At 73.1% G+C, this 41,471-nt stretch carries 34 protein-coding genes; 13 read left to right on the forward strand and 21 right to left on the reverse strand.

Going from position 1 to position 41,471, the window contains the following annotated elements; translation table 11 throughout:
• Positions 1 to 1,936: prolyl oligopeptidase family serine peptidase (locus tag ACJOT3_RS08500; protein ID WP_406970599.1), on the forward strand; the 1,936-nt coding region annotated here is incomplete at its 5' end.
• Between the two features lie 223 nt (positions 1,937 to 2,159).
• On the forward strand, positions 2,160 to 3,368 hold the full coding sequence (locus ACJOT3_RS08505; RefSeq protein ID WP_406970601.1) for a cupin domain-containing protein: 1,209 nt from the start codon (positions 2,160 to 2,162) through the stop codon (positions 3,366 to 3,368).
• A gap of 44 nt (positions 3,369 to 3,412) precedes the next feature.
• On the opposite strand, the gene ACJOT3_RS08510 is transcribed toward ACJOT3_RS08505, so the two are convergent.
• Positions 3,413 to 4,207, reverse strand: coding sequence for a TetR/AcrR family transcriptional regulator (locus tag ACJOT3_RS08510; protein WP_406970603.1), 795 nt, complete (start codon positions 4,205 to 4,207; stop codon positions 3,413 to 3,415).
• Positions 4,208 to 4,306: 99 nt separating this feature from the next.
• Between ACJOT3_RS08510 and ACJOT3_RS08515 the strand changes: the two genes are divergently transcribed.
• From ACJOT3_RS08515 to ACJOT3_RS08530, 4 genes are all read left to right on the forward strand, one after another.
• Positions 4,307 to 5,314: an ATP-binding cassette domain-containing protein gene (locus tag ACJOT3_RS08515; RefSeq protein ID WP_406970605.1), complete on the forward strand. Its 1,008-nt coding sequence runs from the start codon at positions 4,307 to 4,309 to the stop codon at positions 5,312 to 5,314.
• 23 nt (positions 5,315 to 5,337) lie between these two features.
• Positions 5,338 to 6,183: an ABC transporter permease gene (locus ACJOT3_RS08520; RefSeq protein WP_406970607.1), complete on the forward strand. Its 846-nt coding sequence runs from the start codon at positions 5,338 to 5,340 to the stop codon at positions 6,181 to 6,183.
• A gap of 189 nt (positions 6,184 to 6,372) precedes the next feature.
• Entirely contained in the window at positions 6,373 to 7,107 is a 735-nt protein-coding gene (locus ACJOT3_RS08525) for a DUF2306 domain-containing protein (RefSeq protein WP_406970609.1), read from the forward strand.
• Positions 7,108 to 7,366: 259 nt separating this feature from the next.
• Positions 7,367 to 8,227 carry a (2Fe-2S)-binding protein gene (locus ACJOT3_RS08530; protein ID WP_406970611.1) on the forward strand — a complete coding sequence of 287 codons (861 nt, stop codon included), beginning with the start codon at positions 7,367 to 7,369 and terminating at the stop codon, positions 8,225 to 8,227.
• A gap of 168 nt (positions 8,228 to 8,395) precedes the next feature.
• On the opposite strand, the gene ACJOT3_RS08535 is transcribed toward ACJOT3_RS08530, so the two are convergent.
• The 7 genes from ACJOT3_RS08535 to ACJOT3_RS08565 all read right to left on the reverse strand — a co-directional run bounded on the left by ACJOT3_RS08535 (position 8,396) and on the right by ACJOT3_RS08565 (position 14,965).
• On the reverse strand, positions 8,396 to 9,553 hold the full coding sequence (locus ACJOT3_RS08535; RefSeq protein ID WP_406970613.1) for a DUF4352 domain-containing protein: 1,158 nt from the start codon (positions 9,551 to 9,553) through the stop codon (positions 8,396 to 8,398).
• A 129-nt stretch (positions 9,554 to 9,682) separates the two neighbouring features.
• Positions 9,683 to 10,951, reverse strand: a complete 1,269-nt coding sequence (locus tag ACJOT3_RS08540; RefSeq protein WP_406970615.1) for an MFS transporter — start codon at positions 10,949 to 10,951, stop codon at positions 9,683 to 9,685.
• Positions 10,952 to 11,044: 93 nt separating this feature from the next.
• On the reverse strand, positions 11,045 to 11,287 hold the full coding sequence (locus ACJOT3_RS08545; protein ID WP_406970617.1) for a hypothetical protein: 243 nt from the start codon (positions 11,285 to 11,287) through the stop codon (positions 11,045 to 11,047).
• Between the two features lie 135 nt (positions 11,288 to 11,422).
• Complete coding sequence (panD, locus tag ACJOT3_RS08550) at positions 11,423 to 11,830, reverse strand: aspartate 1-decarboxylase (RefSeq protein ID WP_406970619.1); 408 nt, start codon at positions 11,828 to 11,830, stop codon at positions 11,423 to 11,425.
• Between the two features lie 182 nt (positions 11,831 to 12,012).
• Positions 12,013 to 12,855 carry an ATP-binding cassette domain-containing protein gene (locus ACJOT3_RS08555; RefSeq protein ID WP_406970621.1) on the reverse strand — a complete coding sequence of 281 codons (843 nt, stop codon included), beginning with the start codon at positions 12,853 to 12,855 and terminating at the stop codon, positions 12,013 to 12,015.
• Complete coding sequence (locus ACJOT3_RS08560) at positions 12,852 to 13,880, reverse strand: ABC transporter permease (protein WP_406970623.1); 1,029 nt, start codon at positions 13,878 to 13,880, stop codon at positions 12,852 to 12,854. Before ACJOT3_RS08560 ends, ACJOT3_RS08555 begins: the two co-directional genes overlap by 4 nt.
• Positions 13,881 to 13,912: 32 nt before the next feature.
• Positions 13,913 to 14,965 (reverse strand): sugar ABC transporter substrate-binding protein, encoded by a 1,053-nt coding sequence (locus tag ACJOT3_RS08565; RefSeq protein ID WP_406970625.1) that lies wholly within the window; start codon positions 14,963 to 14,965, stop codon positions 13,913 to 13,915.
• Between the two features lie 248 nt (positions 14,966 to 15,213).
• Here ACJOT3_RS08565 and ACJOT3_RS08570 point away from each other — a divergent pair, with 248 nt between their 5' ends.
• From ACJOT3_RS08570 to ACJOT3_RS08580, 3 genes are all read left to right on the forward strand, one after another.
• Positions 15,214 to 16,575: a glycoside hydrolase family 32 protein gene (locus tag ACJOT3_RS08570; RefSeq protein ID WP_406970627.1), complete on the forward strand. Its 1,362-nt coding sequence runs from the start codon at positions 15,214 to 15,216 to the stop codon at positions 16,573 to 16,575.
• Positions 16,576 to 16,581: 6 nt separating this feature from the next.
• Entirely contained in the window at positions 16,582 to 17,295 is a 714-nt protein-coding gene (locus ACJOT3_RS08575; RefSeq protein ID WP_406970659.1) for a glycoside hydrolase family 32 protein, read from the forward strand.
• Between the two features lie 85 nt (positions 17,296 to 17,380).
• Positions 17,381 to 18,442: a LacI family DNA-binding transcriptional regulator gene (locus ACJOT3_RS08580; protein ID WP_406970661.1), complete on the forward strand. Its 1,062-nt coding sequence runs from the start codon at positions 17,381 to 17,383 to the stop codon at positions 18,440 to 18,442.
• 242 nt (positions 18,443 to 18,684) lie between these two features.
• Here ACJOT3_RS08580 and ACJOT3_RS08585 read toward each other — a convergent pair whose 3' ends face one another.
• The 7 genes from ACJOT3_RS08585 to ACJOT3_RS08615 form a co-directional block, all read right to left on the reverse strand.
• Positions 18,685 to 21,573: a DEAD/DEAH box helicase gene (locus ACJOT3_RS08585; protein ID WP_406970629.1), complete on the reverse strand. Its 2,889-nt coding sequence runs from the start codon at positions 21,571 to 21,573 to the stop codon at positions 18,685 to 18,687.
• Between the two features lie 12 nt (positions 21,574 to 21,585).
• Entirely contained in the window at positions 21,586 to 22,485 is a 900-nt protein-coding gene (locus tag ACJOT3_RS08590) for a diacylglycerol/lipid kinase family protein (protein WP_406970631.1), read from the reverse strand.
• Between the two features lie 321 nt (positions 22,486 to 22,806).
• Complete coding sequence (locus tag ACJOT3_RS08595) at positions 22,807 to 23,235, reverse strand: DUF397 domain-containing protein (RefSeq protein WP_406970633.1); 429 nt, start codon at positions 23,233 to 23,235, stop codon at positions 22,807 to 22,809.
• A gap of 106 nt (positions 23,236 to 23,341) precedes the next feature.
• Positions 23,342 to 24,172 (reverse strand): twin-arginine translocase subunit TatC, encoded by an 831-nt coding sequence (gene tatC, locus ACJOT3_RS08600; RefSeq protein WP_406970663.1) that lies wholly within the window; start codon positions 24,170 to 24,172, stop codon positions 23,342 to 23,344.
• Positions 24,173 to 24,332: 160 nt separating this feature from the next.
• The gene (gene tatA, locus ACJOT3_RS08605) at positions 24,333 to 24,656 is read right to left on the reverse strand and encodes a Sec-independent protein translocase subunit TatA (protein ID WP_406970635.1); all 324 of its coding nucleotides are present in this window, start codon (positions 24,654 to 24,656) and stop codon (positions 24,333 to 24,335) included.
• 67 nt (positions 24,657 to 24,723) lie between these two features.
• Positions 24,724 to 24,903 (reverse strand): hypothetical protein, encoded by a 180-nt coding sequence (locus ACJOT3_RS08610; protein WP_406970637.1) that lies wholly within the window; start codon positions 24,901 to 24,903, stop codon positions 24,724 to 24,726.
• A 102-nt stretch (positions 24,904 to 25,005) separates the two neighbouring features.
• Complete coding sequence (locus ACJOT3_RS08615; RefSeq protein WP_406970639.1) at positions 25,006 to 27,021, reverse strand: helix-turn-helix transcriptional regulator; 2,016 nt, start codon at positions 27,019 to 27,021, stop codon at positions 25,006 to 25,008.
• 95 nt (positions 27,022 to 27,116) lie between these two features.
• Here ACJOT3_RS08615 and ACJOT3_RS08620 point away from each other — a divergent pair, with 95 nt between their 5' ends.
• Positions 27,117 to 28,196, forward strand: coding sequence for a DUF3866 family protein (locus ACJOT3_RS08620; protein ID WP_406970641.1), 1,080 nt, complete (start codon positions 27,117 to 27,119; stop codon positions 28,194 to 28,196).
• Positions 28,197 to 28,205: 9 nt separating this feature from the next.
• On the opposite strand, the gene ACJOT3_RS08625 is transcribed toward ACJOT3_RS08620, so the two are convergent.
• The 6 genes from ACJOT3_RS08625 to ACJOT3_RS08650 form a co-directional block, all read right to left on the reverse strand.
• Complete coding sequence (locus ACJOT3_RS08625) at positions 28,206 to 29,225, reverse strand: methionyl-tRNA formyltransferase (RefSeq protein WP_406970665.1); 1,020 nt, start codon at positions 29,223 to 29,225, stop codon at positions 28,206 to 28,208.
• Positions 29,226 to 29,402: 177 nt separating this feature from the next.
• Positions 29,403 to 30,515 carry an FKBP-type peptidyl-prolyl cis-trans isomerase gene (locus tag ACJOT3_RS08630; protein ID WP_406970643.1) on the reverse strand — a complete coding sequence of 371 codons (1,113 nt, stop codon included), beginning with the start codon at positions 30,513 to 30,515 and terminating at the stop codon, positions 29,403 to 29,405.
• Between the two features lie 203 nt (positions 30,516 to 30,718).
• Positions 30,719 to 32,077, reverse strand: a complete 1,359-nt coding sequence (pafA, locus tag ACJOT3_RS08635; RefSeq protein WP_406970645.1) for a Pup--protein ligase — start codon at positions 32,075 to 32,077, stop codon at positions 30,719 to 30,721.
• Positions 32,078 to 32,174: 97 nt separating this feature from the next.
• Positions 32,175 to 32,930 carry a proteasome subunit alpha gene (gene prcA, locus ACJOT3_RS08640; RefSeq protein ID WP_406970647.1) on the reverse strand — a complete coding sequence of 252 codons (756 nt, stop codon included), beginning with the start codon at positions 32,928 to 32,930 and terminating at the stop codon, positions 32,175 to 32,177.
• A gap of 44 nt (positions 32,931 to 32,974) precedes the next feature.
• Positions 32,975 to 33,820, reverse strand: coding sequence for a proteasome subunit beta (prcB, locus tag ACJOT3_RS08645; RefSeq protein WP_406970649.1), 846 nt, complete (start codon positions 33,818 to 33,820; stop codon positions 32,975 to 32,977).
• 130 nt (positions 33,821 to 33,950) lie between these two features.
• The gene (locus ACJOT3_RS08650) at positions 33,951 to 34,151 is read right to left on the reverse strand and encodes a ubiquitin-like protein Pup (RefSeq protein ID WP_406970651.1); all 201 of its coding nucleotides are present in this window, start codon (positions 34,149 to 34,151) and stop codon (positions 33,951 to 33,953) included.
• A 522-nt stretch (positions 34,152 to 34,673) separates the two neighbouring features.
• Here ACJOT3_RS08650 and ACJOT3_RS08655 point away from each other — a divergent pair.
• The 3 genes from ACJOT3_RS08655 (at position 34,674) to ACJOT3_RS08665 (ending at position 41,335) form a co-directional block, all read left to right on the forward strand.
• Positions 34,674 to 35,813: a S1 family peptidase gene (locus tag ACJOT3_RS08655; RefSeq protein ID WP_406970653.1), complete on the forward strand. Its 1,140-nt coding sequence runs from the start codon at positions 34,674 to 34,676 to the stop codon at positions 35,811 to 35,813.
• Between the two features lie 2,671 nt (positions 35,814 to 38,484).
• Entirely contained in the window at positions 38,485 to 39,570 is a 1,086-nt protein-coding gene (locus ACJOT3_RS08660; protein ID WP_406970655.1) for a S1 family peptidase, read from the forward strand.
• 625 nt (positions 39,571 to 40,195) lie between these two features.
• Entirely contained in the window at positions 40,196 to 41,335 is a 1,140-nt protein-coding gene (locus ACJOT3_RS08665; protein WP_406970657.1) for a S1 family peptidase, read from the forward strand.
• The last annotated feature ends 136 nt before the right edge of the window (positions 41,336 to 41,471 follow it).

The raw sequence follows: 41,471 nt of genomic DNA on the forward strand, positions 1-41,471 counted from the left end.
CGGCGGGGTGGAGCGGGGGGTCCTCCAGGTGCTGCGCACCGCCGACGGCCGACCGGTCGGCCCGCCGGTACGCGGGGTCCGCTACTCGCACGTGGCGTGGACGCCCAAGGGCCCGCCCGCGTTCTACTACGTGCGCCGCGACGACGAGGACGGAACCCGCGGGGTGTGGCTGCGCCGGGCCGCCGACGGCACCGAGGTGTTCGTGCGGGCCTGCTCGGGGCCCGGGACCGTCCCGGGGATCACGATCCTGGGCGGGCGGCTGCTGCTGTTCACCGAGAGCCACGGCACCGGGCACCGCACCGACCTGTGGCTGGCCGACCTGGAGTCCGGCCCGCCGGAGGCGCCCGACTTCCGGCCGGTCCAGGTGGGGGTGGAGGCCGAGACCGAGGCCGCCCTGGGCCCGGACGGGCTGCTGTACCTGCGCACCACCCTGGACGCCCCCTGGCGGCGGATCTGCTCCGTGCACCCGGACCGGCCCGGGCCCGAGAACTGGCGCGAGGCGGTGCCCCAGCGGGAGGGCGAGACGCTGGACGCGTTCACCCCCTGCGGCGGCGCCGACGCCCCCGAACTGCTGGTGGTGCGCACCCGGTTGGGCATCGACTCCGCCACCGTGCACGACGCGCGCACCGGCGCGCCGCTGCGCACCGTGGACCTGCCCGGCGAGGGCATGGTGAGCGGGCCGGTCACCGCCCCCGACGGGGCGGTGTACCTGGGCTACGCCGACGTCACCGCCCAGCAGCGCGTGCTGCGCCTGGCCCCGGGCTCGGCCCGCCCGCTGCCCTGGCCCGCCGGGGCCGCCGCCCCGCCGCCCGCGCCCGAGGTGGAGCGCACCGTGCTGTGGTGCCGCTCGGCCGACGGCACCCGGGTGCCGGTCACCGTCCTGACCGCGCGCGGCACCGCGTCGGGCACCGCGTCGGAGGCCCCGCACCCCCGGTCCGCCGCGGATCGGTCGGCGGAACGGCCGCTGGAAAGACCGGCGGGCAGGTCCGCTGAACGGCCCGCCCCACGGCACGGGGAACGGCCCGCGGGATGGTCCGCGGGACGGCCGGCGGAGCGACCGACAGAACGGCCCGCGAGGCGGTCCTCGGAGTGGTCTGCGGAAAGGCCCGCCGAGCGGCCCACCGGATGGTCCGCGGAGAGGCCCGCGGAAAGGCCCGCCGAGCGACCGGCGGAGCCGCTGCCGACCCTGCTGCACGCCTACGGCGGGTTCGGCCGCCCCCGCCGGTTCGGGTTCAGCGCGACGGTGCTGGCCTGGCTGGCCTCGGGCGGGCGCTACGCGGTGGCGCACGTGCGCGGCGGCGGCGACATCGGCCGTGAATGGCACCTGGCCGGGGCCGGCCGCGGCAAGCCGCGCGCCGTGGAGGACCTGGTCGCGGCCGCCGACGCCCTGGTCGCGGCGGGCCTGTGCGTCCGCTCGGGGCTGTGCCTGTCGGGCGGTTCGGCCGGCGGGCTGCTGGTGCTGGCCGCCGCCGCGGCCCGGCCCGACCTGTGCTCGGCGGTGATCGCCTCGGCGCCGCTGGCCGACATGGCCCGGTTCGAGCGCATGGGCCTGGGGCGGATGTGGACCCGCGAGTTCGGGACCGTCGCCGACCCCGACGACTTCGCCGCCCTGATGTCCTACTCGCCCTACCACCGGGTGCTGGAGGGCGCGGTGCGCACGCCGGGGCTGAAGTACCCGAGCGTGCTGCTCACCGGGTTCGCCGGGGACACCCGGACCGACGCCGCCCACCCGCGCAAGATGTGCGCGGCGCTGCTGGCGGCGGCCCGGCCCGAGGAGGGGCGGCCACCGGCCCTGCTGCGGTACGAGCGCGACGTCGGGCACGGCCCGCGCGCGGTCGGCCGGGCGGTGGGGCTGGCCGCGGACGCGCACGCGTTCGCGGCCCACCGAACGGGACTGTCGCCGCGCCGCCCGGCGCGGGGGCGGTCCTGGTCCTAGAGGAAACCGACACGGAAAGCGAGGTGCGGCGTATGGACCCCATCGAGGTCGAGGTCGAGGAGCTGGCCGAGGTGACCTCCCGCGACATCACCGCGGGCGGCGACAGCGACGGTACCGACTCCAGTTCCGACTTCATCTGATCCCTTCCGCACCCGCCCGGCCCGGCAGCGTCCGGGCCGGGCGGGCCCCGTGGGCCCCTGATCCGTTGAAAGGCGGGAACCCCGTGACCGATCCCGGCCACCTGTTCAGTGAAGGGCTGTGCGGCGCCGTGGGCCGGGAGGCCCTGACCGCGCGGCTGTCGGAGGAGTTCGTGTTCGCCGACCTGGGCGCGGACTCGGTGCGCTCCCTGGTGACGTTCGACGACCTCAACGCCCTGCTGGCGGCGTGCGCGCCCGAGCCGCCGCGGCTGCGGCTGCACAAGGACGGCTCCCCCGTCCCGGTGGACCGGTACACCGAGGTGGGCACCGCCTCCCGGGTGACCCGCCGGGTGGTGCGGCCCGAGGCGCTGTACCGGGAGCTGCGCGCCGGGGCGAGCCTGGTGCTGGACGGGCTGGACCGGATGCACCCGCCGGTGGCGGCGGCCTCCGACGACCTGATGCGGCTGGTGCGCGAGCGCGTGCAGGCCAACATGTACCTGATCTGGGGCGAGTCGCGCGGGTTCGACACCCACTGGGACGACCACGACACGGTGATCGTACAGGTGGAGGGCACCAAGCACTGGCAGGTGCACGGCCCCGGGTCGAGGCCCCACCCGATGAAGAACGACGTGGACCACGACCACACCCCGCCCCGGAACGCCGACGGCGAACTCCAGGTGGTGTGGGAGGGGGTGCTGCGGCCCGGGCAGGTGCTGCACGTGCCCCGGGGGTGGTGGCACACGGTGACCGGGACCGGCGACGTGAGCCTGCACCTGACCTTCGGGTTCACCCGGGCGACCGGGGTGGACTGGGCCGACGCGCTGGTGCGGCGGCTGTTCGAGGAGGAGGCGTTCCGGCGGGACCTGCCGCGGTTCGCCGACCCGGACGTGCGGCACAAGCACCGGCGGGAGCTGGCGGCGCGGCTGGCGGAGCTGGCCGAGGAGGCCGACCTGGACGCGTTCCTGGCCGAGCGGGACGCGCGGTTCCCGCGGCGCACGTCGTTCTCGCTGCCCTGGCCGGTGGAGGAGGGCGCGCCGGGCCCGGACTCCCGGGTGGAGTTCGTGCCGATCCTGCCGCCGCCGCTGACCCGCGAGGACGGCGGCGCCAAGGTGGCGCTGTCGGTGGGCGGCCGCCGGTACCGGTTCCCCGCCGAGGTCGGGGACGTGCTGGAGGTGCTGGCCGAGCGGCGGTCGCTGACGGTGTCCGAACTCGCCGGGGCGGCGGGCCTGGCCCCGGAGCGGGCCGCGGAGGTGGTGGCGGTGCTGTCCCGCCATCACCTGGCGCTCATCCGCTGAGCCGTCGAGGGTGAGGGGGCGGTGCCGGGCGCGGCACCGCCCCCTCACGTGCCGGTGTCCCCCTTGGCGCGGACGTAGGCCTCGATGCCGTCGAGGATGCGCCGGATGCCGAAGTCGAGTTCGTCGGCGGGGCCGCCGAGCCGGTCCGGGTCGGGTTCGGGGGGCTCGTCCAGCACCTGCTCCCGGAGCATGCGGTCGATGGTGGGGAAGCGCTCGGCGGTGACGACCCGGCGCAGTCCCCGGCTGTAGTCGTTCTCCGCCTGGACCAGGGTGCTGCCGGTGCTCTGGGCGGCGCGGGTCATCTCGATCTCCAGGCGGATGGTGTCGCGCAGCACGGCCGAGAGCATCGTCAGTATCTGGAGCGCCTCGCCGATGTCGAGCCCGGAGGCGACCAGCTCGCGCAGGCCCGCCTCCATCCAGCGCAGGCCGTTGGGCCCGCTGGGCGGGCCGGAGAAGGCGACGAACACCGACCAGGCGTGGGCGCGGTACATCTCCAGGGCGCCGTGGCACCACTCCTCCAGCCCGGCCCGCCAGTCGCCGTCCCCGCGGGGGCCCGGCGGGACGGCGTCCATGGCGGTGTCCAGCATGAGGACGAGCATGTCCTCCTTGCTGTCCACGTGCCGGTACAGGGACATCGTGGTGTAGCCGAGCTCCTTGGCCACGCGCTGCATGGAGACCGCCTCGATGCCCTCCGCGTCGGCCACGTCGATCGCCGCGCGGACCACCGCCTCGCGGCTGAGGCGGGGTTTGGGACCGCGGCGGGCCTGCGGCGCGTCCAGCCCCCAGAGCAGCTCCACGTCCCGCGCCATCCGGCTCTTGCGCTCGTCCTCGGTCGTCATGGGCCACCAGTCGTCGGGGTCGTCGTTGACACCATCCTAGAACTGTGTATTAGTTACACTAACAAGTGTGCGACATAAACAGTTTAAGGAGTACACGACATGGCCGAGGAACCCCCCGCCGTCCGGGCCGAGGGACTGCGCAAGAACTACGGGAGGACCGCCGCCCTGGACGGCCTCGACCTGGAGGTCCCCGCCGGGACGGTCTTCGGCCTGCTGGGCCCCAACGGGGCCGGCAAGACCACAGCGGTGCGGGTGCTCGCCACCCTGCTGCGCCCCGACGCCGGACGCGCCGAGGTCGCCGGGCACGACGTCGTGCGCCACCCCGACCGGGTGCGCGCCGCCATCGGCCTGACCGGCCAGTACGCCTCCGTCGACGAGCTGCTCACCGGCCGGGAGAACCTCGTGATGTTCGCCCGCCTGTACGGCCTGGACCCGCGCGCCGCCCGCGAACGCGCCGAGGAGCTGCTGGCGCGCTTCGACCTCGCCGACGCCGCCGACCGCCGCTCGGACGGCTACTCCGGCGGCATGCGCCGCCGCCTGGACCTGGCCGTCAGCCTCATCCAGCGCCCCCGGGTGCTCTTCCTCGACGAGCCCACCACCGGCCTGGACCCGCGCAGCCGCCTGGGCGTGTGGGAGTCGGTGCGCACCCTGGTCGCGGCCGGGACCACCGTCGTGCTCACCACCCAGTACCTGGAGGAGGCCGACCGGCTCGCCGACACCGTCGCCGTCATCGACCACGGGCGCACCATCGCCGAGGGCACCCCCGACACCCTGCGCTCCCGGGTGGGCGGCGACCGCCTCGACGTGGTCGTCCGCGACCCCGCCGACCTGTCCGCCGTCGCCGGACTGCTGGGGTCCGCGCTGGACGCCCCGGCGACCGTGCACCGCGAGGAGCAGCGCATCAGCCTGCCCGCCCCCGACCGCCTGGCCGCCCTGACCGGGGCCGTGCGCGCCCTGGAGGGCGCGACCGCGGCCATCGCCGACATCGGGGTGCGCAGGCCCGGCCTCGACGAGGTGTTCCTGGCCCTGACCGGCCGCGACACCGACAGCAGCACCGGCACCACCACCGACACCGGCCACGAGACCGCCGGCCCCGTTCCGGCCTGAGCCCCTCCCTGGAGTGATCCACGATGACCACGACCCTCGGCACCCCGCCCGGCACCGCCGACGCGCCACCGCCCCCCACCGGCCCCGGCAAGGTCTGGTCGGACACCCTGGTCCTGACCCGGCGCAACCTCCTGCACATGGTGCGCAGCCCCTTCGAACCGGTCATCGCCATCGCCATGCCCGTCGTGATGGTCCTGCTGTTCGGCTTCCTCTTCGACGAGGTCATGTCCGGGCAGGGGGCCGGGAACTACCGCGAGTTCCTCATCCCGGCCATGCTGGCGATGGTCATGGTCTACGGCGTGTCCGGCAGCGCCAACGGCACCGCCCGCGACGTCTCCCGCGAGGTGATGGGCCGCTTCCGGTCCATGCCCATGTCGCCGGTGTCCCTGCTGACCGCCCGCACCGCCGCCGACATGGTGCGCGCCTGCCTGGAGGTGGCGGCGCTCGTCCCGGTCGGCCTGCTGCTGGGCTGGCGGGCCGAGAACGGGTTCGCGAACGCCGCGCTGGCGATCGCGCTGCTGCTGTTCTTCCGGCTGTCCCTGGTCTGGCTCGGGGTGCTCATGGGCCTGCTGGTGCCCGACCCCGACGCGTCGAGCATGATCGTCTACCCGCTGGCGTTCCCGCTCACCATGCTCTCCACCGCGTTCATGCCCGCCCAGGCCATGCCCTCCTGGATGGCGCCCATCGCCGAGTGGAACCCGCTGTCCGCGGTCGTCTCCACCCTGCGCGAGCTGTTCGGCAACCCGGGCGTCCCCGCCGACTCCTGGCCCGCCGACCACGCCGGGCTGCTGGCCGTGGCGATCCCCTCGGCCCTGCTCGTCCTGTGCGTCCCGCTGGCGCTGCGCCGCTTCCGTGCGCTGAGCCGCTGACCCCGCCGGGCCGCCGCACGCCGGACCCGCGAACCGACCGGGTGGTGCGCGCACCACTCCCCCACCGGGTGGGCGGCCCCGCCGCCGCGAGCGGCCGCCCACCACCCCCGCCCGGGTGGGCGCACTCTCGTGCCCGCCCTCCCCCGCGACAAGACTCGTGACCACCGCATCCGCGAAGGAGAACCGACCATGGCACCCCCCGCCCCGACCGAAACCGCCGCCCCGTGCCCCCGGCCCGCCCCGGTCCCCGTCCGCTGGTGGCAGCGGCCGTGGATCCTGCCGCTGGCCCTGTTCAGCCTCACGTTCCTCGCCTACTCGGTGCCGCCCTACTTCTCCCTGGACCCGGCCGACGCCCGCCTGCCCGTGCCGGAGACGCCCGCCTGGTACTTCCCGGCGCTGATCACGCACATCTTCGGCGGCACCCTGCTGACCCTGCTGGTGATCCTCCAGGTCTGGCCCTGGCTGCGGGCGAGGTACCCGGCGGTGCACCGCTGGAGCGGGCGGACCTACGTCCTGGCGGGGATCCCGCTGGTGGGGGTCCCGGCGCTGCTCATCGCGCCGTTCAGCTCCACCGGGTTCGACACCCAGGTCAGCAACACGATCTGGGCGGTGCTGTGGCTGACCTTCACGGTCCTGGGGTTCGTGATGGCCCGCCGCCGGAGGTTCGCCGACCACCGCGAGTGGATGCTGCGCAGCTTCGCGCTCATCTACGGCATCGCGTTCAACCGGGTGATCATCCTGTTCCTGCTGCCCTTCCTGATCCTCCAGGTGGAGGCGGGGGTCATCCCCGACGACGAGCAGGCGCTCGCCATGGCCATGGGCGCGCCGTCGAGTTTCCTGTCCTGGATCGTGCCGCTGCTGTTCGTCGAATGGTGGATCAAGTACCGTAAGCCGCGTCGGCGCCGCCGCCCGGCCACCGTCTGACCCGGTGCGGAGGGCGCGCCCGCGGCCCCGGCGCACCCCGCTTCCGGACACGACCTTGAAGCGGCCGCGACCTGCCCCTTCCCGAATCCGGGAAGGATCCCGATCACGTCGCGTGATCATTGCGGGGACACCGATCATTAGGGTAGCCTCACTTAAGAGGCGCAGACGTTCTACCCGTTCCCCCCGGTGGCCTGCGACCGCGACCCCCGGACACGACGGCTCCGCTGCGACGAAGGGCAGGTTCCACACGGTGACTCCGGTGACCCCTGATCCTCTTGAGGCTCTCCGCGACGCCTGTGCCCCGCTGCGCTTCTCCCCGCTGCCCGAGCTGCTCACCTTCGAGGAGCTGCACGAGCGCCCGCCCGGCACCGTGCAGTGGTACTCCGCCGCCGCCCTGGCCGCCGAGGGCTGGGTGCCGATCCTGTTCGACAAGCTGCGCACCGAGCACGGGCCCGGGCACCGGCTGCCCGCCGCCACCAACTTCCTCCGGGTCACCCTGCGCGAACCGATCTTCATGGTGTCGGCCTCGCTGTACCTGACCGGCCGCGCACCGCTGCTCGACCCCGACGGCCTGTACCTGCCCTGGGACACCGCCGCCGCCCGGTTCGGCACCCCGGTCTCGGCGGACACCCGCTTCGCGGTCCTGCCCGACGACCCGGCCGCCGGCCTGCCCGGCGCCGTGGTGGCGCGCGACACCGACGAGCAGGTGCGGCTGGCCGCCGAGGGCCTGTTCGCGACGTTCGAGCCCCTCATCGACGCCCTGCACGAGCACTCGCGGGCGGGCAAGCGCACCCTGTGGGGCTGGGTGCTCGACACCCTGTACTTCTACATGCTCAACCCGGCCCGCTACCTGGCCCGGGACGCCGAGGCCGCCTGGGAGCTGGCCGGGAGCCTGGCCGACGCCGTGGTGGCGGCCGGGGCGGTCACCCGCAGGCGCCCGCGGCTGTTCCCCTTCGCCCCCGGGCACCCGCAGGGCACCTGGGCGGTGCGCGGCACCTGCTGCTTCGACTACAAGGGCGATCCCGAGCACGGGTACTGCACCACGTGCCCGCTCAAGTGCGACACCGAGCGCCAGGACAGCCTGTCGGAGTGGCTGCGCGACCCGGCCCTCGCGCCCTGAAACCGGCCCCCTGGACACCGACAACGCGAAGGGCCCGGCACCGTGCGGTGCCGGGCCCTCGTGTTCCCCCGGGTCCCCGGGGTGTGTTCGACAGATCGGTCCGCCCCGCGACCGCCCGTGCCACCGGCGCGAGCGCCGGACCGGCCGAACGCACCCGCCGGACGAGCGCTACAGGACCGGGGACTCGACCGGTTCGCCGTAGTACGGCTCGAACACGACCCGGTCGGCCTCCACCAGCCCCTGCACGGTGATCACCCCGGACGCGCTCTGGCCCGGGACGAGGGTGCTCGCGTCCAGCTCGCGCGCGTCCATCCCGATCCCCTCGGCGGTGCTGTGCAACGTTCCGGAGACGTCGATGACGCTGAAGTACAGCGGGTTGACGTCCAGCGTCTCCTCGCCGGCGTTGTGCACGGACACGTCGACGCTGGTGAAGTCCCCCGACGAGTACAGCGGCCCGGGCTCGAAGTCGGTGCGCCCGGCCGTCACCTCCGCCGCGGTCGTCCCCTCCTCCTGTCCCAGGGGCCCGGAGTCGTCGGTGTCGGGCGCGCCCACCGTGGGCGAACCGCTCTGCGCCAGGACCAGGCCGATGGCGGTGCAGCCGCCGCCCACCAGCAGCAGGAGCAGCAGCACACCGCAGCCGATGCCGATGATCTTGCCCCAGGGGGTCTGCTTCTCCTGCGGCGGACCGTACCCCTGTGTCGCGCCGTGGCCGCCGGGCGGGCGCGCGGCGGTGTACCCGGACCCGTACGTGCCGGGCCGGGGCGGCGCGTGCTCCCCGTAGCCGGGCCCGGGCGGGGCCTCCCCCCGGTACGGCGGCTCGGGGTAGCTGCCCGCGCCCGCCCCGGGCACGTCCGCCTCCCCGTAGCCGGGGGCGTATCCGGCGTGCTCGTACCCGGCCTGGGCCGGGCCGCTGGGGCCCTCCGACAGCTCACCGCCCACCGGCTCGGGCGGCGCGCCCGTGGGGTGGTCGCCGGGCGGGTACCCGCCCGGCGGCGTCTGCGGTGGCGGAGGGGGCGGGGGCACCCCGGGGCCGGTGTCCGCGTCCGGGTCGCCCAGGGGCGGCGGCGCCCAGTTCGGTCCGGGCGGGGGCGGCAGGTGGCCGCCCTCCTCCGGCGGCCCCGGGTACGGCGGCGGGGCGTCGTGGCCGGGGAATTCGCCGTGGCCGGGGAAAACGTGCGGGGGCTCACCGGGCGGCCGCGGTCCGCCCTGCATCGGGTCCTCAGGGTCCCCGGGTCGCCACTCCTCCGGCGGGTGGTGGTTCACCGGGTCGCCCGGCGTCTCCTGCGGTCGCTCCTGCGGCCCTTCCTCGGGTTCCCGATCGGTCACGTGAGAACACCCCTCCAGTGGCGTCGGCCCACCGACGGGCGATGGGCGCCCCAGATCTGCACGGTAACCGCGCCGGTCCGGGGCCCGAAGAAGCCGTTGGGGCGTTTCCGGTAAAAGTCCGGAAGTTTTTCAGCGCCCGGCGCGGGCCGCCCGCAGCGCCAGCACGAACACCGGAACGGTGAACAGCGCGGCGAACAGGTTGAGGCCGCCGAAGCCCGTCTGGGCCAGGACCAGCCCGGACAGGCCGCCCGCCGCCGCCCCGCCCAGGTTCATCAGCAGGTCGCTGACGCCCTGGGCGCGCGGGCGCACGCCCACCTCCAGCGATCCGGCCAACAGCGCCGTGCCCGCCACCAGGCTGAACGACCAGCCCAGGCCCAGCAGGACCAGGCCCGCGGTCACCCGGGTCTCGTCGTGCCCGGCGGTGCCCGCGACCGCCGTCGCCGCCAGCAGGACCACCTGCCCGGCCAGCAGCACCGGGACCCGGCCCAGCCGGTCGCTGAGCCAGCCCACCACCGGGGAGAGCGCGTACATGCCCGCGATGTGCAGGGAGATGGTCAGGCCGATCACGGTCAGGGCGGCGCCGTGGTGCGACATGTGCACCGGCGTCATCGTCATGACCGCCACCATCACCGTGTGGCCCGCGACGATGCCGACCACGGCCAGCAGCGCGCCCGGGGAGGCCGCGATGACCTTCAGCGTCGTGCCCAGCGGCATCTTGGCGGGGGCCGCGGCCGCGGGGTCGGCCGAGGCGGCGGCGCGGGCGGCGGTGAGCAGCGGGTCGGGGCGCAGCAGTGCGAAGGTGAGCAGGGCGCCCAGCACGAACCCGGCGGTGGTGAACAGCACCGGGCCCAGCAGCTCGGGCAGGCCGAACAGGGCGGCGACCCGGCCGCCGGGGGCGATGAGGTTGGGGCCCAGCACCGAGCCGACGGTGGTCGCCCACACCACGATGGACAGGTCCCGGCCGCGGCTGCGGTCCGAGGCCAGGTCGGCGGCGGCGTGCCGGGCCTGGAGGTTGGTGGCGGTCCCGGCGCCGATGAGCACCATGCCGAGCAGGAACAGCGGGAAGAGGCCCCAGACGGTGGCGGCGATGACGACCAGGCCGCCGACCGCGCCCAGCCCCCAGCCCAGCGCCAGCCCGGGGCGGCGGCCGCGGCGGGCCGCCAGCGAGGCCAGCGGCAGCGCGAACACGGCGGCGCCCAGGGTGATCATGGTGGTGGCCATGCCCGACCAGGCGCCCGAACCGGTGAGCTCCAGGGCGATGAGCGCGCCCACCGCGAGCATCGCCCCCAGGCCGATACCGCCCACCACCTGGGTGAGCATGAGCACCACGACGGTGCGGCGCTGTAGGCGCAGTCGCGTCTCCTCCGGCAGGGCGCCGGGAACGATGTGGGTGGACACGCGACCTACTTCCGATTCATCCGATCAACGGGGGAATCGTAACGCCGCGTTCATATGACCCGCTATGTCTTATCACCCACGGTTCCGGACACCTCAGCGGCGGCGGTGCCGCCAGCCCAGGTAGTCGTGTTCGCGCTCCACCTGCCGCATCCCGGAGTAGAGGTCGTCGGGGTCGACGGCGCTGATCACCACCCCCTGGGCGGGGATCACCGGCCAGCAGGCGAACGCCCAGTAGCGGCGGGTGTGAACACCCCAGAACACGACCCAGGCACCCTGTTTCTGCCACTGGATGTGCTCGGCGATCCGACGCTGCTCGGCGTCCCGCTTCTCGTCCATTCCGCCCCGGGTTGTACCCGGCCCCGACCCGGCCGATCAGTCCGGAATCGGCCATGCCATAAGGGTTTTCGGCCCCTTGCCAAACACCGAGGGTGTCCGTGCTATAGCACGGACACCCTCGGGACCATCGGACGGCTAGCGGCCGGGGACGAGCTCCGGGTCGCCGGGGACCGGCTCGGCCGGGTCGGCGCCCAGGGCGACGACCCTGTTGTCCCGGTCCACGTGCACGATGTGCGGCACGTGCTCGGCGCGCTCGGCCTCGGTCAGCTGCGCGTAGGAGATGATGATGACCAGGTCGCCCGGGCTGACCAGGCGGGCGGCCGCACCGTTGATCCCGATGACGCCGCTGCCCCGCTCGCCGGTGATCGCGTAGGTGACGAGCCGGGCGCCGTTGTCGATGTCGACGATGTGGACCTGCTCGCCGTCGACGATGTCGGCGGCGTCCAGCAGGTCGGCGTCGATGGTCACCGAGCCGACGTAGTGCAGGTCGGCCTGGGTGACGGTGGCGCGGTGGATCTTGCCGTTGATGAGGGTGCGCAGCACTGCTCGATCCTCGTTTCAGGTTTCTTGCGGACTACAGGCCCCTCTCGGGGTCCCGTGCCCCTCCATGATGGACTCCGCCCCGGCCGCTTTCGACCACGGGGTGCCCATCGCGCGCAACGCCCCTTTCGGGACGTCTGTTCCGCCGCCCCGCCCGTCACCGCCCGGCCCGTCCACCGCTCCCGTCACCGCACCGCCCCGGGCGCGTGCGCCTCCTCCGGCAGCTCGTCCGGGTCCAGCGCCCCGGTCATCACCGCGACCGCGTCCGACATGGAGCAGCCCGCCGGGTCCAGGACGGCGATGCGCCGCCCCAGCCGCTGCACGTGGACCCGGTCGGCGATCTCGAACACGTGCGGCATGTTGTGGCTGATGAGGATGACCGGCAGCCCGTGGTCACGGACCCGCAGGATGAGGTCGAGCACCGCCCGCGACTCGCGCACGCCCAGGGCGGCGGTCGGCTCGTCCATGATGACGACCTTGTCGCCGAACGCGGCCGCCCGCGCCACCGCCACCGCCTGCCGCTGGCCCCCGGAGAGGGTCTCCACCGCCTGGTTGGGGTTCTGGATGGTCATGATGCCCAGCTCGTCCAGGTGCCGGGCCGCCTCGGCCCGCATCCTGGGCCGGTCGAGCATCCGCAGCACCGACCCCAGCACCCCGGGCCGGCGCAGCTCCCGGCCCAGGAACAGGTTGGTGGCGATGTCCAGGGACGGGGCCAGCGCCAGGCTCTGGTGCACGGTCTCGATGCCCGCCGCGCGGGCCGCGATCGGGGTGGGCAGGCGCACCGGGAACCCGTCGATGAGGATCTCCCCCTCGTCGGGCACCAGTGCCCCCGACAGCGCCTTGATCAGGCTGGACTTGCCCGCGCCGTTGTCGCCGATGACCGCGAGGATCTCCCCCGGGTACAGCTCCAGGTCGGCCCCGGCCAGGGCGGTCACCCGGCCGTAGCGCTTGACCAGGCCCCGGGCCTGGAGCACCGGCTCGCGGTCGAGGCGGCGGGCGGGCGCGGTGTCCTCCACGTGCGGGTTCATCGCCGGGCCTTCCTGATCCACTGGTCGAGGGACACGGCGAGGATCACCAGGACGCCCACCGCGAAGTTCTGCCACAGCACGTCCACCCCGGCCAGGGACAGGCCGTTGCGGCACACGCCGACGATGAGCGCGCCCATGATCGTGCCGACGATCATGCCGCGCCCGCCGAACAGGCTGGTGCCGCCCAGGACGACGGCGGTGATGCTGTCGAGGTTGTCCATCACCCCGGCCTGCGGGCTGGCCGAGGCGATACGGCCGATGAGGATCCACGCGCCGACCGCGTAGATGAGCCCGGCGACCGCGTACACGCTGAGCAGGACCCGGTCGGTGCGGATGCCCGACAGCCGGGCCGACTCCCGGTCGTCGCCCACGGCGTAGACGTGGCGGCCCCACCGGGTGGCGTGCAGCGCGTAGACCAGCACGGCGAGCACGGCCAGCATGATCAGCGAGCCGTAGGTGATGCGGGCGCCGCCGACCACCAGGACCCGGCCGGTCCACATCAGGACGTCGGACATGTCGGTGCCGCGGACCGTCTCGCTGCGCGAGATCCACAGGTTCAGGGCGAAGAAGATGTTGAGCGAGCCCAGGGTGACGATGAACGGGGGCAGCTTGACCCGGGTCACCAGCAGCCCGTTGAACAGGCCGCAGGCGGTGCCGCACACCAGGCCGGCGAGCAGGGCCGCCGGCCCGGGCAGGCCCAGGTCGGCGGAGAGGCGGCCCATGACCATCGAGCACAGGACCATGATCGAGCCCACCGACAGGTCGATGCCCGCGGTGAGGATGATCAGGGTCTGGCCCAGGGCCAGGGTGCCGATGACGGCGGTCTGCTGGAGGATCAGCGAGATGTTGGCCGGCCCCAGGAAGTTGGGGCTGAGCACGGCGAACACGGCGACGGCCACGATCAGGACGGCGGCCGGGCCCAGGGTGGCCTGGGAGTGCAGAACACGCTGGAGGTGGTCCAGGGGCCCGGGCGGCCGCACGTCGTCGATGGCCGGCGGCGCGGGGGCGGGAGGCGGTGTGGTCACGGTGGTCTGTTCTTCCTTCACGGTCGCCCGGGTCAGCCCCAGCAGTTGTCCAGGCCCCAGGCGGTGTCCTGCGACTCCACCCCGTCCTCGGGCTCGTCGGTGATGAGCCGCACGCCGGTGTCGACGAAGTCCAGGCCCTCGGTGGGCTCGGGCACCGTGCCGTCGGCGGCGTAGGCGGCGACGGCCTCCACGCCCAGGGCGGCCATGTCGAGCGGGAACTGCATGGCGGTGGCGCCGATGACGCCGTCGGCGACGTTCTGCACGCCCGGGCAGCCGCCGTCGACCGAGACGATCACCACGTCCTCCTCCACACCGGCGGCCTTGAGCGCCTCGTAGGCGCCCGCGGCGGCGGGTTCGTTGATCGTGTAGACGAGGTTGAGGTCGGGGTCGCGCTGGAGGAGGTTCTCCATGGCGGTGCGGCCGCCCTCCTCGGCGCCCTCGGTGACCTCGTGGCCGACCACGCGCGGGTCGTCCTCGTCACCGATCCGCCCCGGGTCGGCGATGTCCACGCCCAGGCCCTGGAGGAAGCCCTGGTCGCGGCCGACGTCGACGGCGATCTGGTTGGGGTTGAGGTCGAGCATGGCCACGCGCGGCTCCTCGCCGAGCTCCTCGAAGTGCGCGGCGGCCCACTGCCCGATGAGCTCCCCGGCGAGGAAGTTGTCGGTGGCGAAGGTGGCGTCGACCGCGTCGGCGGGGTCGACCGGGGTGTCCAGGGCGATGACCATGATCCCGGCGGCGCGGGCCTGGTCCAGGACCGGCACGATGGCGGCGGAGTCGTTGGGGGTGATGAGGATGCCCTGCGCCCCGGCGGCGATGAGGTTCTCCACCGCGGTGACCTGGCTCTCATTGTCGCCGTCGTACTTGCCCGCGTAGGTCTGGAGGGTGACGCCGTGCTCGTCGGCGGCGGCCCGGGCGCCCTCGGCCATCTTGACGAAGAACGGGTTGGTGTCGGTCTTGGTGATGAGGCCGACCAGGACCCCGCCGTCCCCGCCGCCGCCCTCCTCGGCGCAGGCGGCGAGGGAGAACGTGAGGCCGAGCCCGGCGGTGGCGGCCAGGGCCCGGCGGGTCCAGAGCGTGCGGTTCATGGGGGGTCTTCTCCTCGTGCGGCGCGTGGGCGCGGATCGGAACGTGATCGCGGTCACTCGGGACAACGATGTCCCGAAAGTTTCCGCGAGAGCACGCCGCCGTGTCAATACCCCCGTTCCCTTACATATGGAAAGCCGGAAAGGTCCCGACAGCGGCCATTGACAACGTTGACTCAGCGGGTGAAGGTGGGGGTCGTCGCCGCCCGGCGCCACCCCCGCCCCCGCGCCGGGCGAGATCGGAGGACCCCGTGCACCGACGTCCACGCGCCGCCCTGGCGGCGCCCACCGCACTGGCCGTGACCGCGGCCCTGACCCTCACCGGATCCGTGACCGCCACCGCCGCCGGCCCCGCCCCGGGCGACCCCCACCGCCCCGCCGTCCACTTCACCCCCGCCCGGAACTGGATGAACGACCCCAACGGGCTCATCCACCACGACGGCCTGTACCACCTGTACTTCCAGTACAACCCCGAGGGGGACCGCTGGGGGAACATGTCCTGGGGGCACGCCACCAGCCCCGACCTCGTCCACTGGACGGAGCGGCCGGTCGCGATCGGCTTCACCGGGCAGGAGCACGTGTTCTCCGGCGGCATCGTGTACGACGAGCACAACACCAGCGGCCTGGGCACCCCGGAGGACCCGCCGCTGGTCGCCGTCTACACCAGCGCCTACACCCCCGCCTCCGAGCGGCCCGGCGTCCAGGCCCAGTCCCTGGCCTACAGCCTCGACGGCGGCTACACCTGGGAACGCTACGGCGGCAACCCGGTGCTGGACATCGGGCACGGCGACTTCCGCGACCCCAAGGTGTTCTGGTACGGGGAGGGCGGGTACTGGGTCATGGCCGCGGTCGTGGCCACCGAGCACACCGTGCACTTCTACCGCTCCGAGAACCTGCGCGACTGGGAGTTCCTCAGCGACTTCGGGCCCGCCCACGCCGCCGACGGCATCTGGGAGGTCCCCGACCTGTTCGAGCTGCCCGTCGACGGGGACCCGCAGGACACCCGCTGGGTGCTCATCGTCAACCTCAACCCGGGCGCGGTCGCCGGGGGCTCGGGCGCCCAGTACTTCGTGGGCGACTTCGACGGGACGGCGTTCACCCCCGACCGCCTGGTGGACCCCGGCCCGCCCGCGGGCGAGGTCATCGCCGACTTCGAGGACGGGTACGGCGGCTGGGAGGTCGTCAACGACCTCGACGGCACCGGGAGCCCGGGTCCCTTCGGGGACGCCCCCGCGAACGGCACCCTGCCCGACCAGCAGCAGGTGCTGGGGTGGGTCGGCGACGGCCTGGCCAACACCTACCTGGACGGCGACGGGCCGCGCGGCCACGCCACCTCGCCGGAGTTCACCATCGGACGCGACCACATCAACCTCAAGGTCGGCGGCGGGCACCACCCCGACACCGGGAACGGCGGACACGCCTCGGTCGGCCTGGTCGTGGACGGCGAGGTGGTGCGCACCGCCACCGGGCGGAACACCGAGCACCTGGACTGGGTGGCCTGGGACGTCGCCGAGTTCGCCGGGCGCACCGCGCGCGTCCGGATCGACGACGACGCCACCGGGCGGTGGGGCCATGTGCTGGTCGACCACATCGTGCAGTCCGACCACCCGTAGCCGGGCCTGGCCGCCTACGACTGGCTCGACCACGGCCGCGACCACTACGCGGCGGTGTCCTTCAACGACGCCCCCGGCGGGGAGCGGATCACCATGGCGTGGATGAACAACTGGCAGTACGCCGAGGCCACCCCCACCGCGCCCTGGCGCGGGGCGATGGCGCTGCCGCGGAAGCTGGAGCTGCGCACCGTCGACGGGCGCCCGCGGCTGTTCCAGAACCCGGTCGACGGGATCGAGGGGGTGTACGGGGAGCCGGCCTTCCGGGCAGAGCACCTGGAGGTGGGCCCCGAGGGGTACGCCCTGCCCCCGGCCGCCCCGGGCACGGCCTACCAGGTGGAGCTGACCCTGCGCCCCCGGGAGGCCGGGGAGATCGGGCTGCGGGTGCACGAGGGCGACGGACGGGCGGCGGTCGTCGGCTACGACGCCCGGGAGCGGGAGCTGTTCGCGGACCGGACGAACGCCGGGGACACCGGGTTCCACCACGCCTTCCCCAGCCGCAGCACGGCCGGCCTCCCCCTGGCCGACGGGGCGGTGCGCCTGCGCGTGGTCGTGGACACCTCCTCGGTCCAGGTGTACGCCGCCGACGGCCTGGTCGCCTTCACCGAACTCGTCTTCCCCGACCCCGCCCACACCGGGCTGTCCCTGTACGCCGAGGGCGGCCGGGGATCGGTGGAGGACGTGACCGTCCGCCCCCTGGTCCCGGACGGCTCCGGGCACTGAGAACGGGGCGATGGTGAACAATGGGACCGTCCCGGGGTTCGACGACATCCGGGACGGTCCTGTCGTCGAAGCGAAGAAGATACGGGTGTCGGTGAACCACAGCGATGGCCCCCGGGCCGCGTCCGAACCGGTGCGCAGGGCCACCATGCGCGACGTCGCCGCCCTGTCCGGGGTGAGCATCAAGACCGTCTCGCGCGTCATCAACGGCGTGCCCTCGGTCTCGGAGGAACTGCGCGACCGGGTCACCCGCGCCATCGTCCAGCTGGACTTCCAGCCCAACCTGGCGGCCAGCAGCCTGCGCCGCACCGACGGCGCCACCCGCCAGATCGCCCTGCTGCTGGAGGACGTCGCCAACCCGTTCTCGGCCACGCTGAGCCGGGCCGTGGAGGACGCCGCCCGCGAACACGGCACCCTGGTGCTCGCCGGCAGCCTCGACGAGGACCCGCAGCGGGAGATGGAGCTGGTGCGCGCGGCCACCCTGCACCGGGTGGACGGCATCCTGCTGGTCCCGGCCGGTGACGACCACGGCTACCTGCACCGGGAGATCCGCAACGGCACCCCGGTGGTGTTCGCCGACCGGCCCCCGCGCGGGCTGGCCGCCGACGCGGTACTGGCCACCAACGCCGAGGGGGCGCGGGAGGCGGTGCTGCACCTGGCCGACCACGGGCACACCGAGATCGCGTTCCTGGGCGACGAGCACCGGATCAGCACCGCCGTGGAGCGGCTGGCCGGGTACCGGGCGGCGCTGGCCGAGCGGGGGCTGCACGAGCGGCCCGGCCGGGTGGTGTGGGACCTGCCCGACCCGGAGAGCGCGGCCAGGGCGGTGGCGGCGATGCTGGACTCCGGCGACCCGCCCACGGCCCTGTTCACCGCGCAGAACCTGGTGACGATCGGCGCCATCCAGACCTTGCAGGCCCGCGGCCTGCACGAGCGGGTGGCGGTGGTGGGGTTCGACGACTTCCCCATGGCCGACCTGCTGATGCCCCGGGTGACGGTGGTCGCCCAGGACGTGATGAGCATCGGGGCGCTCGCGGTGCGCCGCCTGTTCGAGCGCATCGCGGGCGACACCTCCCCGCCGCGCGAGGAGCGGGTGCCCACCTCGCTGGTCGTCCGCGGCTCCGGCGAGATCCCCCCGCCGCCCCGCTGACCGGCCGGGGAGGGCCGTGACGGCCCTCCCCGGGAGCGAGGGCGCCCACAGGGTTCTGGAGGCCCGGAGGAGACGTCTTCGAGGAGAAGAACCGTCGGCCGAAGGCCGCCCGTTGAGGGTGGCGGTGGGAGACGGGAGGGCGAGGACGTCGACGCAGGGCCGCTGCACCCCCTGAAACCCGATTCCTGTTCCCCGGGCGCCCGAGCACGGACCGAAGCGGAGCGGAGGGCCAAAAGGTTCGGCTAGGTCAGCGAGGAGTAGGCGACCACTCCGCGGCGGACCAGGTCGGAGGCCTTGCGGGCGGCCGAGCGCACGTTCTGGTCGCCGGTGGCCCCGGCGATCTGGCCGAGCATGTCCACCAGCATCTTGGCGGTGCGCACGAAGTCGCCCGCGGTCATGTCGGACTGGCGCAGGATCGCGTCCAGCCGGTCGCCGCGCGCCCACCGGTGGGCCGTCCACACGAACCCCAGGTCGGGGCGGCGCAGGAAGCTCACCCGGTGGCGGGCCTCCACCTCGTTCAGCTCGCCCCACAGCCGCACCATCTCGGCCAGGGTCTCGTCCACCTTCCCGCCGGGCAGGCGCGGGTAGGCCTCCTCGTTGCGGCGCGCCTCGTACACCAGGGACGCCGCGCAGGCCGCCAGCTCCACCGGGGACAGGTCCGACCACAGTCCCCGGCGCAGGCACTCGGCGACCAGCAGGTCCAGCTCCGAGTACACCTTGGCCAGGCGCGACCCGTCGTCGGAGACGTCGTCGCCGTCCAGGTACCCCAGATCCTCCAGCACCCCGCACACGCGGTCGAAGGTGCGGGCGATGACGTGGGAGCGGCCCTCCACCCGGCGGCGCAGGGACTCGGTCTCGCGGTGGAGCCGGTGGTAGCGCTCCGCCCAGCGGGCGTGGTCCTCGCGGTCGGCGCAGCCGTGGCAGGGGTGCTCGCGCAGCGCGGAGCGCAGCCGGAGCACCTCGGCGTCCTCACCCGCGCCGCGCGGGCCCCGCTCGTAGACGGGCTCGGTGCCCTGCTCCTTGAGCTTGTTGCGCAGCGTGGAGGCCAGGTCCTGGCGCGAGCGCGGCGACTTGGCGGAGAACGACTTGGGGATGCGCATCCGCCCCGACGCCTGCACCGGCACCGGGAAGTCGACCGCGTTGATCCGCTTGACCTGCTTGTCCACGGTGAGCACCAGCGGCGCGGGCAGGTCGTGGCGCAGCCCCGGGTCCAGCACGACGGCGTGGCCGGTGTGGCGGCCCGCGGGGATGCGGATGATGTCGCCGGGGCGGAGTTTCTCCAGGCTCTCCAGCGCCTCCTCCCGCCGCCGCGACGACCGGCTCTTGGACAGCATCGCCTCGCGGTCGCTCAGCTCCCGCCGCAGGCGCGCGTACTCCATGAAGTCGCCCAGGTGGCACTCCGCGGACGCGGCGTACCCCTCCAGGGCCTCCTCGTGCTTGCGCAGCTGCTTGACCAGGCCCACCACGGCGCGGTCGGCCTGGAACTGGGCGAAGGACTCCTCCAGCATCGTGCGGCTGCGCCGGCGCCCCACCTGGCCGACGAGGTTGACGGCCATGTTGTAGGAGGGCTGGAAGCTGGAGTTGAGCGGGTAGGTGCGGGTGCCCGCCAGCCCGGCGATGGTCTCGGGGTCGCTGCCCGCCTGCCAGACGACGACCGCGTGCCCCTCCACGTCGATGCCGCGCCGCCCGGCCCGCCCGGTGAGCTGGGTGTACTCGCCGGGGGTGAGCTGGACGTGGGCCTCGCCGTTCCACTTGTCGATCTTCTCGATGACCACGGTGCGGGCGGGCATGTTGATGCCCAGCGCCAGGGTCTCGGTGGCGAACACGGCGCGGATGAGCCCGCGCGAGAACAGGTGCTCGACGATCTCCTTGAACGTGGGCAGCATGCCCGCGTGGTGGGCGGCGATCCCGTTCTCCAGGGCGCGCAGCCAGTGGTCGAACCCCAGGACCGCCAGGTCGGCGCCGGGGATGTCGGCGCAGCGGGTCTCCGCGTACTCGCGGATGACCTCGGCCTCCTCCGGGGTGGTCAGGACCAGCCCCGAGGACACGCACTGGCGGACGGCGTCGTCGCATCCGGCCCGGCTGAAGATGAACGTGATGGCCGGCAGCAGCCCGAGGTCGTCGAGCTCCTCGATGATGGCCGGGCGCGAGGGCGGCGCGAACCGGCTGCGCGGGCGCATCTTGCCGCGCGAGCGCGACTGCGGGTGCCTTTTGCGGTGGGCGAGCTGGGTGAGCCGGGAGTCCTCCTCCGCGATGCGGGAGAGCCGCGGGTTGATCCGCAGGGTCTGCCCGCCCACGTGGATCTCGCGGGGCTGCCAGCCGCGGTCGCGTTTGCGCTTCCTGCCGCCCTTGCGGTCCCGGCCGCGGTCGCGGCGGCGGTCCCCGTCGCCGTCCTCGGAGTCCTCGCGGCCCTCACCGCCGGTGTCCCCGGGACCGGTCTCCTCCACCTCCAGGTCGACGAACAGGTCGTGGATGCGGTCGCCCACCATGACGTGCTGCCACAGCGGCACGGGCCGCTTCTCGTCCACGATGACGGTGGTGTCGCCGCGCACCTGCTGGAGCCACTCGCCGAACTCCTCGGCGTTGGACACGGTGGCCGAGAGGGCGACCATGCGCACCGACTCGGGCAGGTGGATGATCACCTCCTCCCAGACCGCGCCGCGGAACCGGTCGGCGAGGTAGTGGACCTCGTCCATCACCACGTACGCCAGGTTGCCGAGGGTGGCCGAGCCCTCGTACAGCATGTTGCGCAGCACCTCGGTGGTCATCACGACCACCGGGGCGTCGCCGTTGACGCTGTTGTCACCGGTCAGCAGGCCGACCCGGTCGGCGCCGTAGCGCGCGACCAGGTCGTTGAACTTCTGGTTGGACAGCGCCTTGATGGGCGTGGTGTAGAAGCACTTGGTGCCCTCGGCCAGGGCCTGGTGGACGGCGAACTCGCCGACCACCGTCTTGCCCGAGCCGGTGGGGGCGGCCACCAGCACCCCGTGGCCGTTCTCCAGGGCCTTGCATGCCCGGATCTGGAACGGGTCGAACTCGAACCCGTACAGCCCCTGGAACGCCTCGATGGCGGGGCTGGAGGCGCCCTGGCGCCGACGGAAGGCGGCGTACCGCTCAGCGTGACTACTCATATGGCTCCCAGCCTATGAGGTCAGCTCCAACATCTCGACCGACTTAGGCACCACCTCGCACACCAGTGACGGCTCCCCCAGGCGTTCCCCGTCGGCGTAGACGGGCACGCCCTGGGCCCGGATGGTGACGGTGCGGCCGCGTTCGGCGATGATCTCGGGCCGGTCGAGGTGCCCACCGGTGAAGACCAGGGGGAACAGCAGCAGGAAGCGGGCGAGCGGGGTCTCCCTGCCGAAGACCACGTCGAGGAGGCCGTCGTCGGGCTCGGCGGCGGCGCACACCTTCATGCCGCCGCCGTAGGAGGTGGTGTTGCCGACGGCGACGAGCATGCCGGGCTCGTCGATGACCCGGCCGTCCACGTCGATCTCGTAGCGGGCGGCCTTGAAGGAGCCGAGTTCGGCGAGGATGCCCGCGACGTATCCGGCCCGGCCGATCTTGAACCGGAACCCGTTGACGCGTTCGTTGACGCGGGCGTCGAACCCGCAGGCGAGCACGCTGAGGAAGTGGCGGCGGGTGCCGTCGGCCAGCTCGACCCGCACGCAGTCGACCGAGCGGGTGCGCCCGCGCAGGATGGCGGCGGCCACCTCGCGCACCGACCCGCGGGGGCGGCCGAAGGCGCGGGCGATGTCGTTGCCGGTGCCGGCGGGCACCACGGCCAGGGGGACCCCGGTGCCGACCACGCCCTGGAGGGCCTGGTGGACCAGCCCGTCGCCGCCCACGGCGACCAGGGCGTGCGGGGAGTCGGCGGCGGCCAGGCGGGCCAGGCGGCGGCTGTCGGCGGCCGACTCGCCGCTGTAGACGTGGACGTGCGCCCCGGCCTCCCGCAGCGCCTCCTTGAGGCGGACGGCGGTGACGGCGGCGCGGCGTCGGCCCGACTTGGGGTTGACCAGCAGGGCGATGTGAGGGGACGGCATGGGGGTCCTTCGCTACCCGGGGGCGGGGAGGGTGTACGGACGGCGCGGGGGCGTGTTCGGTGGATGCTTCCGTTCGGCTCGGCGCTTGCGCCGATCGATGGGAGCGGTTCCCAGGCAATCTCTCGCAAGGCGACCAGCTCGAGTGCCCCTACTGTGCATGCCTCGCAAGCTCGGCAGTGTCGCACAGCGGGGGCCCGCCCGGGGTTGGCTGACCGAGCGCAGGCGGCGCCGCGAGAGGCAACCTGGGGGCCGCGACCCGGAATGATCCGCCGAACACGCCCCAGGACGCCGCACACCCTCGCGCCCGGGTGTGCGCGGACGTCAGGAGGCGTCGGTCTCCTGGGCGGCCGCGGCGGCTTCCTCACGCTGACGGCGATGGTACTCCTCCATCGCCTTGGGGCTGTTCAGCGGGGAGGGGACCCATCCGACCTCGACGTCCACCTCGCCGCGCTGGATCCTGGCCTCCTCCTCGGTGAGGTACTCCTCCGGGATGTCGAACTCGCCGTCCCGGGCCCCCAGGACGAACGCCTCCCACTCCGCGGGGGTGAAGTACAGGGTGCCCTTCTCCGGCGACTTGCCGTCGCGGACCGCGCGGAAGCCGTCGTCGAAGGTGGCGACCTCCACGATCGCCTCCGAGTCGGGGTTGGACAGGGAGGAGCGCATCCACACCGCGTCGGTGGTGTCGTGCCACTTCTCGTTGCCCATGGCCTCGGGCGGGAGCTCCCGCTTGGCCTCGGTCTGCTCGCTCATCGGATGTCCTCATTCACACTCGGGGACGCCGTCCGGGGGCGGAAAAGCGGTCGGCGCCGGGGGCCCGGCGGCCCCCGACGCCGACCCTAGCGTGTACGGGAAGTGCTCAGGGGCGCTTGCCCGCTTCCTCCTCCAGGTCCGGATCGTCCAGGGAGGAGGGGGTCTCGTCCAGTTCGGAGACCTCGTCGTCGGACAGGTCGCCGTAGGGGTCGACGCGCTTGCGGCGGCGGTCGTTGAAGAACGCGAAGAGCTCGGCCATCTCGAACAGCAGCACCAGCGGTACCGCCAGGGCCAGCATGGAGATCGGCTCGGCGGGGGTGACGACGGCGGCCAGCACGAACGACCCGAAGATGATGACCCGGCGCCACTTGGCGATGGCCGCGTGCGGCAGGACCCCGATGATGTTCAGCAGGGCCACCAGCAGCGGCAGCACGAAGCCCAGGCCGAACATGGTCATCATGATGAGCATGTAGCTCAGGTACTCGCCGATGGTGAGGAAGGGCTCGGCGTCGTCGGGCAGGAAGCTGAACAGCACCACCAGCGCGTAGGAGGTGATGTAGTACGCCAGCGCGGCGCCGGCGACGAACAGCACCGCGGCCAGCGGGGCGAAGATGTAGGCGTAGCGCTTCTCGCGGGTGTGCAGCGCGGGGGCGACGAACGCCCACAGCTGGTACAGCCAGAGCGGCGCCGAGACGATGGCGCCGACGAACATCCACACCTTGAACGCGACGAAGAACGCGTCGAAGGGGCCGGTGACGATGAGGGAGCAGCCGTCCTGGGCCGCGACCTTCGACTCCGGAAGCGAGCAGTAGGGGGCCTTGAGGAACTCCCACACGTAGTCGTAGGCGACGTAGCCGACCACGCATCCCAGGGCGAGCGCGATCGACGCCTTCACCACCCGGCCGCGCAGCTCGCGCAGGTGTTCCATGAGCGGCATCCGGGCATCCGGGTTGACCGCCGGGCGTCGGGCCCTCATCGTGTGGTCACTCTCTTCTCCCTCGGGGCCGCGCACCCGTGGTGCGGCCGCCTGCCCAGGCGCGGCGCGCCCTCGGCGCCGCGCCCGTCACCGCGGCCTACGGGACCGCGCGAGCCTGCCGTTACTGCTGGTTGTTGTAAGGCTGCGGCTCGCCGGCCTCGTTGACGATGCGCTGGCCGGGCGGCAGCTGCGGGTACGACTGGGCCTGCGGCTGCTGGGGGGCGGCCTGAGGCTGCGGAGCGGGCTGCGACTGCGACTGCGTCTGGGCCTGCGGCTGCTCCTGCTGCTTCTGCTCGTCCTCGTTGTCCACCAGGCCCTTGCTCTCGGCCTTGAGGATGCGCGCGCTGCGGCCCAGGGAGCGGGCCAGGTCCGGGAGCTTCTTGGCCCCGAACAGCAGCAGTGCGATGACCAGGAGGATCAGGATCTCACGTGCCCCGATACCCATCCTTTTCACTTCCTTTCGCGGCGCGGATCAGGCGCCTTCGATGGTACGCGCACCGGACACGGGGTGGTCACCCGTCCCCGCCACGGCGGCGGGGGAGCGTGTGCGCCCCCTCGGTCCGGTGCTCGCCCGACGCCTGCGCCACCTGTCGGGCCAGCACGCCCGCCGCCCGGCGCACCCGCAGCACGAGGGCGCCGATGAGGACGCCTCCCACCACAAAAGCACCGAACAGGACAGTCAGGACGATCACGCTTGTACCTTATCCCTTTCGCTCCGACCTACACCCGGCCCCCGGGTGAACAACCGAGGCTCACTCGGGCGACGAATTGGTCTCGACCAATTTCTCACGGGATCAGGCCGAGCGGTAGAGCTCCAGGGTCCTGCGCGCCTCGGCCCGCGCCTGCTCCGCCAGCGCCGGCGGGGCCGTGATCCGCCCCCGCGGGCCCAGTTGCAGCGCCAGCCGCACCACCCAGGCGGGCGCGGGGGTGCGCAGCGCGGCGCGGACACCTCCCCCGGGCAGCTCCGCCACCGACTCGCACACGTAGTCCTCGGTGACCCACCGGGCCGGGGACTCCAGGTCCAGGGTGACCAGCGCGTCGCGTTCGGAGAGCTGGAGCAGCCCCCCGGACAGGTCGCGGCGGCCCACCCCCTCGGGGACCTCGGCCGGGTAGGGCAGTACCGTCAGGTCCAGCACCCGGTCCAGCCGGAACAGGCGCACGTCCTCGCGCAGCCGGCAGTACCCCTCCAGGAAGGTGTGGCCGTCCTGGACGACCAGGCCCATGGGGTCCACGTCGCGCTCGGTGACCTGGTCCAGGTACCCGGACAGGTAGCGCAGGTGCAGGCGCTGGCCCGACTCCAGGGCCTCGGCGCAGCGCCGCCGCGTCTGCTCGACCTGCTCGTCGCCGGAGTCCTCCAGGCGGACCTGCACCGAGTCGGCCAGCGAGCCCAGGGCGGTGCCCGCGGCGGTGCGCAGCTTCTCCGACACCCGCTTGAGGGCGCCCGACTCCAGGCCCTCGGCCTCGGGCAGCGCCTCCAGCAGCGACAGGCCCACGACCAGGCTGGCGGCCTCGTCGGCGGTCAGCCGCAGCGGCTGGGCGAGCGTGTCGGCGTTGCCGATGATGATCTCGCCGGTCTCCTTGGCGGCGTCCAGGTCCACGTCGATGAGGTCGCCGGGGGTGTACCCGGGCAGGCCGCACATCCACAGCAGGCTCAGGTCGGCGACCACCTGCTTCTCGGTGAGGCCGAAGTGCTCGGCCATCTCCGGCACCCGCACGTCGCGGCCCAGGGCGTAGGGCACGAGCATGAGCAGGCGGCGCAGCTGGTCGGCCGAACGCGGCCCGCGCGCCGGTCCGCTGTCCTCCGTGACCGGGGCGGCCGGGGCCGGGTCGGGCTCGGCCGGGGCGCCGTCGGCGGTCGCCGCCAGGTGCTCGGCCATGGCGGTGCGGGCCTCGGCAGGTTCGACGATGACGGCGTTGGCGCCGTAGGAGGCGACGTGCTCCACCAGGTCGGGGACGTCGACGTAGGGGACGGTGAGGACGTCCCAGCCCGCGTCGGCGCCCTCGCGCCCGCCCGGCACCACGCGCAGCGCCCCGCGGCGCAGGGCGTGGGCGGTGTCGGTGCGCACCCGCACGGTAGCGGTCGCCTCCGGCTCGGCGCGGTGCCCGGCCGCCACCGACCGCAGGTCGATGCCCTCGGGCACGACCACGTCGGGGCCGCCGCGCAGGATCTCGACCTCGCCGCGGATGCGGCCCAGGCGGAACACCCGGCGGGCGTCGCGCAGCCGGTCGTGGCCCACCACGTACCAGTGGCCGCGCAGGTTGACGATGCCCCACGGCTCGATCTCGCGCCGCTCGGGCTCGGACTGGCCGGGCTTGCGGTAGTCGAACGCGATGGGCCGCCGGTCGCGCACCGCCTGCCACACCGGCCCGAACGCGGGCTCGTCGGTGCGCATCGCCGGGGTCAGCCCCGGGGCGGCCTCGGTGTCCACCGGCACCCCGGCCGAGCGCAGCTTGAACAGGGCGTTGGCCGCGGCCTCGCCCAGGGCGGCGTGCCGCCAGGCGCGGGCGGCCAGGCCCAGCACCACGGCCTCGTCGGGCAGCAGCTCGATCTCGGGCAGCTCGTAGTCGGCCCGCGAGATGCGGTACCCCTCCTCGCCGCTGATCGCGTCGCCGGTGCCCACCTGAATGGGGATGCCGCTGTCGCGCAGCTCCCGCTTGTCCCGCTCGAACATGCGCTTGAACGCCTGCTCGCTCTCGGCCTCGGCGTAGCCGTACACCGTGCGGCGGATCTCCTGGGCCGTCAGGTGGCGGCGCGTGGACAACAGGCAGATGACCAGGTTCAACTGCCGTTCCGTCTTCCTGCGCGACATCGCCTGCACCCTCTTCTCGCCCGCGTGTGGAATGCCGTCGGCGGCGGGGCGCGTCGTCCCCGTACCGACTCAGCAACGAAGGTACCGTGCCTTGCATGATCCGGTGGCGCCGTGGTGAAGTCCGTGAACTCCTCCCGTCCTGGCCGGGGGTGCGGGTGTGCCTGGTCGCCGTGGCCGACGGGGCGGGCGGGGAGGCGTCCTGCCGGGCGATCGCCTACACCGGCCTGGTGGGCGACCCCCGTCCCGGGGACGCGGTGCTGCTCAACACCGGGGCCCTGGACCTGGGGCTGGGCACCGGCGGGTACGCGATGGTGGTGGCCCTGCCCGACCGGCTGCCGCCGGACCGGGAGGGGCCGGGGCACCTGGTCAAGGCGCGGTACACCCCGTTGCAGACGCTGGTGGAGGGCGCCGACGAGCAGGACTCCCCGCACCACGCGACGCTGCGCGACGCGGCCGGGGTGGCGGGCATGCCGGTGGTGGTCGCCGACCTGCACTCGTCGCTGCCGGCGGTGCTGGCCGGGGTGCTGCACGAGCGGCCCGGGGCGCGGGTGGTCAACGTGATGACCGACGGCGGGGCGCTGCCCGCCGCGTTCTCGCGAACCCTGGGGACGCTGCGCGAGGAGGGGCTGCTGGCGGGCTGTGTGACCACCGGGCAGGCGTTCGGCGGCGACCTGGAGGCGGTGACGGTCCACTCCGGGCTGCTGGCCGCCCGGCACGTGCTGGGCGCGGATGTGGCGGTGGTCTGCCAGGGCCCGGGCAACCTGGGCACGGGCACGCCCTGGGGGTTCTCCGGGGTGTCCTGCGGCGAGGCGGTCAACGCGGCCGCGGTGCTGGACGGGCACCCGGTGGCGGCGCTGCGGGTCAGCGAGGCCGACCCCCGGCCCCGGCACCGGGGGGTGTCCCACCACAGCCTGACGGCCTACGGGCGGGTGGCGCTGGCCCGCGCCGACGTGGTGGTGCCGCTGCTGCCCGGGGTGTTCGGGGAGCGGGTGCGCGCCCAGGCGGCGCCGCTGGGCGCCCGGCACACGCTGGTGCACACGGGGGTGGAAGGGCTGGAGGAGGCGCTGCGGGCGCTGCCGGTGAAGCCGTCCACCATGGGGCGGGGGCTGGAGGAGGACCGGGCGGCGTTCCTGAGCGCGGCCGCCGCCGGCCGCCACGCCGCGGCGCTCGTTTAACCCCCGTATTCAACCCCCGGTGCGCAGCAGGGTCTCCGGGTCGGGTGCCTGGCCGGGCACCGGGACCGGCCGGGCCGGGCTGAGCGCGTGCGGCGAGGGCTCGTCGAAGAACGCCCCCTCCCGGAACATGGCCAGCGAGGCCGGGTCGGCACGCACCCCCTCGTCCACCCGGATCACCTCGGGCACGAACACCGTCCCGTCCCCGCAGGTCACCCCCCACACACGCCCCGGCCCCGCCGACACCACCCCGCCCGGGGCGCCGCCCTGGACGCCCTCGTCCAGCGCCCCCGAGCACAGGGTGATGCGGCTGCCGCCGAACATCGCGAACGCGCCCGGGTAGGGGTCGGCCAGGGCCCGCACCAGGCGGTCCACGTCGCGGCCCGAGGCGGTGAAGTCGATGCGCCCGTCGCTGGGCCGGCGGCGCGGCCACACCGACACGTGCCCGCGCTGGGGCCGCCTCGGCGCGGTGCCCGCCAGCAGGTCGTCGATGCGGGCCGCCAGCATCTCGGCCTGGCGGCGGGCCACCCGGTCGTACAGGCCGGTGGCGGTGAGGTCGGGTTCGACGTCGAACCACGCCTGGTCGATGATGTCGCCGGTGTCGCCGCCCCCGTCCAGGTGGAACAGGGTGACGGCGCTGGAGCGCATGTCGCGCAGGATCGTCCACGGGATGGGGGCGCGGCCCCGGCCGACCGGCAGCGGCGCCGGGTGCAGGCCGACCCCGCCCCGGGGCAGCGCCTCCAGCAGGCGTTCGGGGACGGGGCTGGACCACCCGGCGACGACCAGCAGGGAGATGTCGCGGGCCGCGATGGCGTCGCGCACCTCGTCCGAGCCCAGGTCGGCGGCGCGCAGGTGCTCCAGGTCGTGGCGGCGGGTGACGGCCTCGTAGTCGACGTAGCCGGAGCGGTGGGCGAGTTCGGCCGGGTAGGAGACGACCAGGGCCGGCGGGCGCCCCTGGGCGCACAGTTCCTCCAGGGCGGGGATCCCCAGGCCCAGTCCCGACACGTAGCAGTAGCGCAGCCGGTCCACCACGGCCTCCCCCTCCGCTCGGCCCACCGTTGGCACGACTCTACGCAGCGCCGCGGCGGGGGCGCCGGAGGCGGCGGTTGCTCTGCGTGTCAGGCGTGCGCAAGGGGGCGCCCCGGCCGGTCGCCGGGACGCCCCCCTCACTGCGAAGTGCTGCGAAGTGCGCGAAGGGTCGCGGGGACGCTACTCGCTCTCCTCCTCCTCGGGGGACTCCTCGGCCTCGGGGTCGGAGGCCTCCTCCTCGGCGCCCTCGGCGGGCTCCTCCTCGGGCTCGACCGGCGGCGGGTTGTCGAAGGCGCCCAGGACGTCGACCACGAAGACCAGGGTGCCCGCCGGGGCGCCCATGGCCTCCTCCTCGGTCTCGCCGTAGGCCATGTCACCGGGCACGACCAGGAGCAGGCGGCTGCCCACCTGCTGGCCGACGATGCCCTCGTCCCAGCCCTTGATCACCGAGCCCGCGCCGATGGTGGTGTCGAAGGGGACGCCGCCGCGGCTCCAGGTGGAGTCGAACGCGGGGTGCTCGCCGTTGTCGTCGGCCTCCCAGCGCACGCCGGTGTACTGGACGATGACCTGCTGGCCCTCCTCGACCTCGCCGCCCGTGCCCTCGATGAGCGGGACGATCTCCAGGTCCTCGGGCGCGTCGCCCTCGGGGATCTCGATGGTGGGCTCGCTGTGGCCCGTCTGGACCACGGTCGGCAGGCCGTCGCCGCCGTCGGTGGCCTGCTCGCCCGGCACCACCGAGCCGATGCCGAACCGGTCCACGATGTCGACGACCAGGACGCTGGCGCCCAGCTGGGGTTCCTGGCCCATGGCCTCGGCCTGGGCCTGCTCCTCCGCGGTCAGCGGCGGGAAGACGTACACCGCGCGGCTGCCGACGGCCTGGTTGACCAGGACCGAGCTGATCTGCTCGGGCATGTCGGACATGCGGATGAGGTCGGGGGCGCCGGTCTCGTAGCTGGACTGGCCCTCGACCGGCTCGCCCTCGCCGGCGCCGGTCCACTGGAACTGGGCGACGTTGGCGACGAGGAGGTCGTCGGCGCGGACCAGCTCCTCCTCGCTCGGGCCCTGGTCCACGACACCGGAGAGCTCCTCCTCGGGGGGCTCGATGTCGGGGAAGGTGACCTCGGGAGCCTCGCCGACGTTTCCGGTGACGGTGGGCAGCCGCGAGTCGAGCTGGTCGTCACCCATCCGCATGAAGGCGGGAGTGCGCCACTCCTCGGGGATGTTTCCGCAGCTTGAGACCGTCAAAGCGATGACGGTCAGGGGCACCGCGAGGGCGGCGGCACGTCGGTGCATGGGTCACTACCTCTGTTTTCCGGCTCGGGACAGGGTCACACTACCGAAAAGCGCGACCGCCACCACCTCCCCCCGAGGCGGAACATCGGTAACAAAAGCTCACCGAGCGCACTTTTCGGAAGCGGCACGGTGACGGGAACGGCCACGGGCACGACACGGCCCCGGCGGCGGGGAACCGCCACCGGGGCCGTGGGTGCCGCCGGTCACATGCCGGCGATGAGCTTCTCCACCCGCTCGTCCACCGACTTGAAGGGGTCCTTGCACAGCACCGTGCGCTGCGCCTGGTCGTTGAGCTTGAGGTGCACCCAGTCGACGGTGAAGTCGCGGCGCTGCTCCTGGGCGCGGCGGATGAACTCGCCGCGCAGCCGGGCCCGCGTGGTCTGCGGGGGCACCGACTTGGCCTCGAAGATCTTCAGGTCGCCGACCACCCGCTCCATCTGGCCGCGGTTCTGCAGCAGGTAGAACAGGCCGCGGTCGCGGTGGATGTCGTGGTAGGTCAGGTCGAGCTGGGCGATCCGGGGCGAGGACAGGGACAGGTCGTGCTTGGCGCGGTAGCGCTCCAGCAGCATGTACTTGGCGACCCAGTCGATCTCGCGGGAGACCGCCTCCAGGTTCTGGGACTCGACCGCCTCCAGGGTGCGCTGCCACAGCTCCAGGACCCGCTTGCCGGTCGCGTCGGTGCCGTGCCGGTCGACGTAGCTCTGTACCTTCTCCAGGTACTCGCGCTGGATCTCCAGCGCGCCCGCCTCGCGGCCGTTGGCCAGGCGCACCTTGCGGCGGCCGGTCATGTCGTGGCTGACCTCGCGGATCGCCCGGATCGGGTTCTCCAGGGTGTAGTCGCGCATGACCACGCCCGCCTCGATCATCCGCAGCACCAGGTCGGTGGAGCCCAGCTTGAGCAGGGTGGTGGTCTCGCTCATGTTGGAGTCGCCGACGATGACGTGCAGGCGGCGGAAGCGCTCGGCGTCCGCGTGCGGCTCGTCGCGGGTGTTGATGATCGGCCGGGAGCGGGTGGTGGCGGAGGAGACGCCCTCCCAGATGTGCTCGGCCCGCTGGCTGACGCAGTACAGGGCGCCGCGGGGGGTCTGGAGCACCTTGCCGGCCCCGCAGATGATCTGCCGGGTGACCAGGAAGGGGATGAGCACGTCCGCCAGCCGCCCGAACTCCCCGTGCCGGCCCACGAGGTAGTTCTCGTGGCAGCCGTAGGAGTTGCCGGCGGAGTCGGTGTTGTTCTTGAACAGGTAGATGTCCCCGGCGATGCCCTCCTCGTGCAGGCGCTGCTCGGCGTCGACCTGCAACCCCTCCAGGATGCGCTCACCGGCCTTGTCGTGCGCCACCAGGTCCACGAGGCTGTCGCACTCGGGGGTGGCGTACTCGGGGTGGCTGCCCACGTCCAGGTAGAGGCGGGCGCCGTTGCGCAGGAACACGTTGCTGCTGCGCCCCCAGGAGACCACCCTCCGGAAGAGGTAGCGGGCGACCTCGTCCGGGGACAGCCGGCGCTGTCCCCGGAAGGTGCACGTGACTCCGTACTCGTTCTCCAGCCCGAAGATCCGTCGTTCCACGCGGCCTCACCAACTTCCCGTCACCGTCGGCCCGGGACGACGGGGTCGCGTCGTCCGCCGGCCGGTGCGGCGCCTCGGGAGCGCCGCACCGTTTCTGCTATGCGTCGTCCTCGGTGGTGGTACCGCCGTCGGCGGTCCCGGCGCCGGAGGCGGTGCCGCCGCGCCCCTCCTCCAGGAGGGAGACCAGGCGCGGCCCCTGGATGCGGCGGAACTTGCGGTGCGCCCTGGACCGCTCCAGGACGGCGACCTCCAGGTTGGCCGCCTCCAGTTCGCGCTCCTCGCCGTTCTCCCTGGCCAGGGCGTGGGTGGCGGCGTTGAGCGCGGCGGCGAGGGAGGCGTCGGCGGCGAAGCGGTCCTTGAGCGCCTGCGAGACGTGCTCGGAGGAGCCGCCGACCGCGACGAAGCCCTGCTCGTCGACGATGGAGCCGTCGAAGGTGATGCGGTAGATCTCGTCCCCGTCGGCGGTGTCGCCGACCTCGGCGACGACGATCTCCACCTCCCAGGGCTTGAGACTCTCGCTGAACACCGTGCCCAGGGTCTGGGCGTAGATGTTGGCGAGCTGGCGGCCGCTGACGTCGCGGCGGTCGTACTGGTACCCGCGCACGTCCGCGAAACGCACGCCCATCAGGCGCAGGTTCTCGAACTCGGGGTAGCGGCCGACCGCGGCGAAGGCGATGCGGTCATAGAGTTCGCTGATCTTGTGGAGCGTGCGGGAGACGTTGTCCGCCACCAGCAGGATGCCGCCCTCGTACTGCAGGACGACGGCGCTGCGGCCGCGCGCGATGCCCTTGCGCGCGAAGTCCGCCTTGTCCTTCATCTGCTGTTCGGGGGCGACGTAGAACGGCATCGACACCGCTGATCGTTTCCTTACCTAGAAGTCCAATGGGGCGGGGCGGCTCAGGCCAGCGGAGCGGTGGGGCCGTCCGGATGGGCGGCGCGGCCCTGGACCACCTCGGTCGCCAGCCGGGCGACGTCGTCGGCGGGCAGGCGGCGGTGGCCGTCCTCGGTGATCACGTCGACCAGGGGGAAGATCTTGCGGTGCAGGTCGGGTCCGCCGGTGGCGGAGTCGTCGTCGGCCGCGTCGTAGAGGGACTCCAGGGCGACCTTGACGGCGTCGGTCTCGCCCAGGTCCTCGCGGTAGAGCTTCTTGATGGAGCCCTTGGCGAAGACCGACCCGGAGCCGATGGAGTAGTAGCGCTGCTCCTCGTAGCGGCCGCCGGTGGCGTCGTAGCTGAAGACGCGGCCCTTGCCCTCGTTCTCGTCGAAGCCGACGAAGAGGGGGACCACGACGAAGCCCTGCATGGCCAGGCCGAGGTGGCCGCGGACCATCTGGGCGAGCTTGTTGGCCTTACCTTCGAGGGAGAGCGAGCGGCCCTCCATCTTCTCGTAGTGCTCCAATTCCACCTGGTAGAGACGGGCCAATTCGATTCCGAACCCGGCGGAGCCGGCAATGGCCACCGCGGAGAATTCATCCGTTCGATAGACTTTTTCCATGTCGCGATTGGCGATCACGTTGCCCTGTGTGGCACGCCGGTCGCCCGCGATCAGCACTCCCCCGGGGAAGGTCAGCGCGACGATCGTCGTCGCGTCAGGGGAGAGGTGCTCGGCGGCGAGCCCCTGTGCCGGCAGTCCGTGGCCGGGCAGCATCTCGGGCCTGACCTCTCGGAGAAACTCGGTGAAGGACGAGGTCCCCGCACTCATGAAAGCGGCGGGCAACCCCTTGCCCTCGAACCCTTCGAACACGCGACTCCCTCCACTCGCGCCCCGCCCCGACGCGGGCGGGACGCCTCGTCTTCTTTCAAGCCGACCCTAGCCGGGTCCGCGGCGGCGCCGACGGCATCGCCGGTGCGCTGTCAGCGAACCGCCGCGGTGACTACTCTCCGCCCTTCTGGACGAACTGCCGGACGAAGTCCTCGGCGTTGCTCTCCAGCACGTCGTCGATCTCGTCCAGGATGTCGTCGACGTCCTCGTCCAGCTGGTCCTTGCGCTCCTGAACGTCGGCGGAGGCCTCGACCTCTTCGACTTCCTCGTCGCGGCGCGACGCGTGCTTCTGACCGCCGGTGTCCTTCGCCATACCTACCTACCTCCCGTTCGGGGCTCTCGCCCTTATCTTGGCCCAACACCGGGCACCTCAACCCCCTTCCCGGAGCCCGATACCGGCTGGTTACCTCGCGCCACGGGGCGTACCCGGCGCGCCCGGCACCCCCGCTCCCGGGCGCGTCGCGCCAGGGCCGGGACCGAAGTTACCTACCGGTCACAGCCCTGACCTCACGGGTTACATCTATGCATCCGAACGGTCACTGTAGGCACCCGATTCCAGTGACCGCATCCGGCCACCGAACCCCCCTTGACACCGAACGAAAAGCCACCCGAAAACCCCGGGGCCACCACAAAAACGCAGTTCATCACCCCCGTCACCCTCCGCAACAACCTCCCATTCATCCGCTGTCCCCATCAACGGATCCAGAAGATCCCCGCCCGGGGTTCCGCTCGCCCGGACGACCACCTAGGGTGTGGACTCGTTTACCGAACGTCTCAAAAGCGGATGTTCGGTGAACAATCACCCCCATCAACAACAAAGGAGAGTTCAGGGTCCATGAGACCTTTCCCCGCTATCTCCGTGATAGGGACGGGAGCGCTGGCCTTCGGGCTGGTGTTCGCGCCGGGCGCCAACGCCGCGCCCGTCCCGGCCTCACCCGCACCCCAGGGTGAGGCGACCATGCTGGAAGCCCTCGCCAGGGACCTCGGCCTCACCCCGCCCGGGGCCGAAACCCTGCTGGAGGCCCAGGAAGAGGCGCTGAAGACCGACGCCGAAGCGGCCGAGGCCGCCGGCGACGCCTACGGCGGCTCACTGTTCGACATCGAGACGCACGACCTGACCGTCCTGGTCACCGACGCCGACGCCGCGGCCGCGGTCGAGGCGGCCGGGGCCCAGGCCCGGGTCGTGGAGCACGGTGCCGACGGCCTGGCCGAGATCGTCGAGGCCCTCGACGCCGAGGGCGCCCCGCAGGGCGTCACCGGCTGGTACCCGGACGTCGCCGGCGACACCGTCGTCATCGAGGTCCTGGAGGGCGCCGACCCCGCCGGGCTCCTGGAGTCCGCGGGCGTCGACCCGGCGTCGGTCGACGTCGTCACCACCGACGCGGCCCCCGAGCTGTACGCCGACATCGTCGGCGGCGTCGCCTACTACATGGGCGGCGGCCGCTGCTCCATCGGGTTCGCCGCCAGCGACTCGGCGGGCAACCCGGGCTTCGTCACCGCGGGCCACTGCGGCTCCGTGGGCACGTCGGCGCAGAGCTCCGACGGCAGCGGGTCCGGCGTGTTCGACCGCTCGGTGTTCCCGGGCAACGACGCCGCCTTCGTGCGCGCCACCTCGGGGTGGAGCCTGACCAGCCTGGTCAGTCGCTACGACGGCACGCACGAGACCGTCTCCGGCTCCTCCCAGGCGCCCATCGGGTCGGCGGTGTGCCGTTCCGGCTCCACCACCGGCTGGCACTGCGGGACCATCCAGGCCCGCGGCCAGACGGTCAGCTACCCGCAGGGCACCGTGCAGGACCTGACCCGCACCAACGTGTGCGCCGAGCCCGGCGACTCCGGCGGCTCGTTCATCTCCGGCTCCCAGGCGCAGGGCGTCACCTCCGGTGGCTCCGGCAACTGCACCTCGGGCGGGACGACCTACTACCAAGAGGTCACCCCGATGCTGAGCTCGTGGGGCCTGAGCCTCTCGACCGGCTGACCCGGAAACCCCCAGGACACCCCCGCCCCCGGCGGGGGCGTCCCCTTGCGCCCGGGGGCCGAGACCTCCGGCAGGAGGCCCCCTTTTTTGTGCCCGGGGCCCTCAGCCCCCGCCCGGCCATATCCGTGGTGTCCCCCGCTGCGGGGGCCGGGGCGGCAGGAGTCCTCCCGCCCCGGCCCCGTGGGGTTCCCACCTGCCCGGGGTTTCAGCCGGTGGGTGGGTGCGTGTGTGGTGTCAACGCTGTGGGGTGCGGGGGTGGTCTGTTCGGGGCCGCGGTCCTGACGGGCGTGCGGGGAACGGTTCCTCCGGCTCCAGGGGGTTTCCCACCTTCCCCGGGGTCCTTGGCCCCAGCCCGGTCACATCCCTGGCCTCCCCCGCCGCAGGGAGTGGGGGCGGCAAGAGGCCTCCGGCCCCGGCCCCGGGGGGGTGCCCACCCGCCTGGGACCTCAGCCCCAGCCCGTCCCCTCCTGGAGCCCTCAGCCCCAGCCGGAGGGCGTTGTGCCTCCCCCGCCGCAGGGGGTGAGGGCCGCACGAGGCCTCCGGCCCCGGCTCCAGGGGGTTGCCCACCCAACCTGGGGCCTCAGCCCCAGCCCGGTCACCTGCCCGGGGCCTTAGCCATAGCCGGAGTGCGTTGTGCCTCCCCCGCCGTAGGGGGTGACGGCAGTAGGAGGCCTCCGGCCCTGGCCCCGGGGGGTTTCGGTAGAGCGGGACGGGGCCCGGGCCCCAGGGGGTGAGACAGCAAGAGCAGGTTTCCCAAACGCCCGCCATCTGCGGAGGGCGGTGTAGGGGGCCGGTCTCGGTCGCGTTGGTCTCCACGGGTCACCCCTTGGGAACGTACAGACCCGGGCTGGGCGCGGAGCCGTCCCCACGGTACGAGGCCCGGCAGACCAAAAGGCGTACGCGTTGGACTCACGTCCGGGGTGGTGGGGGTGTTTTCCGGGGACGGGTCGGGGCACAGCGCACATCCCCGGCCACACAGGTCCACGGAAAGACGCTCCGACTGTGAAGCCGCGGTTGCACAGACCTCGCTTGAAAGCCCGACCACAGACGGGGTAACCCCCGCCGTCACTGCCCTCCCCGACCCAAGGGGGTATCGGGAGGAAAAACCACCACCCCCCGCCCCAGGGGGTGACGGCCGCAGGTATCCGCGGCATCAGCCCCAGATCGGAGGAAGGACCGGGACCTCCGCCACGGGCGGGTGACGGTTGTACTTGTCCTGGGGCCTGGGGCCTGGGGTCAGGGGTTTCGGGAGGTGGGACTGCCACCGGCACCACCGAAAGTGTGCACGCGGTCACCCCCTGTGGCCAGGGGGGCAATCGGAGCCGGGGTTTCACCCCCTGCGGCGGGGAGGGCGATCGGGGCGGGGGTTACTACGCCAGGTGTCTGGGCTTTCAAGCGAGGTCTGTGCAACCGCGGCTTCACAGTCGGAGCGTCTTTCCGTGGACCTGTGTGGCCGGGGATGTGCGCTGTGCCCCGACCCGTCCCCGGAAAACACCCCCACCACCCCGGACGTGAGTCCAACGCGTACGCCTTTTGGTCTGCCGGGCCTCGTACCGTGGGGACGGCTCCGCGCCCAGCCCGGGTCTGTACGTTCCCAAGGGGTGACCCGTGGAGACCAACGCGACCGAGACCGGCCCCCTACACCGCCCTCCGCAGATGGCGGGCGTTTGGGAAACCTGCTCTTGCTGTCTCACCCCCTGGGGCCCGGGCCCCGTCCCGCTCTACCGAAACCCCCCGGGGCCAGGGCCGGAGGCCTCCTACTGCCGTCACCCCCTACGGCGGGGGTGGTCAGGGATGTGACAGGGCTGGGGCTGAGGCCCCAGGTCAGGTGGGAAACCCCCTGGGGCGGGAGGCCTCGTGCAGCCGTTACCCCCTGTGACGGGGGTGGCCAGGGAAGTGACCGGGCTGGGGCTGAGGCCCCAGGTCAGGTGGGCAACCCCCCGGGGCCAGGACGGGAAGCCTCTCGCGGCCCTCACCCCCTGTGACGGGGGTGGCCACGGATGTGACCGGGCGGGGGCTGAGGACCCCGGGAAAAGTGGGCAACCCCCTGCGGCGGGGGAAGCGCAACGCCCTCCGGCCGTGGCCAAGGCCCCGGGAGGGTGGGACCCCCCGGGGCCGAGGCGGGAGGCCTCGTACTGCCGTCACCCCCTGCGGCGGGGGAGGCCAGGAAGGTGACCGGGCTGGGGCCAAGGCCCCGGGAAAGGTGGGAAACCCCCTACGGCGGGGGAAGCGCAACGCCCTCCGGCTCTGCCTGAGGCCTCCGGGTAGATGGGCAACCCCCCGGGGCGCAGGTGATGCCTTCGCCGACCCCCTGGAGCCGGAGGAACCGTTCCCCGCGCACCCGCCAGGGCCGCGACCCCGAACAGACCACCCCCGCACCCCACAGCGTTAACACCACACACGCACGCACCCACCCACCGGCTGAAACCCCGGGCAGGTGGGACCCCCCCGGGGCCGGGGGATCTGGTCGGTTCGCGCGCGCAGCGCGCCGGGACGCCTACGCGGCATCGGCCTTTCGGGCGCTCATGGCGGCATCATGACGCCCCGAGAACACAAGGGCAAGTGCTCGGATGATCCCAGGTGGTGACAGACCGAGAAAACGGGCATACCTGGCGTCACGAACCCACCGGGTTCGTTCCCCCCATCCCTTCCCACAAGGAAGTAGCCCCCCATGAAGTACTCCCCCGCCCTGGCCGCGCTGGGCCTGGTCGCCGCGATGCTCGCGGCGGCCGGCCCCGCGGCGGCCGACACCGCACCCGCAGCTCCCCTGGATGACGCGCTGGCCCGGGACCTGGGCCTGAGCGCCGAGCAGGCACGCGGGCTCCTCACCGCACAGAACGAGGCCGCGGAGGTCGACGCCGCGGCCATGGAGATCGAGTCCTACGCCGGGTCGGCGTTCGACGTCCGGACGCGCGTGCTGACGGTCCGGGTCACCGACGAGGCCGCCGTGGCGGCGGTCGAGGCGCTGGGTGCCGAGGCCGAGGTCGTCGACACCGATCCGGACGAGGTCGTCCAGGCCCTGAACGCCGCCGAAACGCCCGAGGGCGTCGTCGGCTGGTACCCCGACGACGACGGCGTGGTGGTGGAGGTGCTCCCCGATTCCGGGGTGACCGCCGTCGACCTAGGTGTGCCGGACAAGACCGTACACGTGCGCGTGGTCGAGGCCGAGCGGCCCTCGACCTACGGCCAGATCATCGGCGGCCACCAGTTCACCGTCAACGGCGGCCGCTGCACCATCGGCTTCTCCGCCCGCGGCGGCGGCAACGTCGAGGGCTTCCTGACCGCCGGCCACTGCGGCCGGGTCGGGGACGTCTTCCAGGGCCCCAACGGCCCCATAGGCGTGTTCCGGCACTCCGTCTTCCCCGGCTCCGACGGCGCGTTCGTGCAGGTCTCCCCGCCGTGGGTGGTGACCAACCTGGTCGAGCGCTACAGCACCACCTACCTCCAGGTGACGGGTTCCACGCCCGCCCCCGTGGGGTCGGCGGTGTGCCTGTCCTCGCCCACCTACGGCTGGCAGTGCGGCACCCTCCAGGCCCGCAACCAGACGGTGAGCTACCCCCAGGGCTCCGTGCAGGGCCTGTTCCGGACGAACCTGTGCGCGGGTCCGGGGGATTCGGGCGCCCCCATCGTGTCCGGAAACCAGGCCCAGGGGATCGTCTCCGGCGGTTCCGGTTCGCCCGGAACCGGGTGCACCACGTTCGGCCAGGAGATCAACCCGCTGCTGGCGATGTGGGGCCTGACCCTGGTCACTTCGTGATCCCAGGGATCTTTATCCGCGGATAAAGATCCGCTCACTCGGGGGCGACAACCCGCGTACCCCCGGGTGACCACCCACACAGAAGCGCCGGGCGGCTGTCCGATATCAGACGGCCGCCCGGTCCCTTTTCCCAACCGTTTGTCTCGGGACCGCCCCGACCCCCGTGGGAGCGCTTCCGACCCTACCCACGGAACCCCGTCGCACAAGGTCTCCGATCCCCCGGCCGGTGGCACTGTGACCTCAGTTGTTACCGGTATGTAGCCACCCGGTCACGACAGGGACCAAGTCCCCGTGGCCGCATCCGGCCACACTACCCCCCTTGAAATCCACACCTTTACTCGCAGGGTAACCGGCCGACTGCGAAAAAAGACAAGGTCGTTCAACCTTCGACTACCAACAGCCACCATGGAACCGAGTTTCATAGGATGATCCCTTTCCCACTTGGTCGCTTTCCCGGGAAAGCGGGTCTTTCCCTCGCCAAAGTGTCCACTTATGGTTTGGAATCGTTTACCGAGCGTCTCGGTGAACTTCGCCGGGTGGAGCAATCCCACCCCGCGAAAAGGGCGTCCACTCCCACCGGAGCGGAAACCCATCCCCCGTCAATCCCCCCTGGAGAGTAGGGATCATGCGACCCTCCCCCGTTATCTCCGCCGTCGGCATGGGAGCACTGGCCTGTGGCCTCGTGCTCGGCATGTCCCCCGGCGCCTACGCGGCCACCCCGCAGGCCCCCGTGGCCGATGACAACAGCGCCACCATGCTGGAGGCCCTGGCCCGCGACCTCGACCTGACCCAGGCCGAGGCCACGGACCTCCTGGACGCCCAGGAGACCGCCTTCGAGGTCGACGCCGAGGCCACCGAGGCCGCCGGCTCCGCCTACGGCGGTTCCCTGTACGACATCGAGACCCGGGAGCTCACGGTCCTGGTCACCGACGCCGACGCCGTCGCGGCGGTCGAGGCCGCCGGGGCCCAGGCCGAGGTCGTCGAATACGGCACCGAGGGCCTGGCCGAGGTCGTCGAGGCCCTCGACGCGGCCGATGCCCCCGAGGGCGTCCTGGGCTGGTACCCGGACGTCGCCGGTGACACGGTCGTGCTGGAGGTCCTGGCGGGCGCCGACGTGGCGTCCCTGCTGGCCGACGCCGACGTGGACGCCTCCGCCGTGGAGGTCGTCACCACCGACGAGGCTCCGCAGCTGTACGCGGACATCATCGGCGGCCTCGCCTACACCATGGGCGGCCGCTGCTCGGTGGGCTTCGCGGCCACCAACAGCGCCGGCCAGCCGGGCTTCGTGACCGCCGGCCACTGCGGCCGGGTCGGCACCGCCGTCACCATCGGCAACGGCCGGGGCACGTTCGAGCGCTCGATCTTCCCGGGCAACGACGCCGCCTTCGTGCGGGGCACCTCGAACTTCACCCTGACCAACCTGGTCTACCGCTACAACACCGGTGGCTACCAGTCCGTGACCGGCACCACGCAGGCCCCCATCGGCTCGGCGATCTGCCGCTCCGGCTCCACCACCGGCTGGCGCTGCGGGACCATCCAGGCCCGCAACCAGACCGTGAACTACCCGCAGGGCACCGTCCAGGCTCTCACCCGCACCACCGTGTGCGCCGAGCCCGGCGACTCCGGCGGCTCGTTCATCTCCGGTTCGCAGGCGCAGGGCGTCACCTCCGGTGGCTCCGGCAACTGCACCTCCGGCGGCACCACCTTCTACCAGGAGGTCCTGCCGATGGTGAACTCCTGGGGCGTGCGGATCCGCACCAGCTAGCACCCGCTAGTCGTCCTCCCCACCACGGTGACCCCGCCCGCGCCCGCCGCGCGTGCGGGGTCACCCCCGTTCCGAACCCGGCCGACGCCCCTGCCACCCCGAGCCCGGCCGACGGCCTTCCCGTTCCCCAGTTCAG

It is taken from the genome of Nocardiopsis protaetiae (assembly GCF_045446735.1).
GTDB classification, from domain to species: Bacteria; Actinomycetota; Actinomycetes; order Streptosporangiales; family Streptosporangiaceae; genus Nocardiopsis; species Nocardiopsis protaetiae.

Bases quoted from the DNA above. Each gene is read 5' to 3' on its own strand.
- ACJOT3_RS08620 (WP_406970641.1), top strand. From the start codon at position 27,117: ATGATCCGGTGGCGCCGTGGTGAAGTCCGTGAACTCCTCCCGTCCTGG.
- ACJOT3_RS08660 (WP_406970655.1), top strand. From the start codon at position 38,485: ATGAAGTACTCCCCCGCCCTGGCCGCGCTGGGCCTGGTCGCCGCGATG.
- ACJOT3_RS08585 (WP_406970629.1), bottom strand. From the start codon at position 21,573: ATGAGTAGTCACGCTGAGCGGTACGCCGCCTTCCGTCGGCGCCAGGGC.
- ACJOT3_RS08545 (WP_406970617.1), bottom strand. From the start codon at position 11,287: ATGGACGAGAAGCGGGACGCCGAGCAGCGTCGGATCGCCGAGCACATC.
- ACJOT3_RS08655 (WP_406970653.1), top strand. From the start codon at position 34,674: ATGAGACCTTTCCCCGCTATCTCCGTGATAGGGACGGGAGCGCTGGCC.
- ACJOT3_RS08565 (WP_406970625.1), bottom strand. From the start codon at position 14,965: ATGAACCGCACGCTCTGGACCCGCCGGGCCCTGGCCGCCACCGCCGGG.
- ACJOT3_RS08665 (WP_406970657.1), top strand. From the start codon at position 40,196: ATGCGACCCTCCCCCGTTATCTCCGCCGTCGGCATGGGAGCACTGGCC.
- ACJOT3_RS08510 (WP_406970603.1), bottom strand. From the start codon at position 4,207: ATGACGACCGAGGACGAGCGCAAGAGCCGGATGGCGCGGGACGTGGAG.
- ACJOT3_RS08650 (WP_406970651.1), bottom strand. From the start codon at position 34,151: ATGGCGAAGGACACCGGCGGTCAGAAGCACGCGTCGCGCCGCGACGAG.
- ACJOT3_RS08555 (WP_406970621.1), bottom strand. From the start codon at position 12,855: ATGAACCCGCACGTGGAGGACACCGCGCCCGCCCGCCGCCTCGACCGC.
- ACJOT3_RS08520 (WP_406970607.1), top strand. From the start codon at position 5,338: ATGACCACGACCCTCGGCACCCCGCCCGGCACCGCCGACGCGCCACCG.
- ACJOT3_RS08615 (WP_406970639.1), bottom strand. From the start codon at position 27,021: ATGTCGCGCAGGAAGACGGAACGGCAGTTGAACCTGGTCATCTGCCTG.
- ACJOT3_RS08590 (WP_406970631.1), bottom strand. From the start codon at position 22,485: ATGCCGTCCCCTCACATCGCCCTGCTGGTCAACCCCAAGTCGGGCCGA.
- ACJOT3_RS08515 (WP_406970605.1), top strand. From the start codon at position 4,307: ATGGCCGAGGAACCCCCCGCCGTCCGGGCCGAGGGACTGCGCAAGAAC.
- ACJOT3_RS08525 (WP_406970609.1), top strand. From the start codon at position 6,373: ATGGCACCCCCCGCCCCGACCGAAACCGCCGCCCCGTGCCCCCGGCCC.
- tatC (WP_406970663.1), bottom strand. From the start codon at position 24,172: ATGCCGCTCATGGAACACCTGCGCGAGCTGCGCGGCCGGGTGGTGAAG.
- ACJOT3_RS08630 (WP_406970643.1), bottom strand. From the start codon at position 30,515: ATGCACCGACGTGCCGCCGCCCTCGCGGTGCCCCTGACCGTCATCGCT.
- tatA (WP_406970635.1), bottom strand. From the start codon at position 24,656: ATGGGTATCGGGGCACGTGAGATCCTGATCCTCCTGGTCATCGCACTG.
- ACJOT3_RS08595 (WP_406970633.1), bottom strand. From the start codon at position 23,235: ATGAGCGAGCAGACCGAGGCCAAGCGGGAGCTCCCGCCCGAGGCCATG.